This window comes from Roseivivax jejudonensis, from assembly GCF_900172265.1.
In the GTDB taxonomy this organism is placed as follows: Bacteria; Pseudomonadota; Alphaproteobacteria; order Rhodobacterales; family Rhodobacteraceae; genus Roseivivax; species Roseivivax jejudonensis.
Genome location: NZ_FWFK01000003.1, coordinates 393,032 through 450,702 on the forward strand (window position 1 = coordinate 393,032; position 57,671 = coordinate 450,702).

Annotated in this window: 42 protein-coding genes and 1 tRNA gene (1 of these 43 cut by a window edge); 13 read left to right on the forward strand and 30 right to left on the reverse strand. The window is 66.2% G+C overall.

What is annotated here, in order from left to right; translation table 11 throughout:
• From ROJ8625_RS09800 to ROJ8625_RS09825, 6 genes are all read right to left on the reverse strand, one after another.
• On the reverse strand, positions 1-1,753 hold the 5' portion of the coding sequence (locus ROJ8625_RS09800; protein ID WP_085791699.1) for an NAD(P)/FAD-dependent oxidoreductase. Its footprint begins 47 nt before the window's first position; the window shows 1,753 of its 1,800 coding nt (coding positions 1-1,753); it begins with the start codon at positions 1,751-1,753; its stop codon lies beyond the left edge, outside the window.
• Between the two features lie 139 nt (positions 1,754-1,892).
• Positions 1,893-3,626, reverse strand: a complete 1,734-nt coding sequence (locus ROJ8625_RS09805) for a sigma-54-dependent Fis family transcriptional regulator (protein WP_085791700.1) — start codon at positions 3,624-3,626, stop codon at positions 1,893-1,895.
• Positions 3,627-3,820: 194 nt separating this feature from the next.
• Positions 3,821-5,656: an acetyl-CoA hydrolase/transferase C-terminal domain-containing protein gene (locus tag ROJ8625_RS09810; protein WP_234984227.1), complete on the reverse strand. Its 1,836-nt coding sequence runs from the start codon at positions 5,654-5,656 to the stop codon at positions 3,821-3,823.
• Positions 5,649-7,724 (reverse strand): 3-hydroxyacyl-CoA dehydrogenase NAD-binding domain-containing protein, encoded by a 2,076-nt coding sequence (locus tag ROJ8625_RS09815; protein ID WP_085791701.1) that lies wholly within the window; start codon positions 7,722-7,724, stop codon positions 5,649-5,651. Before ROJ8625_RS09815 ends, ROJ8625_RS09810 begins: the two co-directional genes overlap by 8 nt.
• A complete protein-coding gene (locus ROJ8625_RS09820; RefSeq protein WP_085791702.1) occupies positions 7,721-9,007 on the reverse strand; it encodes an acetyl-CoA C-acetyltransferase in 1,287 nt (428 codons plus the stop codon). The genes ROJ8625_RS09815 and ROJ8625_RS09820 overlap by 4 nt, the downstream gene beginning before the upstream one ends.
• A complete protein-coding gene (locus ROJ8625_RS09825; protein ID WP_085791703.1) occupies positions 9,004-11,253 on the reverse strand; it encodes an acyl-CoA dehydrogenase in 2,250 nt (749 codons plus the stop codon). Before ROJ8625_RS09825 ends, ROJ8625_RS09820 begins: the two co-directional genes overlap by 4 nt.
• Before the next feature lie 500 nt (positions 11,254-11,753).
• Here ROJ8625_RS09825 and putP point away from each other — a divergent pair, with 500 nt between their 5' ends.
• Entirely contained in the window at positions 11,754-13,223 is a 1,470-nt protein-coding gene (gene putP, locus ROJ8625_RS09830) for a sodium/proline symporter PutP (protein WP_085791704.1), read from the forward strand.
• Between the two features lie 142 nt (positions 13,224-13,365).
• On the opposite strand, the gene ROJ8625_RS09835 is transcribed toward putP, so the two are convergent.
• From ROJ8625_RS09835 to ROJ8625_RS09865, 7 genes are all read right to left on the reverse strand, one after another.
• Positions 13,366-14,736, reverse strand: a complete 1,371-nt coding sequence (locus tag ROJ8625_RS09835; RefSeq protein ID WP_085791705.1) for an FGGY-family carbohydrate kinase — start codon at positions 14,734-14,736, stop codon at positions 13,366-13,368.
• Positions 14,733-15,047, reverse strand: a complete 315-nt coding sequence (locus ROJ8625_RS09840) for an L-rhamnose mutarotase (protein WP_085791911.1) — start codon at positions 15,045-15,047, stop codon at positions 14,733-14,735. Before ROJ8625_RS09840 ends, ROJ8625_RS09835 begins: the two co-directional genes overlap by 4 nt.
• On the reverse strand, positions 15,047-16,045 hold the full coding sequence (locus ROJ8625_RS09845; RefSeq protein WP_085791706.1) for an ABC transporter permease: 999 nt from the start codon (positions 16,043-16,045) through the stop codon (positions 15,047-15,049). The genes ROJ8625_RS09840 and ROJ8625_RS09845 overlap by 1 nt, the downstream gene beginning before the upstream one ends.
• Positions 16,042-17,025 (reverse strand): ABC transporter permease, encoded by a 984-nt coding sequence (locus ROJ8625_RS09850; RefSeq protein ID WP_085791707.1) that lies wholly within the window; start codon positions 17,023-17,025, stop codon positions 16,042-16,044. Before ROJ8625_RS09850 ends, ROJ8625_RS09845 begins: the two co-directional genes overlap by 4 nt.
• Before the next feature lie 67 nt (positions 17,026-17,092).
• Positions 17,093-18,637: a sugar ABC transporter ATP-binding protein gene (locus tag ROJ8625_RS09855; RefSeq protein WP_085791708.1), complete on the reverse strand. Its 1,545-nt coding sequence runs from the start codon at positions 18,635-18,637 to the stop codon at positions 17,093-17,095.
• A gap of 68 nt (positions 18,638-18,705) precedes the next feature.
• Entirely contained in the window at positions 18,706-19,701 is a 996-nt protein-coding gene (gene rhaS / locus ROJ8625_RS09860; protein ID WP_085791709.1) for a rhamnose ABC transporter substrate-binding protein, read from the reverse strand.
• Positions 19,702-19,744: 43 nt separating this feature from the next.
• Complete coding sequence (locus ROJ8625_RS09865) at positions 19,745-20,548, reverse strand: DeoR/GlpR family DNA-binding transcription regulator (RefSeq protein ID WP_085791710.1); 804 nt, start codon at positions 20,546-20,548, stop codon at positions 19,745-19,747.
• 192 nt (positions 20,549-20,740) lie between these two features.
• Here ROJ8625_RS09865 and ROJ8625_RS09870 point away from each other — a divergent pair, with 192 nt between their 5' ends.
• The 3 genes from ROJ8625_RS09870 (at position 20,741) to ROJ8625_RS09880 (ending at position 25,736) form a co-directional block, all read left to right on the forward strand.
• The gene (locus ROJ8625_RS09870) at positions 20,741-22,843 is read left to right on the forward strand and encodes a bifunctional rhamnulose-1-phosphate aldolase/short-chain dehydrogenase (RefSeq protein ID WP_085791711.1); all 2,103 of its coding nucleotides are present in this window, start codon (positions 20,741-20,743) and stop codon (positions 22,841-22,843) included.
• A 37-nt stretch (positions 22,844-22,880) separates the two neighbouring features.
• Positions 22,881-24,155, forward strand: coding sequence for an L-rhamnose catabolism isomerase (gene rhaI / locus ROJ8625_RS09875; protein WP_085791712.1), 1,275 nt, complete (start codon positions 22,881-22,883; stop codon positions 24,153-24,155).
• A gap of 384 nt (positions 24,156-24,539) precedes the next feature.
• On the forward strand, positions 24,540-25,736 hold the full coding sequence (locus ROJ8625_RS09880) for a tyrosine-type recombinase/integrase (protein WP_085791713.1): 1,197 nt from the start codon (positions 24,540-24,542) through the stop codon (positions 25,734-25,736).
• 67 nt (positions 25,737-25,803) lie between these two features.
• Here the strand turns inward: ROJ8625_RS09880 and ROJ8625_RS20640 are convergent, their stop codons facing one another.
• Both ROJ8625_RS20640 and ROJ8625_RS09885 read right to left on the reverse strand, forming a co-directional pair.
• Positions 25,804-26,427: a hypothetical protein gene (locus ROJ8625_RS20640; protein WP_143535088.1), complete on the reverse strand. Its 624-nt coding sequence runs from the start codon at positions 26,425-26,427 to the stop codon at positions 25,804-25,806.
• Entirely contained in the window at positions 26,424-31,736 is a 5,313-nt protein-coding gene (locus ROJ8625_RS09885; protein ID WP_085791714.1) for a DEAD/DEAH box helicase, read from the reverse strand. The genes ROJ8625_RS20640 and ROJ8625_RS09885 overlap by 4 nt, the downstream gene beginning before the upstream one ends.
• Before the next feature lie 286 nt (positions 31,737-32,022).
• On the opposite strand from ROJ8625_RS09885, the gene ROJ8625_RS09890 reads away from it, so the two are divergent.
• From ROJ8625_RS09890 to ROJ8625_RS09910, 5 genes are all read left to right on the forward strand, one after another.
• Entirely contained in the window at positions 32,023-33,243 is a 1,221-nt protein-coding gene (locus ROJ8625_RS09890) for a hypothetical protein (protein ID WP_143535089.1), read from the forward strand.
• Between the two features lies 1 nt (position 33,244).
• Positions 33,245-34,072, forward strand: a complete 828-nt coding sequence (locus ROJ8625_RS09895) for a hypothetical protein (RefSeq protein WP_085791716.1) — start codon at positions 33,245-33,247, stop codon at positions 34,070-34,072.
• Between the two features lie 72 nt (positions 34,073-34,144).
• Positions 34,145-34,360 carry a helix-turn-helix domain-containing protein gene (locus tag ROJ8625_RS09900; RefSeq protein WP_085791717.1) on the forward strand — a complete coding sequence of 72 codons (216 nt, stop codon included), beginning with the start codon at positions 34,145-34,147 and terminating at the stop codon, positions 34,358-34,360.
• A 7-nt stretch (positions 34,361-34,367) separates the two neighbouring features.
• The gene (locus ROJ8625_RS09905) at positions 34,368-34,814 is read left to right on the forward strand and encodes a helix-turn-helix domain-containing protein (protein WP_085791718.1); all 447 of its coding nucleotides are present in this window, start codon (positions 34,368-34,370) and stop codon (positions 34,812-34,814) included.
• A 106-nt stretch (positions 34,815-34,920) separates the two neighbouring features.
• The gene (locus ROJ8625_RS09910; RefSeq protein WP_085791719.1) at positions 34,921-35,958 is read left to right on the forward strand and encodes a tyrosine-type recombinase/integrase; all 1,038 of its coding nucleotides are present in this window, start codon (positions 34,921-34,923) and stop codon (positions 35,956-35,958) included.
• Positions 35,959-36,064: 106 nt separating this feature from the next.
• On the opposite strand, the gene ROJ8625_RS09915 is transcribed toward ROJ8625_RS09910, so the two are convergent.
• The 8 genes from ROJ8625_RS09915 to ROJ8625_RS09950 all read right to left on the reverse strand — a co-directional run bounded on the left by ROJ8625_RS09915 (position 36,065) and on the right by ROJ8625_RS09950 (position 45,773).
• Positions 36,065-36,154, reverse strand: a tRNA-Ser gene (locus tag ROJ8625_RS09915).
• 300 nt (positions 36,155-36,454) lie between these two features.
• A complete protein-coding gene (locus tag ROJ8625_RS09920) occupies positions 36,455-38,860 on the reverse strand; it encodes a mechanosensitive ion channel family protein (RefSeq protein WP_085791720.1) in 2,406 nt (801 codons plus the stop codon).
• A gap of 10 nt (positions 38,861-38,870) precedes the next feature.
• Positions 38,871-39,899 (reverse strand): cysteine synthase A, encoded by a 1,029-nt coding sequence (locus ROJ8625_RS09925; RefSeq protein WP_085791721.1) that lies wholly within the window; start codon positions 39,897-39,899, stop codon positions 38,871-38,873.
• 55 nt (positions 39,900-39,954) lie between these two features.
• Positions 39,955-41,073 (reverse strand): NUDIX domain-containing protein, encoded by a 1,119-nt coding sequence (locus ROJ8625_RS09930; protein WP_085791722.1) that lies wholly within the window; start codon positions 41,071-41,073, stop codon positions 39,955-39,957.
• A 7-nt stretch (positions 41,074-41,080) separates the two neighbouring features.
• Positions 41,081-41,521, reverse strand: coding sequence for a TrgA family protein (locus ROJ8625_RS09935; protein WP_085791723.1), 441 nt, complete (start codon positions 41,519-41,521; stop codon positions 41,081-41,083).
• A gap of 11 nt (positions 41,522-41,532) precedes the next feature.
• Positions 41,533-42,741: an SAM-dependent methyltransferase gene (locus ROJ8625_RS09940; RefSeq protein ID WP_085791724.1), complete on the reverse strand. Its 1,209-nt coding sequence runs from the start codon at positions 42,739-42,741 to the stop codon at positions 41,533-41,535.
• A 266-nt stretch (positions 42,742-43,007) separates the two neighbouring features.
• Positions 43,008-44,426, reverse strand: coding sequence for a cryptochrome/photolyase family protein (locus ROJ8625_RS09945; RefSeq protein ID WP_085791725.1), 1,419 nt, complete (start codon positions 44,424-44,426; stop codon positions 43,008-43,010).
• A 147-nt stretch (positions 44,427-44,573) separates the two neighbouring features.
• On the reverse strand, positions 44,574-45,773 hold the full coding sequence (locus ROJ8625_RS09950) for an aminotransferase class V-fold PLP-dependent enzyme (protein WP_085791726.1): 1,200 nt from the start codon (positions 45,771-45,773) through the stop codon (positions 44,574-44,576).
• A 167-nt stretch (positions 45,774-45,940) separates the two neighbouring features.
• On the opposite strand from ROJ8625_RS09950, the gene lexA reads away from it, so the two are divergent.
• On the forward strand, positions 45,941-46,636 hold the full coding sequence (gene lexA / locus ROJ8625_RS09955; RefSeq protein WP_085791912.1) for a transcriptional repressor LexA: 696 nt from the start codon (positions 45,941-45,943) through the stop codon (positions 46,634-46,636).
• A 36-nt stretch (positions 46,637-46,672) separates the two neighbouring features.
• Here the strand turns inward: lexA and ROJ8625_RS09960 are convergent, their stop codons facing one another.
• Positions 46,673-48,763, reverse strand: a complete 2,091-nt coding sequence (locus ROJ8625_RS09960) for a ComEC/Rec2 family competence protein (protein ID WP_085791727.1) — start codon at positions 48,761-48,763, stop codon at positions 46,673-46,675.
• Between the two features lie 81 nt (positions 48,764-48,844).
• Between ROJ8625_RS09960 and gltX the strand changes: the two genes are divergently transcribed.
• Both gltX and ROJ8625_RS09970 read left to right on the forward strand, forming a co-directional pair.
• Positions 48,845-50,254 carry a glutamate--tRNA ligase gene (gene gltX / locus ROJ8625_RS09965; RefSeq protein ID WP_085791728.1) on the forward strand — a complete coding sequence of 470 codons (1,410 nt, stop codon included), beginning with the start codon at positions 48,845-48,847 and terminating at the stop codon, positions 50,252-50,254.
• Between the two features lie 104 nt (positions 50,255-50,358).
• Positions 50,359-51,660, forward strand: a complete 1,302-nt coding sequence (locus ROJ8625_RS09970) for a citrate synthase (protein ID WP_085791729.1) — start codon at positions 50,359-50,361, stop codon at positions 51,658-51,660.
• Positions 51,661-51,742: 82 nt separating this feature from the next.
• Here the strand turns inward: ROJ8625_RS09970 and ROJ8625_RS09975 are convergent, their stop codons facing one another.
• The 5 genes from ROJ8625_RS09975 to ROJ8625_RS09995 all read right to left on the reverse strand — a co-directional run bounded on the left by ROJ8625_RS09975 (position 51,743) and on the right by ROJ8625_RS09995 (position 56,321).
• Positions 51,743-52,519, reverse strand: a complete 777-nt coding sequence (locus ROJ8625_RS09975) for an enoyl-CoA hydratase-related protein (protein ID WP_085791730.1) — start codon at positions 52,517-52,519, stop codon at positions 51,743-51,745.
• Positions 52,520-52,590: 71 nt separating this feature from the next.
• Complete coding sequence (locus tag ROJ8625_RS09980; RefSeq protein WP_085791731.1) at positions 52,591-53,064, reverse strand: cytochrome c-type biogenesis protein; 474 nt, start codon at positions 53,062-53,064, stop codon at positions 52,591-52,593.
• Entirely contained in the window at positions 53,061-55,025 is a 1,965-nt protein-coding gene (locus tag ROJ8625_RS09985) for a heme lyase CcmF/NrfE family subunit (protein WP_085791732.1), read from the reverse strand. The genes ROJ8625_RS09980 and ROJ8625_RS09985 overlap by 4 nt, the downstream gene beginning before the upstream one ends.
• 76 nt (positions 55,026-55,101) lie before the next feature.
• A complete protein-coding gene (locus tag ROJ8625_RS09990) occupies positions 55,102-55,707 on the reverse strand; it encodes a holin family protein (protein WP_200813303.1) in 606 nt (201 codons plus the stop codon).
• Positions 55,698-56,321: a holin-associated N-acetylmuramidase gene (locus tag ROJ8625_RS09995; RefSeq protein ID WP_085791733.1), complete on the reverse strand. Its 624-nt coding sequence runs from the start codon at positions 56,319-56,321 to the stop codon at positions 55,698-55,700. The genes ROJ8625_RS09990 and ROJ8625_RS09995 overlap by 10 nt, the downstream gene beginning before the upstream one ends.
• Positions 56,322-56,438: 117 nt before the next feature.
• On the opposite strand from ROJ8625_RS09995, the gene ROJ8625_RS10000 reads away from it, so the two are divergent.
• Positions 56,439-56,864 (forward strand): cupin domain-containing protein, encoded by a 426-nt coding sequence (locus ROJ8625_RS10000; RefSeq protein ID WP_085791734.1) that lies wholly within the window; start codon positions 56,439-56,441, stop codon positions 56,862-56,864.
• Positions 56,865-56,873: 9 nt separating this feature from the next.
• On the opposite strand, the gene ROJ8625_RS10005 is transcribed toward ROJ8625_RS10000, so the two are convergent.
• On the reverse strand, positions 56,874-57,641 hold the full coding sequence (locus ROJ8625_RS10005; protein ID WP_085791735.1) for a lysozyme family protein: 768 nt from the start codon (positions 57,639-57,641) through the stop codon (positions 56,874-56,876).
• Positions 57,642-57,671 lie beyond the last annotated feature (30 nt).

Genomic DNA, 57,671 nt, shown 5'->3' on the forward strand with positions numbered 1-57,671 from the left:
GTCCCTCCATACGCGCCTTCAACTGCAGCGCGAGATAGAGCGAATAGTGCCGCGACTGGTGCAGATTGCCGCCGTGGAACCACAGGTTCGGCTGCTGGGTCGGCTTCCACATGTTGCGCTGTTCGCCCTCCCACGGGCCCGGATCCTTGGTGGTGTCGGACCCCAGGCCCCAGACCTTGCCGACCGTGTCGGCGACCTCCTGGCTGATGAGGTCGGCGGCCCAGCCATTCATGCTGCCGTAGCCGGTGGCCAGAACCACGAGGTCGGCCTCGAGCCGCGTGCCGTCGGAGAGCACGACGGCATTTTCCTCGAAGTGGTCGACCTGCCCTTTCGCAAGCTTTACCTCGCCGTCGATGATGAGCTGGCTCGCGCCCACGTCGATGTAGTAGCCCGATCCGCGGCGCAGATACTTCATGAACAGGCCCGAGCCGTCATCCCCCCAGTCGAGGTCGAAACCGGCCTTTTCCAGCCCCTCGTAGAACGCGGCGTCGCGCTCTCGCATCTGGTCGTAGAGCGGGATCTGGAACTCGTGCATGATCCGGTAGGGCAGCGAGGCGAAAATCATGTCCGCCTTCTCGGTGGTGATCCCGTTGGCGACCGCCTCTTCCGAGTAGAGCGCACCGAGACCGATCTCCATCAGGCTGTCCGAGCGCACGATATGCGTCGATGACCGCTGCACCATCGTGACATCGGCTTCGGCCTCCCACAGCGCGGCACAGATATCGTGGGCCGAGTTGTTCGACCCGACGACGACAACCTTCTTGCCGGTCCAGGCATCCGGTCCCTCGTGTTCGGACGAATGCTGGATCGTGCCCTTGAAGCTGTCCATGCCGGGAAACTCGGGCATGTTGGCTTTGCCCGACATGCCCGTGGCGAGCACGAGCTGCGTGGGGTTCAGGGTGATCCGCTCGCCATCGCGGTTGACCTCGACAGTCCAGGTGCCCGACGCCGCGTCGAAGCTGGCGCGCTCGACCTCGGAGCGGGTCCAGTAGTTGATCTCCATGACCTTGGTGTACATCTCGAGCCAGTCGCCGATCTTGTCCTTCGGCGTGAAGACGGGCCAGTTGTCCGGGAACTTCAGATACGGCAGGTGGTCGTACCAGATCGGGTCATGCAGGCAGAGCGACTTGTACCGGCTGCGCCACTGGTCGCCGGGGCGGTCGTGCTTGTCGAGCACGATCGTCGGCACGCCGAGTTGCCGAAGGCGGGCGCCGAGCGCGATGCCGCCCTGCCCGCCGCCAACGATCACCGTGTAGGGCTGCGTCTCGTGCCCGAGCGCGGCTTCCTCGGCCTCCCGACGTTCCTTCCACGTCGCGCGGTGCTTGTCGGCGCCGTGCTCGGCGCCCATCGGTCGGCGCGTTCCCCGGTTCTCCTCGAAGCCCTTGAGCTCCTGCATCGCGGTCAGGAGCGTCCAGATCCTGTCGTCCTTGAGCCGCATCAGACCCCATCCGCGGCCGGCGCGCGTTTCGAACGTGATCCAGGCGGTGATGACCCCGCCGTCCTCGGCGGGGACCTCTCCGTCCTGGATCCGGAAATTGCCGGGGCGCGTGTGCGACAGCTGCTGCGTGAGCATGTCGGCAACGCCGTCCGGCCCCTCCACGGTCTTCAGGTTCCAGGTCACGGCGACAAGATCGCGCCAGTAGCTGTCAGTGGCGAACAGGGCCGTGACGGCCGCCACGTCTCCGGCCTCCAGCGCCGCATTGAGACTGGCCAGCACCTCCTCCGTGCGGGTCGTCGCGGTCGAATCGAGCATCGGATCTCCTCCTCTGAGCGTCGTGCAGGTGAAATATCGCGGGCTCGTCCGGGGCCGATCCATCGCAACGGACGCGCGACCGTCGAAAAATCCGTTGCTGCAGCGCGGCATGTTGCGCGCGCAACGCCTGCGCAACGGGTCAGTGCGGCGGGTGGATCCCGGCCCGGCGCAGCCGTCGCAGGACCGTCGAGCGATTGACGCCGAGCCGCCGCGCGGCGCGCGACATGTTCCAGCCGCAGGCCTCCATCACCTGTTCGAGCGATCCCTCGCACTCGGGGCCGGCGCTGCCCGCCGCCGCGACCGGAACCGGCAGATCCGGCAGGTCGATCACGTGGCCCTCGCACAGCGCCAGCGCGACATCGATCACCTGCTCGAGCTCTCGCAGGTTGCCGTCCCACGTCCGCCCGAGAAGATCGGCCCGCGCGGCCGGCGACAGCCGCATGCCGTCGGGGGCGCGCTGTTTCAGGACGCGGTCGAGCAGCCAGCCGAGATCGCGCCGCGCCCGCAGCGGCGGCAGGTCGAGCGCCGCGCCCGCGAGCCGATGAAAGAGCGGCCGCGGCAGCGGCAGGTCGGCCGGTGCGAAACAGGTGGTCGCCACGGGCCGCAGGCACCCGCGCAGGTCCAGAAGCGCCGCCAGCGCGCCCGCCGTGTCCTCCGGCAGGTCCTCCACCCGGCGCAGCAGCAGGGTCGTCGATCCACTTACCGCGCTCGTGGCCGCCTGCAGCTCCGCAACGCCCAGGCCGGCACAGTCGAGCGACACGAGGCCGCTGGCGGATCCCGCGACATGGATCGCGCGCGCGAGCCGCGTCTTGCCGGTGCCGGTCTCGCCCGAGATCACCAGCGGAACACTGGTCCGCGCGAGCTTTGCCGCCTGATCCAGCACCCGCGTCATCGCCGCGTCCTCGCCGGCCAGGCCAGCGAGCGCCCCGCCCTTGCGGCCGTCGCGGAGGATCGTCCGGGGCGCCTGCGGCGCGATGGCGTGTCCGAACAGCGCGCCGCCGTCCTGCATCTCGATGATCCGATCCTCCGTCGGGCGATCACGCATCAGGTCCGGCAGGTCGTCGACCGACAGGCCGAGCACATCGTCGATCCGCTGGCCGATGATCGGCCCGCCTTCGGGAAACAGTCGCCTCGCTGCCCGCGTGTAGCCCAGAACCCGGCCCGAACCATCCAGCCGGATCGCCGCCTCGGGATCGACATCCAGAAATTCGGGGCTGTTGGACAGTCGCAAGACCCAGTCGCGGCGACTCTCGGCCATGAGGTTGGCCATCTCGACGCGCCGCGCGGCATTGGTCACGAGGCTCATCGCGAGGTTCTGGCTCCGCTTCGGCGCGGGCGAGCGCAGAAGCGAGATGTCGAGCACCGCAGCCAAGCCGCCGATGCTGTCGAAGATCGGCGCCGCCGTGCAGCTGAGCGTCGTGTGCGCGTTGCCGAAATGATCATCCTGGTGAACGGTGACGGGCTCGCGGGTGACGATGCAGGCGCCGACGCCGCAGGTTCCCGCGAGGTCCTCGGACCAGTTGGACCCCAGATAGAGCCCCGCCGCACGCAACTCGTCCACGAACAGGTCGTCGCCGAAGAAGTCGACGCAGATCCCCTGCGCGTCGGTCAGCAGAAGCACGTAGTTCTGGCCAGACACCTGCCGGAACAGGCTCTGGAGACTGGTGCGGGCCGCACCGATCATCCACTCCGCCTGCGCCCGGTGGTCGCGCAATTCGGTCTCGGTCACGATATGGGCCGGATCGTTCCGCATCGGATCCATGCCGTAGACCTCGACGCAGCGCCGCCAGGACGCGGACACGAAGCTGTCGCGCCCGGTCTGGGCGCCATCGAGAACCTGCTCGATCTCTGCGGCGTGCCGGAAATCCGCCATCGTCGCTCTCCTCCCGGCGGGCAGGTTAGCACAACCGTGACGGTCCCCGGGAAACGACTTTCGTCGGACGCTGGCGGGTCTGCATCTTTCCGCTGGTATCGGACCCCGCCTGCCGGCAGCCGAATATCGCCGGACACAGGTGGCCGATACTGCCCCGGAGGCAGGAGATCAGGGAGACACGCCACGCACCGAGGTCAGCGCAGCGGACGGCTCTCCTCGAGCGCACCGGCCAGCGCGGCGGCCTTGAATGCCGACCGGATGTCTTCGGGCGGTTCGAACCCCATTCGTTCGAGCGCGGCCGCATGATGGCCGCGTTTCGACCACCCACGCCACGCCAGCCGCATAAGGTCACGGCGCGATGCGCCGGCCGCCTTCAGCCTGGTCAGAGCCGGCAGGAGCCGGCGCTCCGTTTCGTCGAAGTCGGTCCCGAAGGGAAAGTCCGGCAGCGCGTCGGTGCGATACGGGCTCAGCCACGCGCTCAGCGTCTCGGGTGTGTTGGACCGTCGCGCCGGCGCAATCTCGTGATCTTTCCGGATCTTGCCGGCCGCCTTTGCCGTGTCGAGCAACTCGGCCTGAAAGCGGCTGTCCGCGATCTCGAGCAGAGCGGCAATCGACTCCGCGTCCGATTTCCCCCAGAGATCGGCGATCCCGTATTCGGTCACGATGATATCGCGCATGTGGCGCGGGATCGTCTCGTTCGCCTGCGTCCAGACGATGTTGCTTTCGGGGCCCGAACCGGTCTGCCGGGTGGCGGGCAGCGTGATGATCGATCGTCCGTCCGCAAGGGCATGGGCCTGCGCGACGAAATCGTTCTGGCCGCCGACCCCGCTGACCACCTGCCCGTCCGGCTTCGTATCGGACAGAGCGGCCCCGAGGAGCGTGACCTTCATCGTCGAGTTGACGAACCTTGCTTCGGTGCGCGCCACCCGCTTTCCGGTCTCGTCGCCAAGAAGCGTGTTCGTATGGCTCACCGGCGACATCGCGATCTTTGCGCGCCGCGCGGGGCCGAGATCGCGCAGCCGCGCGTAGAACGCCCGGCTTTCGACGAAGAAACCGGCATGGATCGCGGCGCCGTCGACCTCGCGTCGTATGATCCCGGCCTCGAACAGTTGCAAAAGCCCGTCGACCAGCATCTCGGTGACCGCGTACAGGCCCGCGTCGAAGGGCGCGTCCTCTCCGAACCCGTCGTCGGGAAACGGACAGGACGCGTGGATCGCTCGGATTTCGCCGCGGTCGCGGAGCAGCAGCGACCGGGCCACCGCGTCGCCAATGGCGCCGATACCGATCTGCAGCGTGCCGCCGTCGGGGATCAGCCGCGACACGTGCAGCCCGATCGCGTGCGCGGCGTCGTCCACCGGTTGCTTGACCGCCGAAAACAGCTCGAACGGCTCGGGCGGCTCGAAAAGAATGTCGGCCTCGGCCTTGGGAAACGCCGCGGCGCCCTGCATGAAGGGCAGTTGCGTGTTGGTCTCTCCGACGAAGAGCGCGTCGAGGCGGCCGTCGCGGCGCATCTCCATCAGGTCGGCGGTGATGTCAGGATTGCACGAGACGCTCAACCGGTCGCCGTCCCGCGCCACGAGGTGCAGGATCAGGTTCGGTTTCTGGGCCAGCAGAACGTCGCGGGCATTGCTGTAATTGACCGAAACGTAATCCTGTTGTGCCGGCGCGACCCCGAGCCATCGGCCCGCCAGGAAAAAGAACTCGCGAACCTCGATATTGGCGGGCAGCGTTCCGTCGCGGATCATCGCGGCGTAGTCGAACTGCGGATAGGCTCCGAACAGCCGGTCCATTGCGGGCTCGAGAAAACGCCGCTGCATGTCCGACGACGGGGTCGGCCTCTCGAGCGTGAGCGCGGTGAAGATCGACACGCGGATCTCCGGAGTGTCGCGCGCCAGCCGCGTCAGCGCGTTGACGAGCGTGACCGGCTTGCCGAGGCCGAGCGGCAGACCGACGCGGATGTCGGTGCCGAGCCGCGCGACGATCTCACGGGCGGTGGCGGCCGCATCGTCGAGGCAAGTCGGCTCACTCAAGATCCGACCAGCCCCGGTCCGGCTCGAAGCGCTTGCCCTGGCGCGCGGCGAGGCTCGCGAGGCGGTCGCCGATCTCGCCGGGACCGCGCGTTTTGGAATAGTGCATCGGGCCCCCGCGGAACGGCGCGAAGCCCGTCGCAAAAATCATCGCGCCGTCGATCTGGTCGTCGTCCCGCGCGACGCCGGCGCGCAGACATTCGACGCACGCGTCGAGCATCGGCAGGATCAGACGGTCGATGAGCTCCGGGTCGGCGTCGCCATCGCCGATGTCGGGGGCGCCATCGCTCCAGTCGTAGAAGCCCTTTCCGGCCTTCTTGCCGGTGTTGCCGCTGTCGACCTTCTGGCGCAACCAGCCCGGAACCTCGGCCATCGGCGCGTCGAGGTCGGCGGCGAGGCTGTCGGCGACATGCAGGCAGATATCCAACCCGACCTGATCGGCGAGTGTCACCGGACCCATGGGCATCCCGAAGCGCAGCGCGGCGCGGTCGATGTCCTCCTTCGACACGCCCTCGTCCATGAGCGTCATCGCTTCCATGAGATACGGGGTCAGGGCGCGGTTCACGAGAAAGCCCGGCGCGTCCGCCACGGACGCCGGGAGGCGCCCGATCTCACCGCAGAACGCCGCGAGCCGGTCGCTGACGTCCTGCGCCGTGTCGGGATGCGACACGACCTCCACCAGCTGCATCTTCGGCACGGGATTGAAGAAGTGCAGCCCCGCGAAGCGACCGGCGTCGGGGGCGACCTTCGCCAGTGCAGCCAGACGCAGGCTGGAGGTATTGGTGGAGAGGATCGCTCCCTCCTTCATCCGGTCGGCGAGGTCGGAATAGATCTTCTCTTTCACTCCGGGGTCTTCCGGGCCCGCCTCGATCACCAGGTCGGCCCGCGCGATCCCGTATCCGCTCGGGTCCGGCATCAGCCGGTCGATCGCATCGCGCGTCTCGGCCGACGTCAGGTGCGCGCCCTTGCATGTCTTGTGTGCCCGCCGCAGCGCCGCGCCCAGTTGCGCGGTGTCGACGTCACCAAGCGTCACGGTCTTGCCCTTGATCGCCGTCCAGGCCGCGATGTCGGCGCCCATCTCTCCGGCCCCGATCACATGGACCCGAGTGATCCCGCTCTCGCCCTGCGCGGCCTCTCGCAACGACTGGCGCAGGAAGAAGACGCGAACCAGGTTTCGGGCGGTGTCGGTCTCCAGCAGCTTCGCGAAGCTCTCGATCTCCGCGGTCTGCATGGCCTCGGGATTCCCACCATGCTCTTCCCACAGGTCGATCAGCGCGTACGGCGCGGGATAATGATCCGGCGCGGCGCTCTTGGCGGTTTCTCCACGCATCTTTCGCGCGGCGATCTGGCGCGCCGGCTTGAGCGCGAGAGCACGCGCCTTCACGCCGGTATCGCGGTCCGGCGCGTCGCCGGACGCGAAGGCGCGCACGGCCGCGGCCACGTGGCGCTCCTCGGTGACGGTATCGGCAATCCCGAGTTTCCGGGCTTTGCGCGTGTGGGCGGTCTTCCCGGTGAGCATGAGCGTCATCGCCTCGAGCGGGTCGATGAGTGCGGGCAAGCGGAACGTGCCCCCGAGCCCGGGATGGAGGCCCAATTGCACTTCGGGAAAGCCGAACGAGCCGCCGTCGATCAGGATGCGTCGATCACATGCGAGCGCCAGTTCGAACCCCGCGCCGAGCGCCGCACCGTGCACTACAGCGATGGTCGGGCATTCAAGACGCGCGATCCGGTCGAGAATCCCGTGACCTTGGCGAAGGAGATCCGCAGCGCCGCTCTCGGCCATGTCCGCAAAGCCAGAGATATCCGCGCCCGCCGCAAAGCCCGACAATTTGGCCGAGCGGATGACGACCGCCTTCGGCCGTTCACGCTCCAGCCGTTCGACATGATCAACAAGCTCGCGAATGACCGCCTCCGACACGGTGTTCGTACTGCTGCCGGCGACGTCGAGCGTGAGCCACGCGATCCGGTCGCCATCGGTCGCCGCGCGCCAGTTCTGCGCCGGCGCGATGTCCTCGGTCGGGCCGAGTTCGAGCTTGGTCTTGCCGAGATGCGTCAGAACCGGTCCGGTCATGCGGCCTCCAGCAGCATTGCTCCGCCCTGCCCGCCGCCGATGCATTCGGTCGCAATGCCGCGGCGGGCGCCTTGGCGTTTCATCGCGTTCGCCAGGTGCAGCACGATGCGATTGCCGCTCGTGCCCACCGGGTGACCGAGCGAGATCGCCCCGCCATCGACGTTCAGGCGGTCGCGATCGATCTGTCCGAACGCGGCGTCGAGGCCCAGCACGTCGCGGCAGAAGCTTTCGTCGTCCCACGCGGCCAGGCAAGACAAGACCTGTGCGGCGAACGCCTCGTTGATTTCCCAAAGATCGATGTCCGCGCCGCCCAGACCGTTGCGCTTCGCGATCGGCGTTGCCGATAGGACCGGCCCGAGGCCCATAATCGACGGATCGAGCGCGGCCCAATCGCTGTCGGCGATCCGGGCAAGCGGCGTCAGACCGTGCTCCTCGACCGCGGCCTCGGAGGCGAGCAGCGTCCACGAGGCGCCGTCCGTGATTTGCGACGCGTTGCCGGCCGTTACCTTGCCATACGGTTTCTCGAACACGGGTTTCAGCTTTGCCAGCGCGTCCATGTCGCTGTCCGGACGTACCCCGTCATCGCTGTCGTGCACGCCGCCATCGCTGTCGAAGGCCGGTTCGACCTCGCCTGCGAGCCACCCCTCGGTTTGCGCGCGGGCCAGACGGTGATGGCTTTCAACCGCGTAGGCGTCCGCGTCCTCTCGCGAGATTCCGAAACGATGGGCCAGCACTTCGGCGGTCTGGCCCATGTTGAGTTCGGTAATCGGGTCGGTCAGCCCCCGCTCGAGGCCGATGACCGGCTTGAGGAACCCTGGGCGCAGGTCCTTCATGTGCTTGGCCATGTCGACGGCACCCTTGGCTTGCGCCAGGCCGGCGTACCATTCGACGGCCTCGTCACGGAGAACCAGCGGCGAATGGCTGAGCGCCTCCGTCCCGCCGGCAAGGATCATGTCGTGGGATCCGTCGCGAATGTAGCGGTACGCCGTGTCGATCGACTGCATCCCCGATCCGCAATTGATCTGCATGGTGAAGGCGACGGTCTGCGTCGGCAGTCCGAGTCGCAGTGCCGCGACCCGCGCCGGGTTCATCTCGTCCGCGATGACGTTCACGCAGCCGAGGATCATGAGATCGATCGCTGTCTCCGGCAAGGGGTGCCGCGCGAGAAGCGGACGCCCGCACTGGACCGCGAGATCGACCGGCGTGAACGGGCCGGGCTTGCCCCGCGCCTTGAGGAACGGCGTGCGGGCGCCGTCGACGAGGTAGACGGGTCGTCCTGTCATTCCGCGGCCTCCGGTGCCCTGCGCGCCGGCAGATCGTAGTCGGGGAAGTAGCCGGCGAGCGTTTCCGGCGCGAAATCATCGACCGCGACGACGCGGTCCACCGCCGCCTGCATCGCGTCGAGTTCCGTCTTCTCCTCGGACGAGATGATGCCGGCTTCGAGCCCCCTCTCGGCGGTCATGTCCGCCTCGCGCAACCGCTTGCGGATCGGCTCGGCGGCGATGACCCGTTGGAACGCATCGTCAAGCTGACGGACGCCGTCCCGATCGCAGCCGCCGAACAGGCGGCCGACGATCCTGTCGCGCGTGTCCGAGGGCGCCATCAGGTACTCCGCGCAGGCGCGGGTCAGGTGATCGTCGGGACCGCGCGACGTGCCGCCGGGCCGCGTCACCACGCGAAGCAGCGTCGCCGCCCAGCGGACCGGGAAGTTGGCGAGGACCTCGTCCATGCTCCGGCGGATGCGCGCCAGCGCGCTGTGCGCGGCATGTTCGAGCAGCGGCAGGTCCGACTTCGGCCGCCCGTCATCGTCGAAACGTTTCAGCGCCGCCGTCAGGATGTAGAGATCCGACAGAACGTCGCCCATGCGGGCCGAGATCATTTCCTTGCGCTTGAGGTCCCCGCCCAGCGTGAGGAACGCCATGTCGGCGGTCAATGCATAGGCCGCCGACCAGCGCGACACCTGCCGGTAAATCCATGTCGCCCCACCGGCGAACGGCGCCGGCGCCACCCGGCCGCCGGTCCAGGCCCGCCCGAGCGCCCGGAAAAACGTCTTGGTCGAGTGACTCACGTGCCGCCAGAAGTGCGTATCGAACGCCTCGAGCGATTTGGCGTCGTCTTCCTCTTCCAGCGCCTGCATCTCGTCCAGCAGGTGGGGATGCGCGCGGATGGATCCCTGCCCGAAGACGATCAGATTGCGTGTGACGATGTTCGCCCCCTCCACGGTGATGCCGATCGGGACGGCCTTGTAGAGCGGCGCGAGGTAGTTCGACGGCCCGTCGATGACGGCCTTGCCGGAATGGATGTCCATCGCATGGTTCAGCGCCTCGCGCATCCGCGTGGTGCCGTGCAGCTTCATGATCGCGGAAATCACCGCGAGCGACCGGCCCTCGTCGAGACCGGCGCAGGTCAGACGGCGCGCAGCGTCGAGTTCGTAGGACCCGGCGGCAAGCCGGCCGAGTGGCGCCTGGATGCCTTCGAACCTGCCGATCGGCAGGCCGAATTGCTCGCGCACCCGCGCATACGCGCCCGAGGTGTGGGCGGAAAGTGCGACGGCCGCTGCCGACAGCGACGGCAGCGAGATCCCCCGCCCGGCGGCCAGCGCGCTCATCAGCATCATCCAGCCGCGGCCGGCGAACGTGTCGCCGCCGATGATGTGGTCGAGCGGCACGAAGACGTCGTGGCCTTCGGTCGGACCGTTCTGGAACATCGTCGATGCGGGGATATGGCGGCGCCCTGTATCGACGCCTGGCAGGTCCGTCGGCACCAGCGCGCACGTGATCCCGATATCCTCTTCGTCGCCGAGAAGACCGTCGGGATCGCGCAGCTTGAACGCGAGGCCGAGCACGGTGCAGACCGGCGACAGCGTGATGTACCGCTTGGCCCAGTTGAGGCGGATGCCGAGCACGTCCTCGCCGTTCCAGGTGCCGCGGCAGACCACACCGCTGTCGGTCATCGCCGACGCGTCGGAGCCGGCCTCCGCGCTCGTCAGGGCGAAGGCGGGCAACTGGCGACCGTCCGCAAGGCGCGGCAGCCAGTGCTGCTTTTGCTCGTCGGTTCCGAATTGCATGATGAGTTCGCCCGGCCCGAGCGAGTTCGGAACCATGACCGTGACCGCTGCCGCCACCGAGCGCGTCGAGATGTAGCGAACGACCTCGGAATGCGCGAACGCCGAAAAGCCGAGCCCGCCGTGATCTTTCGGGATGATCATCCCGAAAAAGCCCTTTTCGCGCAGGAACTGCCAGACCTCAGGCGGGAGGTCGGCGCGCTCGTGATTGATAGACCAATCGTCGATCATCTCGCAGAGCTGCGTGCACGGGCCTTCGAGGAACGCCTGCTCCTCGGCGGTCAGCGTCGGCGTCTCGACGGCCGACAGCTTCGACCAGTCGGGATTCCCGGAGAAAAGCTCGGCATCCCACCAGACCTCGCCGGCCGACAGTGCTTCCGCCTCGGTCTTCGACAGTCGCGGCAGCGCGCCCCGCGCCCAACGGTGGATCGGCTTGGTGATGTAATCCTGACGAAAACGGCTCATGGCCCGGCCCCATGTTGAATGACCTTGTCTGAATAACGAGCGGCGCCGCCCTTCGGGTTCCTGCCGACCCGTTCGCTGCGACCGCAGGCGCGGCGGACGGCCCGACCGGAATCGGGACTGCAGACGGGTGCGACGGCTGAAATTCCCCGTCTGCGCCGCCCGCACGCGCAATAAGATTATTTTTACTTATCAGGGTATTGTATGGATGTCCTAAGTTGTCGGGCGCTCGAACGGCGGCAGCAATGCGGCGGCGTTGAACTCTTCGGTCCCAACCCGCCGATGCTCGACCACCGCGGCGCGGCGGGTGCGATGCCTTGGCAAGCCATCAGTCGCACCCGGGGACCGATGCGACCGAACCAAAGCGCCTTGGATCACGCTCCGGGCGGGTGGAGCGCTCTTCACGCAAAACTTGATCGAATGTGAAAGTCAGTCATGGTCGGACGCACGTCAGGCCAGAAGAGCCATGTCGGTTTAAACACGAAACAGCTCGGAGGGCCTTGATGTCTTTAGGAGTTCTAATCAGCCTCGCGGCGTACTTCATTCTGATGCTCGGGATTGGCGTCTACGCCTACAAGAACGCGACGGGCAATTCGGAGGAGTACATCCTCGGCGGACGCAACCTTCCCCCGGCTGTCGCCGCGCTGTCGGCAGGCGCCTCCGACATGTCCGGCTGGCTGCTTCTCGGCCTTCCCGGGGCGCTCTACGCGTCCGGCCTCGTCGAAGCGTGGATCGGCATCGGCCTCTTCATCGGGGCGCTCGTCAACTGGATCGTGGTTGCGCCGCGTCTGCGCGAGCAGACGGAACGTTATGACAATTCGCTCACGATCCCGGCGTTCCTCGCCAACCGTTTTCCCTCTCAAGGAGGGACGCTGCGCATGGTTTCGGCGGTCATCATCGTGGTCTTCTTCGCAGTCTATACCGCCTCCGGTCTCGTCGCGGGCGGCAAGCTCTTCCAGAGCGCGTTCGACGGCAGCTACCAGGTCGGCATCTGGCTGACCCTCGGCGTCGTGCTCGCCTACACGGTGGTGGGAGGCTTCCTCGCGGTGTCGCTGACCGACTTCTGCCAGGGCCTTATCATGATGCTCGCGCTCATCATCATGCCGGCCATCGTGCTCTATGCCGGCGAAGGCGGCGGCTTCGGTCAGGCCCGCGAGACGTTGTCGGGCATCGAAGGATTCACCCTCGGCTGGTGGACCTCGGACATGACCTTCATCGGGTTCATCTCGCTCCTGGCATGGGGCCTCGGATATTTCGGCCAGCCGCACATCATCGTCCGGTTCATGGCCGTCAAAAGCGTCGCCGCGGTCTCGACCGCGCGTAACATCGGCATGGCGTGGATGGGCATCGCGCTGATCGGCGCGATCGGCGTCGGCATCTTCGGCCGCGCTTATGTCGAGCGGAACGGCGTGTCGATCGAGGACAGCGAGACGATCTTCATCTACCTGGCCGAGAACCTCTTTCCGGGGCTGGTCACCGGCTTCCTGCTAGCGGCGCTGCTCGCAGCGATCATGTCGACGGTCTCGAGCCAGCTTCTGGTGTCGTCCTCGTCGCTCGCCGAGGATTTCTACAAGCTCGTGCTCAACAAGAACGCGTCGGAGACGACCCTGGTGACCGTCGGGCGCATCGCCGTCGTTGCGGTCGGGATTGTCGCCGCGCTGATTGCCGGCGACCCCGAAAGCCAGGTGCTGGGCCTCGTATCGAATGCCTGGGCGGGCTTCGGTGCGGCCTTCGGCCCGCTGATGATCCTGTCGCTGACCTGGCCGCGCATGAACGGCGCCGGCGCGGTGGCGGGCCTCGTCGTCGGTGCTGTGACCGTCGGGGTGTGGATCTTCACACCGCTGAAGGCTGCGACCGGGCTTTACGAGATGATCCCGGGCTTCGCGTTGTCCTGGCTCGCCATCTACGCAGTCAGCCTCGCGACAGCCGATCAGGGCGAGTTCCGCTCCGCCCAGGCGTCACCCGCCGAATGACACGATATGGCAGAGGCCGGTGCGCCGGCCTTTGCCACGCTCAAGAGCGCGCCGCAGTGGCCATTCGGTCTTTGTGGCGGAAAGATCCGCACGCCCCGCGCGACGCCTGGCCTATCGAGGACCGGTCTTGGAGCGTCATTGGTCAGGCGCCCGTGTCGAGCGCACGCCTCCAGTCCGCTGCGTATGCGCGCAGGCTCGGGGAATCCGAGGCGTACACGGCTTCGCCGCTCGTCGCGCCGGCCCCTTCCGCGAACAGCAGCGCCGCGCCGATGCTGGTTCCGGTCGCCGAGGTCATCGAGACCACGCCCTCGGGCCGCAGCGCGGCCAGCATGTCGAGATAGTCGGGATTCCGCGCGAAGGGCCCCTCGACGATCACGGGGCCAGCGGCGCCGGCAAGCTCGAGACAGATATCGGTCATCAGCGCGAGGTACCACGACAGCGCGAGCATTTCTTCGCCCACCGTCCCTGGCGTGCCATGCCAGCCGCCGGCGCGGCCCGCGAACGGGCCGGAGCCGCGTTCGATCCCCGGCATCAGCATTGTCCCGCGACGCAGGACCGCACAGCGGTCGGCACCCGTTGGCGCGGCGGTGCGCCCGTTGCGGATGACCTCGTATTCCCGGCCTCCCATGAAGCGCGCCGAGGGCACCGGCTCTCCCCGCGCGTCGACGTTCACGAGCGTATCGCGCACCGGGTCCAGGGCGACCGGCGCGCCGCCGACCGCCATCGCGATCACCCAAGTGCCCGTCGAGACGACGGAAAACGGCGGCGTGCGCGACAGGATGTGCGGATACAGCGAGGCGTTGCTGTCGTGGATGCCGGTGGCCACCGGGGTCTGCGCCGGCAAACCGGTCTGCCGCACGACCTCAAGCGTGAGGGATCCCAGAATGTCGGTCGCGCGCTTCGGCGGGGCCAGGCGACTTGCCAGGCCGAGCGTGTCCACCAGCGCCGAGGGACGGCCGGCCCACGGCCTCCAGAGATCCGTGTGACATCCGAGCGAGGTGACGTCGGTCGCGAGCTGATCCGTCAGGCGGAAGCCCCAGTATTGCGGGTAGGTCACGACATGCGCGAGCCGCGCATCGAGACCGGGATCGGTTTTCAGCATCCAGTTCAGCTGCGCCCCGAGGTTGAGTCCTGCCGGGAGCCGTGGCGTCCCCGTTTCGGTGAAATCGGGACGCAGCGCATCGTACTCCGCCCTCAGGCTGTCCGGCCCGTCATGTTCGTAGTCGAGCATGGGCGCGGCCAAATCACCGTTGGCGTCGAGCAGGACTGCCGAGGCGCCGTGCGTTGTCACCGAGATCGCATCGATACCGTGCGCCGCGTGCAACCGCCTCAGACCCGCGAGGAAGAACGCCCAGTGACCATCGAGATCGAAATGCGGCCAGGGCGGGCCCGGAAGAACCGTGTTCGGCTGCGTCTCGACTGCGATCTCGGAGAGCGTTTCGGCATCGACGAGCGCGAGCTTCGCGTTCGTCTTGCCGACGTCGAGCACGGCGATGTGGCGCGGTGCGATCATGCCAGGTGGAACATGCACGGCAGATCGACGGATTTCGGCGATCCGTCGGCGTTCGTCTCCATGATGTCGGCCATGTGGGCCCACCATTTCTGCATTACCGGATGGCCCGGCAGGTCGTCCATCTCGTGGTCCGCGCGCCGCCAGAGCACGGCAAAGAGCGCGTTCGACTCGGCGTCGAGATGGATCGAGTAGTCCTGAACGCCGGCCCCGCGCAGCAGATCGACCAGTTCGGGCCAGATCGCATCGTGGCGGCGCCTGTATTCCTCGGCCATGCCCGGACGGAGCGACATGCGGAAAGCAATCTTCTCCATCATGACCGCCGAAGCTTGGCCACGAGGCGCGGGATCGCGATCACGCCGATCAGGAGCGCGCCGATGAAGATCGACATGACGATGCCCGGCACATTCAGAAGGCCGAGGCCGAAGGTCACCATGCCCATGACGAGCGCGGCGATCACGACACCGAGGATCGAGCCCGAACCTCCGAGGATCGACACGCCGCCGAGGACCACCATGGTGACGACCTCGAGCTCCCACGCATAGGCGATGGAGGGGCGCGTCGAGCCAAGCCGCGCTGTCAGGCAGATCGCGGCGATGCCGGACATGAGCCCGGTCAGCAGAAACAGGATCATCTTCACCCGCTCCACCCGGATGCCCGAGAAGCGTGCCGCGGTCGGGTTGTTGCCGATCGTGTAGATGTGCCGACCGAAGTTCGTCTTGTGCAGCACCACCCCGTAGATGAGCGCGAAGACCGCGAAGAGCGTAAGCTCGAACGAGATCACCCAGAAGACGTAGCCGCGCCCGAGCCAGGCGAAGCTTTCGGGATAGCCGTTGAAGGCCTGGTCCCCGAGGACGATGTAGCTGATCCCGCGAAAGAGGCTCATCGTGCCGATCGTCACCACGATCGACGGCAGGCCGAGCCGGGTGACGAGCGCGCCGTTGAACGCTCCGCAGAGCAGGCCCACGGCGAGACCGATGGCGACGAGCCCCGGCGTGCCGACGCCGAACTGCAGCGCCCAGCCCATCGCGGTCGAGGCGAGCGCGATGATGCCGGCGACGCTCAGGTCGATCTCGCCCGAGATGATCAGGAGCGCCATGGCAAAGCCGATCATCGCCTTTTCGGTGAAGTTGAACGTCGCGTCCGAGAGGTTCCAGGGATCCAGGAAATACTGGCTCGCCTGCGTGTTGGCGAGAAAGATCAGAACAGCGATGCCGAAGAGCAGAAGCTCCCAGCTTTTCAGGACGCGTGCCCCGCGGCCCGACAGGCGGTCCGGCAGGTGGCGGGGGCGTGTTCCGTCGGCGAGGCTCATGTGGCGTGCTCCGCGGATTTCAGGATGATGCGGCCCTGTTTGCGGTTGCTCCGGGCGTTGAAGGCCACGGCGACGATGATCGCGGCACCCGAGATCGCGAGTTGCCAGAACGGCGAGATGCCCGCGACGGGCAGCGCGTTCTTGATCGTGCCGAGAAAGAGCGCGCCGAGCACGGCGCCCGTGACGGTGCCAAGTCCGCCAGCAATCGAGATGCCGCCGATCACGCAGGCCGCCACGACGTCGAGTTCGAACCCGCCGGCGACGTCCACGTAGGCGACCGCGTAGCGCGACACCCAGAGGTAGCCGCAGAGCCCCGCCAGCCCGCCCGCGATGGTGAAGGCCGCGAAGCGCGTCTTGCCGACGTCGATGCCGGTATAGACCGCCGCGTGCGGGTTGCCCCCCACCGCGTAGAAGGCCCGGCCGAGCGCGGAGCGGTTCACCAGGACGGCGAAGCCCGCGATAACGGCGATGGCGATCCACGACAGGACCGGCAAACTGAGTATCTCGAACCGGGGCAGCGCCTTGTAGGCGGCCCCCATCTCGTGGCTGTTGACCCATTCGCCGCCCGAGACGAGGAAGATCAGCCCGCGGAAAATCGTCAGCGTGCCGAGCGTGACCACGATCGGCGGGATGTCGAGCTTCCAGACGAGCAGGCCGTTGAACGCGCCCATCAGGAGCCCGAGCGCGATCGCCAGCGCGATGAGCACGACGACCGGAACCCCCGGCATGGCGGCGTTTATCATTGCCGTGACCATGCCCGTCAGCGCGAGGTTCGAGGCAAGCGACAGGTCGATGCAGCGCGTCAGGATCACCAGCGTCTGCCCGAGCGCGAGGATGATCAGGATCGCGGTGTCGTTGAACACCGAGGCGAGGTTGCCGGGCGCGGCGAAGCCCGAAAACCGGCTTTCGACCAAAAGGATCAGGGCGATCAGCGCGGCGACGAGGATCGCCTCCCGGGACGTGACGAAGTCGCGGATCATGCGGCGCTCCGGCTGAAAGGACAGGATTTCGAGTATTTTTGCCAAGAAGAAGCCGCGGCGTGGTGCGTCATGCCGCCGCCTCCCCGTCGTAGCCGGCGGCGGCGCGGACGAGCGTTTCGGGGGTCAGGCCCTCGCGGTCGTATTCGGCGGCGATGCGGCCCTCGCGCATGACGATCACCCGGTCCGACATGCCGAGGATCTCGGGGATCTCGGAGCTGACCATGATGACCGACAGCCCCTCGGCGGCAAGCTCGGCCATGAATTCGTGCACCGCGGCCTTGGAGCCGACGTCGATGCCCTTGGTGGGCTCGTCGAGGATGATGACCCTGGGCCGCGTCGCCAGCCACTTGGCGATCACCACCTTCTGCTGGTTGCCGCCCGACAGTTCGCCCACGTTCTGGTCGAGCGACGCGGCGCGCAGGTCGAGCCGTTCGGTGTACTTGCGGGCAAGCGCGAATTCCTCGGCCATGCGCACGAAGCCCTTGTGCGAGGTTGTCCGCAGCGAGGGCAGCGTGATGTTCTGGAAGATCGGCATGGCGGTGACCGCGCCCTGCGCGCCGCGGTCCTCGGGCACGTAGACGATGCCCTTCTCGATCGCCTCGACGGGCGAGCGGATGACCGCCACCTTTCCGTCGATCCGGCAGGCGCCCCTGGAGGGCCGCGTGACACCGAAGAGCGCCTGCATGAATTCCGACCGCCCGGCCCCGACGAGGCCGTAGAAGCCGAGGATCTCGCCCCGCCGCAGGGTAAAGCCGATATCGGCGAACTCGGTCGGGTGCGAGTACCCCGCGACGGTCAGCACGTCCGCACCGGGGCGGCGGTCCCGTTCGGGGAAGATCGTGTCGACGGCGCGGCCGACCATCTTCTCCACGAGCTGGGTCTCGGTCACGTCGGCGATCATCCCGGCCTCCACCATCTCGCCATCGCGAAAGACGGTGTACCGGTCGGCGATGCGGAAGATCTCGTCGAACTTGTGGCTGATGAAGAGGATCGCCTTGCCCTCGGCCTTGAGCCGCTCGACCAGTTCGTAGAGCTCTTCGATCTCCGCCGCGGACAGCGACGCCGTCGGCTCGTCCATGACGACGACCCGCGCGTCCACGGACAGTGCGCGGGCGATGGCGACGAGGTGCTTCGACGCGATGCCGAGGTCGCGGAGCACCGTCGAGGGGCCGATCTGCGCGCCGATCCGGGTCAGGATCTCCTTGGCTTTCGTGTTCATCGCCGCCCAGTCGATCAGGCCGAACCGGCCGCGCGGGGCGTGACCGAGAAAGATGTTCTCAGCGACCGTCAGTTCGTCGAAGAGCACCGTTTCCTGGTGGATCGCGGTGACGCCGGCATCCGAGGCCGCGGTCGCGGTCGGAAACCGCGTCTCCTGCCCGTCCACCTCGATCGTGCCGCTGTCGGGCTGGTAGATGCCGGTCAGGATCTTCACCAGCGTCGACTTGCCCGCACCGTTTTCGCCGACGAGAGCGGTCACCTGGCCGGGATAGAGCTCTAGCTCCACGTCGCCGAGCGCGCGCACGCCCGGAAAGGTCTTGGTGATACCCGACAGGCGCAGCACCGGTTCGGCCGGGACCGTCACGCCCTGAGCGATGTCGCTTGAATAGTTCATGGGACCCCCGGGGGTCTGCGGTGAAAGGAGCCGATCGCGCGGGACCGCGAGGCCCCGCGCGGACGAGATCAGAAGATGCTCTTGAACTCGTCGATGTTGCTCTCGTCGTAGGTGAACGGCTCGGACATCGCCGCGCTGTTGGTCTCGTCCAGCGTCACCGAACCCATGCGGCCGGTGTCGATCTCGGCGCCGGGCTCTGCCGCCGCTTCGTCCGTGGCGAGCGCGTGGGCGATCATTGCCGTGGTGTAGCCGAGGTCGACCGGGTTCCAGATGGCGAAGGACTTCGACGCCCCGCTTTCGATCGCGCCGGCCATCTCGGACGGCAGGCCGAGGCCGGTCACGTTCACCTCGCCGACCTTGCCCTCGTCCTGCACCGCCTGCGCGGCGGCGACGATGCCGACGGATGTCGGTGCGATGATCGCGTCGAGATCGGGGTAGGATTGCATCAGGCCCTGCGCCTCGCGGTACGACTTGTCGGCGAGGTCGTCGCCGTAGACCGTCGCCACGACCTCGATGTCCGGATACTCGCCCATCACCTTTTCCATCTCCGCGATCCAGGTATTCTGGTTCGTGGAGGTCGAGGTCGCGGACAGCACGGCCACCTTGCCGCCGTCTGGCAGGTGATCGGCGGCGAGCTTGATGATCGTCTGGCCGATCAGCGCGTCCGAGGACGGGGCGAGGTGCATCTCGCGGCCCTCCGGCGCGACACCGGAATCCCACGAGATGACCGTGATCCCGCGCTGCATCGCCTTCTGCAGGGCCGGCACCAGCGCGTCGGGATCGTTGGCCGAGACCGCGATCGCATCAACGCGCTGCGCGATGAGCGAATTGATCACCTCGATCTGGCCTTCGGCGGTGGTCGAGGTCGGACCGGTATAGATGATCTCGGTGCCGCCGAGCTCTTCGGCCGCCTCCTCGGCGCCGCGGGCGGCGGCCTCGAAGAAGCCGTTGCCGAGCGACTTCGCGACGAGCGCGATGCGCATTTTGTCCTGCGCCACCGCGGTGGTGCCCATCAGCGACGCGGCAAGGCCGAGCCCGATGGCAAGACGTCTGGTCAGTGTCATTTGCGTTCCTCCCTTGAAATGACCGTGGAAAATCGCCGGACGGTCAGCCCGCCTCGGCCTCCTCCTCCGCGGCGCCGACGGGCGCCACGATCAGCGACACGCCGGCGCTCTCCAGCATCACGGCGTGAGCATCGCTCACGCGATCGTCGGTGATCACTGTGTGCACCCGCTCGAGCGGACACAGGATCAGGCTCGACCGCTTCTCGAATTTCGAGCTATCCGCGAGGATGATGACCTCGTCGGCCTGCCCGATCAGCTTTTGCTCGGACTGGATCACCAGCGGATCCGGTTCCATGATTCCGATCGGCGCCACGCCCTGGCAGCCCATGAACATGCGCCGCGCATAGAAGTTGCGGGTCACGTCGTTGTCGAAGGGCGACAGGATGATGTTCTGCTCGCGGTAGATCGTCCCGCCCGGCAGCACGACGCTGTTCTTGGTCTGCTTGAGCAGGTGCTCGGCGATCGGGAACGAGTTGGTGAAGACCTGGCAACGGCGCGTCGCGAGCGGATGCACCATCTGGAACGTCGTCGTGCCGCCGTTGATGATGAGCGCCTCTCCGTCCTCGAGCAGGTCCACCGCGGCGCGCCCAATGGCGCGCTTTTGCGCCGCGTTCTTGGACTGGTTCACCGAGAACGGGCGGCCGAGCAGCCCCGTGACGGCCGGCGGCGCGACCGACTCCGCCCCGCCCCGCACGCGGCGCAGCTTCTTCTGCCTGTGCAGCGTGGCGATATCGCGTCGGATCGTCGCCTCCGAGCTTTCGGTCATCTCGACCATCTCGGCCACCGACACGAAGGGCTTGGCCCCGACGGCCGACAGGATGACGCGATGGCGCTCGTTCTCGTGCATGAATGCCTCCCTTGGAGTGGCAGCATGGCGCAGCGTTTCAATCATTGTCAATCACAAATGATCGGTTATGCGCTTTCTGCAGGCGCGAAATGATCGCTTATGATTGTTTGTGATTGACACTGGTGGAGCGCATGTCGATGCTGCGCACAACATCGCGATGGGCCGACGCGGGCCCGATGGGGAGGAAACGCCATGCTCAAACATGTGTCCGCAACCGGGCTCGACACCCTGTGGGACGACGCCAAGGCGTCCGAGATGAGCGAGTCGGAAAAGCTACTCTACCGCTCGAACCTCCTCGGGTCGGACAAGCGCGTCACCAATTACGGCGGCGGTAACACGTCGGCCAAATTCACCGAGACCGATCCGCTGACCGGCGAGGACGTGACGGTGCTCTGGGTCAAGGGATCGGGCGGCGACATCGGCACCATCGACATGTCCGGTTTCGCGACGCTCTACATGGACAAGCTGGAAGCGCTCAAAGGCCTCTACCGCGGGCCCGAGCACGAGGACGAGATGGTGGGCTACCTGCCCCACTGCACCTTCAACCTGAACCCGCGCGCCGCCTCGATCGACACGCCGCTGCACGCCTACGTGCCAAAGACGCATGTCGACCATGTCCACCCCGACGCGATCATCGCGATCGCCGCGTCGAAGAACTCCGAGGAACTGACTCAGCGGATCTTCGGCGACGAGATCGGCTGGCTCCCCTGGAAGCGCCCGGGCTACGAGCTCGGCCTCTGGCTCGAGGATTTCTGCCGCAAGAACCCCGAGGCCAAGGGTGTCGTATTGGAGAGCCACGGCCTCTTCACCTGGGCCGACGACGCGAAGGAATGCTACGAGCTCACGCTCGAGACGATCAACCGCGCCATCGCGTGGTTCGAGCAGGAAACCGAGGGCGTGGCGCCCTTCGGCGGACAGGCACACCCTACCCTGCCCGACGCCGAGCGCCGCCGGGTGGCGGCGGCGCTGATGCCGGCGATCCGCGGCATGATATCCGAGGGATCCCACAAGGTCGGCCATTTCGACGACTCGGACGCAGTACTCGCGTTTGTCGGGGCAAAGGACATGCCGCGCCTCGCCGCGCTCGGCACGTCGTGCCCGGACCACTTCCTGCGCACCAAGATCCGGCCGCTCGTTGTCGACTTCGACCCGGCGGCTCCGGACACCGAAGGGACGCTCGACCGCCTGCGTGGCATGATCGAGGCGTACCGCGCCGAGTACGCCGCGTATTACGAACGCTGCAAACACCCGGACAGCCCCGCGATGCGCGACCCGAACGCGGTGGTCTACCTCGTCCCCGGTGTCGGCATGATCACCTTTGCCAAGGACAAGGCAACCGCGCGGATCTCGGGTGAGTTCTACGTCAACGCGATCAACGTGATGCGCGGCTCGGATGCCGTCAGCGAATACCGGGGCCTGCCCGAGCAGGAGGCGTTCGACATCGAGTACTGGCTGCTCGAAGAGGCCAAGCTTCAGCGGATGCCCAAGCCCAAGAGCCTCGCCGGCCGCATCGCCATCGTCACCGGCGGCGCGGGCGGCATCGGCATGGCTACGGCCGAGCGCTATCTGTCCGAGGGCGCCTGCGCGGTGCTGGCGGATATCGACGCAGACGCACTCGGCAAGGCGAAAGAAGCGCTCGTCCAGCGCTACGGCCGCGACGTGGTCCGGTCGGTCGAGATGAACGTGACCTCCGAGGACGCGGTTGCCGCCGCCTACGCGGATATGGGCGTGGAGTTCGGTGGCGTGGACATCGTCGTGTCGAACGCGGGAATCGCGTCGTCGGCGACGGTCGAGGACACCTCGCTCGACTTGTGGAACAAGAACATGTCGATCCTGTCGACCGGATATTTCCTCGTCGCGCGCGAGGCGTTCCGCATGCTCAAGGCGCAGGGGATCGGCGGGTCGATGATCTTCGTCGCTTCCAAGAACGGCCTCGCCGCCTCGCCCGGCGCGTCGGCCTATTGCACCGCCAAGGCCTCCGAGATCCACCTCGCCCGCTGCCTCGCGCTCGAGGGCGCGCCCGAGGGCATCCGGGTCAACGTGGTCAATCCGGACGCGGTGCTGCGCGGCTCCAAGATCTGGACCGGCGAATGGCTCGACCAGCGCGCCGCGACCTACGGCACCGACAAGGAAGGCCTCGAAGAGATGTACCGCGAGCGCTCGCTCCTGAAGCGCTCCGTGCTGCCCGAGGACATCGCCGAGGCCTGCTACTTCTTCGCCGCGGACACGAGCGCGAAGTCGACGGGCAACATCCTCAATGTCGATGCCGGCAACGTGCAGGCCTTCACGCGCTGACAAGACCGCGGGCGACACGCCCCGCAAGGGAGGACACATGATCGACCAGAGCACTATCGCCGCCGCCAACGAGGCGGCGGACGCCGACCTGCGCGCCGACTACGACGCGCTGGGAGACCACCTGTCGCGGCGCGGCATCGACATCGCCGCGATCAAGGACAAGGTCGCGGCCTACGGCGTCGCGATCCCGTCCTGGGGCGTGGGCACGGGCGGCACGCGGTTCGCCCGCTTCCCCGGCGCGGGCGAGCCCGCGGGCGTGTTCGACAAGCTCGACGATTGCGGCGTGATCCATCAACTGACGGGCGCGACGCCGCGGGTGTCGCTGCACATCCCGTGGGACGATGCCGACCCGGCCGACCTTCTCGCCAAGGCCGAGGAGACCGGCCTGTCGTTCGACGCGATGAACTCCAACACGTTCCAGGACCAGCCCGGACAGGCGCAGAGCTACAAGTACGGCTCGCTGTCCCACACCGACGCGGCAACCCGCGCGCAGGCGGTCGAACACAACCTCTACTGCATCGAGATGGGGCAGAGGATCGGATCCAAGGCACTTACGGTGTGGGTCGGCGACGGCTCCAACTTCCCCGGCCAGAGCAACTTCACCAAGCAGTTCGAGCGGTATCTCGAGAGTGCGAAACAGGTCTACGCCGCCCTGCCCGCGGACTGGCGCCTGTTCACCGAGCACAAGATGTTCGAGCCGGCCTTCTACTCGACCGTCGTGCAGGACTGGGGCACCAACTACCTGATTGCCAGGGAACTCGGAGAGCAGGCCCACTGCCTCGTCGACCTCGGCCATCACGCGCCCAACGTGAACATCGAGATGATCGTCGCGCGGCTCATCCAGTTCGGCAAGCTCGGCGGCTTCCATTTCAACGACAGCAAGTACGGCGACGACGACCTCGATACCGCGGCGATCGATCCCTACCGGCTGTTTCTCGTGTTCAACGAACTGGTGGACGCGGCCGGCACCCCCGGCTTCGATCCCGCGCACATGCTCGACCAGAGTCACAATGTCACCGACCCGATCGAAAGCCTGATGAACTCCGCGATGGAAGTGCAGCGCGCCTATGCTCAGGCACTGCTCGTCGATCGAACCGCCTTGGCAGGCTACCAGGACACCAACGACGCGCTCATGGCGTCCGAGACATTGAAGACAGCGTTCAGGACCGACGTGACGCCAATCCTGAAAATGGCGCGCCGCGACCGAGACGCCGCCATCGACCCTGTCGCGACCTACCGGCGCTCCGGCTATCGCGCCAGGGTCGCCGAGACGCGTCCATCCTCGGATGGCATAGGCGGCGGGATCGTCTGAACGGGAGGAAAACCAGCGTGTTCGGGGCGTTCCGGTCGGCGAAGCGCGTCGGCTCGAACATATCCGGATCGTTCACAGGGCTGCACTGCACCGCGCCGCGGGGATGCTCCGGGACCGTCACGCACGTGGCGCGGAGCCCCTACGCCCAAGCGCTCGAGCCCATTGGTGGACGGCGAAACCCGACGCCCAATCGTCCTGAGGCGAAAGCTTGAGAAGTGGCGGAGAGGAAGTCCGTAGAACTACCGTTCCTCGCTATCCGGTGTAGACCGCAAGCGTTCAAATTTCCGGTTCTATTTCAGATACTTAAGTTCCCAGCGCATCATTGCAGTTCGCACGCATCCGCGCTAAACCAGACAATGGTGTGGGAACAGATGTGGGAACGAGATGGCCCTCAGCGTGCAAAAATTGAAATCCGCAGGTCCGGGTCGGCACGGCGACGGGCGCGGTCTTTTTCTCTATGTCAAAGCAACAGGCGCGCGGTCTTGGGTGCTGCGCTATCAGGTGCAGGGGCGGCGTCGCGATCTTGGGCTTGGAGCCTATCCTGACATTACGCTGGCTATGGCGCGCAACCGCGCCGCAGAGGCGCGGCGCCTGATCGCAGAGGGGCAAGACCCAATCGCCAAGAAGCAACAGGCCCAACCCAAAACTTTCAAAGAGACGGCGCTGGAACTGATCGAAAGCAAGCGCCCCGGCTGGAAGAACGCCAAGCACGCAGCCCAATGGACGGCGACGCTAGACGCCTACGTTTTCCCCAAGATCGGCCAGATGCAGGTGGCGCGGGTCGAAACAGCAGACGTGATCGCCGCGCTCACCCCGATCTGGACTACGAAACCCGAAACCGCCAGCCGTGTGCGGCAGAGGATTGAGGCGGCGCTGGATTACGCGACCGCGCTCGGCATCCGTGCGGGCGAGAATCCAGCACGCTGGCGCGGGCACCTGGATCACCTTTTGCCGAAGCCATCCAAGTTACGCGCGGTAAAACACCACCCTGCCCTGCCGCACGTACAGATTGCCGATTTCATGGCCGATTTGGCGGCCCGCAATGGCGTGGCCGCACGCGCGCTTGGTTTCACGATCCTGACCGCGGCCCGGTCGGGCGAAACGCGCGGCATGACATGGTCCGAGGTTGATCTAGACGCGCGCATCTGGACGATCCCAGCCGAACGAATGAAGGCGGGAAAGGAACATCGCGTGCCGCTCAGTGACGCGGCCATCGCCCAGCTTGGCCCCCGCCGCGATCACGCGGCGCTGGTATTCGAAAGCGAAAGCAAACCGGGCAAACAGATTTCCGACATGAGCATGACCGCCGTTCTACGGCGTATGGGCCGCGACGCGATTACCGTGCACGGGTTCCGCTCGACTTTCCGCGACTGGGCAGGTGAAACAACAGGCTTCCCGCGCGAGGTGATTGAAGCCGCGCTAGCACATGGCATCAAGGACAAGGCCGAAGCGGCCTATGCCCGATCCGACCTTTTCAAAAAACGACGCAAGCTGATGGGCGTGTGTGCTGAGGCTGCAATGCGATCAGGCCAAGGCGCAAACATTGTGACGTTAGCTGGCGGACCAATGCTTAGACGTTAAAGGAGTGCGGTTGTCCGCGGTAAGACTCGGCGACCGCCTTTGACTATCATGGAGTCCCCCGCCACTCCTAATTGTCTTTTGGCTCCCAGTGAAGCGACACTACCTTGTGCCGAACCTTGAAATCCAAACCAGAAGATTCGTGTTTGTGGTTCGAAAGGAAAAAGAGGAGGTCCGTGCAAGGGCCGTCGCTTGTATTGACCTCAGGGTTTCGGACGACCAACTCTTCGCGCCACTTGTTCAGCATCGCTTTGGCGTCTTTCACTTTGCAATAGATTAATACTTCCCCGTGGTCTTGGCCGGGAACGCCTGTTGAGTAACGCGTAGAAAGCTGCTGGAAGCCCTTGTCGAGCCACGAATAGTCATTGTGTTTTTTGGCCTCTGCGAGCCATAGGAAATCGTCTTTCCCTTCAACCAGAATATCACAGTGCCCGCCTACCGCCGCATCGTGAGTGGCTTTTATGCCGGAACTCGTGAGCATATCGCAAACTTGAACAGATAGCGAATTTTCGCTATCGGCTTGCTTCAAATCCCGGTGCCTGATTAGCCTATTGCAGGCGAAATCTACTGAGCGTTGAACCGCGTTGACCCTAGCACCATGATCTTGAGCGAATAAGAAATCTATTCCAGTTTCCATGTGCGTCCCAGCGGCATGAAGGCGCAGGTAGGCAAGGGAGTCGGTGGACGGGGTCATTGCACGCCCCCTCCAAAATGCTCCGTGTTAAGATGGAAGTAAGGAATGACGCGCTCCGATGCTCGGACAATCTCTTTGCGTGTGACTGGATGCAGAACAGTATCGATTTCCAATACCCTCTGGAAATCCTCGGGAGACAACGGGTGCCTTTTTGCAGTGTTATCGATGAACTCAGCAGTAGCCCGAAAGATCGCATATTCCGATTGAACCAGAATCGAAAGTGCAGCAACAACATCCGGAGTTAATTCAGTCTTACCTAGCATTTCCAGTATGTCGCTCACGCGCCAGCTCTTTGATGCCCTCGCATCGTTGGCCCTCAGTGCTTCGACAATCTTCAAAGCCGTCGTAGCAGCAGGCCGGTCCTTCCAATGCGCAGTGATGGCACGTTTCAAGTCTTCAACGGATAGGACTTTTGGCGAGTGATCAGCGTCAATATCTAGAGGGGGAAGCCCCCCTACGATTTTCATCGTCTCCAGGCTCACGGTGATCACGCGACGGAAGAGGTCGAGGGGATAGCGCGGGTCGCCGATGGTTTCGTTGGCGTAGTCGTTGGCGTCGTTGACGATGCCGCTCGCCTTGTCCTGTTTCACCACCTGCCGCTCCATCACCCATTCGAGGGCCGGCTTGCCGTTTACGACGTAGTCGTAGGCCTCGATGGGAATGTTCTGCATTGTAATGTTGTCGTTGTAGATGACGGTGGTCTTGTCCTTTTCCTTGCCCTTGCCGCCGAACTTCATCTTCTTGACGCGGTAGAACTTCACCGGGTCGTCCTGCGCCTCGTTGATCAGGGCGTGGTCGCCCTCCTTGAAGGTGACAAGATAGGGCTCCACGCTTTCGAAGTTCACATGCAGGTCGCCCAGGCGCCGGCCCGCGTCGCGGAAGGCGGCGAAATCGGCGAAGGTGCGGACCGCCGGGATGCGGGGCAGCGCCTTGGCAAGGTTGTTCTTGAACCGCTCGCGGTAGTCGGGCGCGTGCAGTAGGCCGTAGATGTAGTAGAACAGGTCTTCCTTGGTGATCGTCTCGCCCGGATAGGCGGCTTGGAAGTGGGCAAGCCCAGCGTCGGTGATGGCCTCGCGGCGCGTGAGTGCGGTTTCACCTTCCGGTGTGGCGAAGAGGCCCCCTTCGTGCTTGGTTTCTTCGTAGAGGTAGAGGGGAAAGCATTGGCCTTTTTCAATAGTATCTCTGCTCGGAAATGTCTCAAGCATTAGAGGAAGTGATCCGGCGCGACTTCCCACACCGGAAACCATGAAAAAGCGATTCAACGTTTCGTTCGTCGGGAGGATTTTGTCGAATTGGCCCACGATCTCGTTGAAGTCACGAGAAAAGTGAAGCCAGCTAGGCGTAAATGGTCGGTAACTGGCCTTCACATTGCGACCACTTTTACTGGAAATCTGCTTTCCGCGCGCAACGTGTTTTTTGAACTCTCGGCTCCAACTGATCCTTTTGTCATCGTAACTGATGTACTTGTCGATTTCTTCTTTTTCAAAATGCCTTAGGCGCTCCACCTCATCATTGAAGAAGCGAATTGAGCGCTGAACATTATTTTCGAGCTTTTCGAGCGATGTATTAAAAGCCCAAGCATCGCGGCCGGTCATGACGCCAACAGAATAATTCTCGAACAGCCCTACATCTTCGCCACGCTTCGCTCCAAGTATCGGAAACTTGTCAAAGCCCGGGTCGGCTTGGTCAAGCCAGTCATTTTGTGCATCCGGCACAATCCGCGTCCAACCCTGTTTGGCAGTTATGCCGCCAATCGAGCCGAAATGCCGGACGATATCCAGCTTTTCCTTCTGGCTTAAATAATCGCCGATGTCATGAAAGTGGATGCGGCCACGTTCAGTAGCGTCAGGATTCTTGACGAAAACCGAGATTGCAATGGGTGCGCGGCTGCCTGATCCGAATATTTTCCCGCCTTCCTTGCGGGACAGCTCGCCAGATGTTCGCTGATTGCCGCGAAGATGGAAAACGTAAAGGTCGCTGAACTCCTCCGCGAGGCATTCGCGCAGACCATCGGTGGCGTTGCCGTCCACCCAACCCGCGTTTGTGACATAGGCCATGACGCCTGCGTCCCCGATCCTGTCCGAGGCCCAGCGGATCGCACGGATGTAGCTGTCATAGAGCGCGTTCTTGAGCGTCGCCGAGGAATGAGCGGCGTAGCTGTCGCGGATCGCGGCGTCGAGCGTCGGGTAGGCGATGTTCGCCGCGTTGTCGTTGGCGCTGCCTTGCCCCGCCGAATAGGGCGGATTCCCGATGATCACGCGGATATCCAACGCCTTCTGCCGGGTCCGGCGCTCGGAGTTGTCGGGCAGAAGGTTCGCGACCATGTCGCGCTCCTGCTCGTACATCTGGAACGTGTCGGTCAGCAGGATGCCGCCAAACGGCTCATAGGACGCGTCTTCACTCAATTCGCCCTGCATCAGCTCGTGATACACCGTCTCGATATTGATGGCGGCGATGTAGTAGGCCAGCAGGACGATCTCGTTGGCGTGGATCTCCTCTCGGTATTTTCGCGCCAACTCGTCGGCGGCGATCAGGCCGGATTGCAGTAGGCGCGTGATGAAGGTGCCGGTGCCGGTGAAGGGGTCGAGGATGTGAACGCCCTCGGACCCGAGGGTCTGGCCGAACTGCGCCTTGAGTACGTCATTGACCGAGTGGATGATGAAATCCACCACCTCGACCGGCGTGTAGACGATGCCGAGGCGTTGGGTCAGGACGGGGAAGGCCCCTTTGAAGAAGCTGTCGTAGAGCTTGTAGATCAGTTCCTGCCGTCCGTTGGCGGTGACCACGTCGGCCGCGCGCCGCTCAACGCTGGCGTAGAACTTTGACAGACTCTCGGACTCCTTGGCGAGGTTGTGCTCGTGGAGTTGCCCGAGCACCGTCTCCATCGCGCGGGAGACGGGGTTGGCATTGGTGAACTGGCTGCCCTTGAACAGCGCGTCGAAGACGGGGCGCGTGATGAGGTGCTGGGCCAGCATCTCGATCGCCTCGGCCTCGGTGATTTCGGGGTTGAGGTCGTCCTGCAGTTCGTCGAGAAACGCAAGGAAGGCGGTGCGTTCCGGCCCCTCCTGACCCACGATCGTGGTGATCCTGGTGATATGGGTCTGGGCGATCTTGGCTATATCCTTGGCCCAAGCATCCCAGTATTCACGCGTGCCGCATTTCTGGACTATCTTGGCCATTATGGCGCGAGTGAACTCATCAAACACCATTTCGGACTGAGATTCCGGATTGGCGAGGTCGCGGCCTTCGGGACCTTCCTGACCGATACCGGCGCCCTTTTTCTCGGGCTTAGTCTTGGTCGTGGCGATGTCGTCCACTACAGCAGTCAGGTCTTTCAATTCGGACTCGGACGAGATGCGGACGAATGCCACTTTGTCGCTGATATCCTCGCCCAGATCTGCCTGATTGATTCTCGCGTCTAGGCGTTCGTCATGTGCGCGCAAAGCGTTGAGGATTTGCCAGACAACCTTGTAGCGTTCGTTATCGTTAAGCGCGTCCTCGGGTTTGGTGTCTGGCGGGATGGCGACGGGAAGAATGACATAGCCCAGCTTCTTTTCGCCAGCAGGGTCCTTGCGCATGACGCGCCCGACAGATTGCACCACGTCGATCTGGCTTTTGCGCGGGTGCATGAACATGATCGCGTCGAGAGCGGGTACGTCCACGCCTTCGGACAGGACCTTGGCATTGGTGAGAATGCGGCAGGTGCCGTCCCCCGCGTCCGCCTTGAGCCAGCTAAGTATTTCCTCGCGGGCGCTGGCGTTGTAGCTGCCGTCAACGTGCCGGACCTCGGGACTTAGGTGGCGCGCGTCGTCGATCAGTTCGCTTCCGGTGTATTCATCTACCACCTTCGCGAATTCGTCCTCGATGATGCGAGATTTCGCGATGCTCTGACAGAAGGCTAGCGCGCGCTTCATCGGCTTCGGGTCGAAATCCAGGTCGGCGCGGATATCGCTCTTCGTGAGGGCCTTGTAGCAGCCGATGATCTTGGTCGCATCATCAAGGGTCAGCTCGGCTCCTTCCCTGAGGCGGCTCTGGATCGTCTTAGAAATCAGCCCTTCGTCTACGGCCAGCACGACAACCTTGTAGTCTGTGAGTTGGTCATTCTCGACGGCCCAGCCGAAACCCCGGTGGAAGAGGTCCGTGCCGAACTTTGCCTCGTCATCCATCGAGGCTAGCTCCGCATCGTGGTCATCAGCCTTGCGACGTGCCTCATCTCCGAAAATGCGCGGTGTTGCCGTCATGTAGAGCCGCTTGCGAGCGGCCACGTAATCGTTGCTGTGGATGCGTACGAAGTTGCTGTCGTCCTCGTCCTTGAGAGTGACACCAGTGGTGCGATGCGCCTCGTCGCATATCACAAGGTCAAACTCGGGGAGGTCGTGGTTCCGTTGTGCCTTCGTTAGAACGTCTATGGAGTGATAGGTTGAAAAGACGACGGTCATCTGTTCTGGGTCGGCCTCACCCACCTGCTGGGCCAATTTCGCGGGGTCGGTTGTTGCGGGAAATGCGAGGTCGTGGACATTGAGGTCCAGACTGTCGGCGTCAGCACGTCGGCCTACTCGGACATCGGAACAGGCGGAAAACGCGTTGAAGTCCTCTTGCGCGTCGTTCTTCCATTCGCGAACGGTCTGGGACATGAGGGCAAGCGATGGGACCATAAAGAGGACAAGCTTGCCAGCGCCGCCGATGTTCTCAGCGATGCGTAGGCCGGTGAAGGTCTTACCGGTGCCGCACGCCATAATCAGCTTGCCGCGATCCGCCTCCTCAAGCCCTTCGGTCACTGCCTTGAGGGCTTCGCGCTGGTGATCCTTCAGATCTTTCTTTGGGGCGAGGCTGATGGTCCCGGTGCGAAGAAATCGCGACCAGTCGATCCGGCTCGCGGCTAGTTCATTGATCCCGATCCGGTTCCAGTCCTTGGACAGGTTGTTCAAGGTCTCTTTTGTGTTGCGACCAAAATCACGCTGGGTCGTGTCAGCTATGATTAGGCGCGTGAACATGTCGCTAGAGGCGGCGGAGATGAAACTGTCGATATCCGGCTTCTGGATCACATGAGCCGGCGCGTAGAACTTGCACTGTATCGCAGCATAGCCAGACCCATCCGCAAGGGTTGCCACGAGGTCGATCCCTGTGTCAGCGCTGCTCCATCCCTGTTCCTTGGCCCATTCCGCGAAAGGCACGACGGCAGAATAGTACTGTTTCTGGGTGTCGTCGTACTCTAGGAAGACGCGGACCAGTCGCTCGAAGTAGTCGCCCTTCTCGCGTTCATTGGTTGCGGCGGCCCTATACCGCTCCAACAACGAAACAAGCTGCATTCTGTAGCATCCCCCCAGTGACGGATCGAATTATCGACCTAAAGACCGCATCCGTACCTTACGCGTCTAGCTGCCAATGTCTGTCGTTTCCATAGCGTTTTCCGCGGTTGCATTGACGGAATGCTGTTCCTCGACGGCTTGCTTACTGGTTAGCGCGACCTGAATTCTTGTGTGAAACCGTCCGGATGATGCGCACGTCAGAAACGGCCCTTTGAACGCGGGCAACTTGACGCGAACAACGGCGCGGACCTAGACTTGCCGCATTTAGGGGCAAAAGGCACAACATATGGCATCGCTCAGTGGATTTTTACGCAAGGCACCGCCCGACCGTTTGCAGGCTTTCTTTCAAGCGAGGGGCGTCACGGCACCTGATGATTTCGACTGGAGCAGCAACGGGCGCGGCAAGAAATTCGTTCAATCCATCGAAAGCCTGGTGTCCGATTTACCAGACCGCTTGCAGGACAGACTGCGCGCCGAACTCGATCACCTGAGGACCCTCGCCGATAGCGACGGGATGAAAGGCGCCGAGGAAGTCTGCGCCGGTCAGGGCATCGACCTGGACGGATTGCAGGGCAACGAGGACGTGTTGCTGATGCTGGCGGTTGATTACCCTCAGGTCATCGACCGGGTGTCCGCGCAGACCTCGCTGATCCGGCACACTGGCGGCAGGAACTGGGCGGGATTCCAGTTCAAGGACGATGGTCGGTCATGGGCGCTCGATGACGAAGCGGCACGCGACGCCTTCTTGCAAGACGCCGTAGAAATTCTGAAACTGCCCGAGCATCGCAAGCGCGAGGCCGACTGGTATCAATCCATCCGCATACATCCCGTCACCAGCGAAGAAACCACGATCACGCAGGCCACGATCTATGTCGAGGAACGCGCGGCCAGCGAACTGGCCTTCGTGTCGGGCGCCACAGTGGAACGGCAGGTGGTGCCAAAGGTGCTGGAGGTCGGGCTGGCCTGCGATCCGCAGAGTCGCATGGTCGAGATTTGCGCCAAAGGTGGAAAGCGTGTGGGCGACCAATACGCCGAAGCGTTCACCAAGCGTTTCGCGCCGCACGCACCGCCGCCGGTCGAGGTGCCGCGCCGCGAGGTGTTGCTGTATACGCTGCGCGGTCTTCCCCGGTTCGAGACCGACCCCGCCGATGGGATCGAGGGTGTCGAGGTCTCATCGCTAGAGTTTTTCTCGACGGGAGGCGGGACCGCGCGGTTCGAACGGCGCGGCGACGATGAGACCATCTATGAATTTCTTGGGCGACGCTTTGGGCCGCATTCCCCGTTGCAGGCGTATGGCTGGACGATTTACGCAGCCACGCTGCGGATCAAGCGTGCCGCACGTGATGGAACGCGCGGCAAGACGCTAACCGTCACCCTGCGCGCACCCAACACGACCACCTTGCCAAACACGACCGAGGCCGACCGACACTATGCTCTGGACCTTCTGGAACGCTGGGGCGTGATTGCCCCGCCGCCAGAGGACGTCGACGTGACCAAGGATTTCTGACGTGTCGCCCGTCGTGCTATTGTGTGGGATCATCGCTCAGTCCGGCAAGGTGTCGGCAACGACCTATCGAGACCTGGACGCCTATGGCCAACTCGTGACCACCGGCCTAGTGCGCCGGCAAGGGCTGGTCCAGTCCGTGCTGTGCGATGCCTGCGACATGGGGCACGACGCCGCAATCGTGTTCGATGACGGACGCTATGGCCACGTCTGCCCTGAGATCGGATTTGTCCCCGTCGAGCGGTCTGAGTTGATCGCGGTCGCGCCGGATTTCGAGGCGCTGGCCACGCAGATCGCCGCAGCCCTTGGGTGCAAGGCGCACGGGGCGCGCCGCTTGGCCGACCAGACCTGGCATATCGGGACGGTCAGGACTGCCACAGCCGACATAGCGGTGTTTTTCCATGCCCGTCTGCAAACGACGCAAGACCTGCAATCGCTGGAAACCGTGTTGCGCGACCAAGTGCGCACGCGGTTCGGGCTGGTGCTGACGGCGCGCGGCACCCTGCCGGTGCCAGGACTAAGCAGCGCACCGCTCGATCAGGTGTTGGGGTTCGATCCGGCGCATGGCGGGCTGGTGGCCGAGGCTGACCTGTCCGTGCTTGTCGGCGCGCCGGTCACGCTCAAAGGCGGGCGCCCGGCCACTCATGCCGACCGCATCAAGGCAATCATCGCGGAGCGCTCCTCAAACGGGCGCACCGCAACCGGAAAAAATGCCGAAATCCGTGCGATTCAATCGGAATATGCGGCGCAGTTTCCTGGTGGCCCGACGCCATCGCGCTCAGCAATCATGTATCATCTGCCCAAGTTGCCCGGTGGTCGAAAACCGGTCTAAAACCTCGCCGCTGTTTTGGACCACCCGCAGTTCGCCATCGTCCGCCCATACCCAAGCAAAGGAGTATGGGCCATGATGGACACCCCCGAACTGATTTCGCAAGCCATGCAGGTGCTGGCGGTTTCCCCCAACGAGGCGGCGCGGTTGTGCAGCATCGGTCGTACGACGCTCTACGCCGCATTGTCCGGGGGCGAGTTGAAGAGCGTCAAGATCGGCACCCGCCGCCTGATCACCATCGACGCCTTGCGCGACTGGCTCAAGCGCCACGAAACGCCGGCAGGCGAGTAACGGCGCCGTGCCCAAGAACGCACGCCTGACAGGGATCAAGGCCCTGCGCTGCTACCGGGTCGAAGAGGCGGCGGAGGTTTCCGGCGTCTCGCCCCGCACGATCCGCAACTGGATAGCGGACGGGCTGCCGGTTTTGGACGGCGAACGCCCGATGCTGATCCGCGGCGACGATCTGCAAGACTACATCAAGGGCACCCGCGCCAGCCGCAAGGTCAGTGTGGCCTTGGGCGAGTTCTATTGCCTTGCCTGCCGCAAAGCGCGCAAGCCCGCCGGGGGCTTTGCCGACTGCACAATCAAGGACGGGCGCGCGATGCTGACCGCCCTGTGCGAAGTCTGCGAAATCGTGGTCCACAAGCCGGTGTCCGTGGGGCGAATCCGCGAAATCGCACGGCTTCTGGACCTCACGACCACGCCGCATCCGCTGCCCGACGCACCCGCGCGAAAGGAAGCGTAAAAGCACATTAAGGAGGCGGACAGGCGTCCCCGTGTTCTTCCACTTCACGACACCACCGCCCGGCAGGCTTTCGGGCACCCAAAATCAAGCGTTATCGGAGGACAGGATGCGCAAGCGCCCCAATGAACAGAACGAACGGATCAAGCGCCGGTTCATGGAATACCGCAAACATGCGCGGCAGTTGTCCGAGAAGTCCTTGGACAAGGAGCTGGCGGCGCTGGAACGCTTCGACGTCTGGAACGGGCGCAAGGATTTCGCGCGGTTCCATATCGAGTGGGCGATGGGGTTTCGCGCCCACCTGGAGCAGGCGAGGGCCGCGAACGGCAAGCCGCTTGGCAAATCGACCACCCGCGCGATCATCGCAACGCTGAGGGAGTTCACGCTGTGGCTGTCGCAGCAGGATGGTTATCGTAGCCGGATCAAACCCGGCGACGCCGATTACTTCCGACTGTCTCGCCGCGACGAGGCAGAGGCCCGCGCGGCACCTGAACGACCGGCGCCGAGTGTGCGGCAGGCCAGGCGCACGCTGGCGATGATGCCCGCCGTTTCCCCGCGCGACTTGCGCGACCGGGCCGTCGTCGCGCTGTTGTGCCTGACCGGTATCCGGGTGTCGGCGCTGGTGTCGCTGCGCATCAAGCATGTCGATCTGGCCGAGAAATCAGTGACGCAGAATCCGCGCGAGGTCGCGACCAAGTTCGGCAAGCGGATAGAAACATTCTTTGCCAAGGGATTCGACGAGGCCGAGGCCACGCTGGCTGCATGGCTGGCACATCTCGACGCGGTTGAACTATACGGTCCCGACGATCCGCTGTTCCCCGCGACCGCTATTGCCCCAAGCGCCAATGACGGGTTCCGGGCAAGCGGATTCGTCCGCCGTCCGTGGCGCAGCACCGAATCGGTGCGCAAGATCGTGCGCGAGGCTTTCGAAGCGGCGGGCATCCCGAACTACGGTCCCCATGCGTTCCGCCACATGCTCGCTCGCGACGCCGCCAAGAACGCCAAGTCTGTTGCCGAACTGGTCGCCACTTCACAGAACCTGGGCCATACCGACGTGCTGACCACCCTGCGCAGCTACGGCCAGATTGACCGCGACCGTCAAAGGACGCTGATCACCGGCCTGACCGACGAAGACGTCACTGAATAAGAGAAGCCTCCCACGGCAACGGGCGTGCAACGTGGGAACAAGTGTGGGAATGCCCCGCGCGCCACTCGGAACTGTCCATATATTACAACGCTTTAGGCAATAAGTGTGGCGGAGAGGAAGGGATTCGAACCCTCGAGACGGTTTCCCGCCTACACACTTTCCAGGCGTGCGCCTTCGACCACTCGGCCACCTCTCCGCCGGTGCGTCTACTGGATCGCGGGCGGGGGATGCAAGCGGCAAATCCTGCGGAGGACTTGCGCAGTCCGCGCGCGGGCGGATGCGGTGGGTCGCGTAGCCCTCGGCCATGTCCACGTAGAGTGTCGATCGGCGCGCAGGGTTGGGTGCCGGCGGTGAGCCGATCGGGAATCATGCGTCGGCAGACGCAGCGCCGCCGGCATCGTACGATCACCGCACGCCGGCATCGTGCGACTGTCGCACGCCGGCGCCGTGTGATCACCGCACGCCGGAACGGTGCGATAACCGCTTGACGGGCGCCCTACCCGTCCGGTTCGCCCGCGGCGCCGGGCCCGCGCTTGCGGGCCACCTGCGGCATGTCGCGCACGCGTTGTCCCTCCCCGGCGAAGGATCGGTGCGCAATGTCTTCCTCGCCGCGCAGCACCTCGGCGTTGCGGAACCAAACGTCGCGCTGCGGGAACGGGATCTCGATGTCCTCGGCCGCGAAGCGCTCGGCGATCTGGTGGTTCATCTCGGTCTTCACGACGAGGATCTCGAGGATGTCGACGAGGAAGACGCGGATCTCGAAGTTGAGCGCGGAGTTCTCGTAGCCGGCGAAGTAGATGAACGGCTCGGGGTTCATCAGCACCAGCGGATGCTGGCGCGCGATCGACATGAGGATGCGCTCGACCTTGCGGGTGTCCGTGCCGTAGGCCACCGAGATCGGAACGATCAGGCGCCCGATCGTCTTGCCGCGGGTGTAGTTCGTGACGGTCCCGGAGATGAAGTCGCCATTCGGAACGATCACGTCGAACATGTCGAAGGTCTCGATCCGCGTGGAGCGCACCGAGATCGCCTTGACGAAGCCGTGGGTGCCGTTGACCTCGATCCAATCGCCCTCGCCGATCGGGCGTTCGATCAGCAGGATGATGCCCGAGACGAAGTTCTGCACGATGTTCTGAAGGCCGAAGCCGATGCCGACCGACAGCGCGCCGGCCACCAGCGCGAGCGACGACAGGTTGATGCCCGCCACGGCGAAGGCTGCCAGCGCCGCGAGCAGGATCCCCAGGTAACCGAGCCCCGAGACGATGGCGTTGCGGCCGCCGAGGTCGATCTTCGTCTTCGGCAGGACCGCGCTGCGCAGGCCGCCCTGGAGAAGCCGCGTCAGCGCGTAGCCGATCACGAACACCATGACGAAGGTCAGCATGTTCGTGGGCGAAATCCGCGTATCGCCGAGCGTGAAGCCGGCGGTGAACACCGCCCATAGCTCGGTGAGGTCCGTCGTGCGCGCGCCCCAGACGAGAGCAAGGATCGGCAGCGCGGCGAGCGTCAGGAAAAAGCCCATCGCGACCGGCACGAGGCTGTTCGACTCCTGCACCGTACGTCCGGTCAGAAGCGCGTAGAGATCGCCGGTGAAGCGCAGCACGACGAGGATCGTTCCGCCGAGGACGAGCGTGCGCACTGCCGGATAGAGGAGATACTCCGCCAGGTTTCCGTAACCCGCGGCCGACAGGATCGGGGCCGCGAGCCCGATGAGCAGCATTGCCCGCCCAAGCACCCGCACGATGCGGATCCGGAACAGGATTCCGTCGGGCTGCGGGCCATCGGCGCTGTCGTCGATGGCCTCCGCGCGGCGGAAGATCTGCCCAAGCCGGAACAGAGCGAGGCCCGACAGCACGATGAGCGGGAAGTCGAGCACCGCGAGCGCCGCCTGATCGTATCCATCGAGTTCGGCGAGCGCGACGATCAGGCGACGCAGCACGAGAACGATGGCAAGACCGGCGAAATAGTATCGCGCCTCGCGCCGCCGGGGGCGCCCGATGGGCAGCGTCGCGACATCGTCGTCGGGCGAAAAGGTCTGCTCGGCGAGCCAGCGGAGGTAGAACAGAATCGCGAGCCAGACCGGCACGCCGTAGAGAAGCTGCAACGTCCTTTCCGTCACCAGCCCCGATGTCTCGACGGCGGTGATGACCAGCAGGATGCCGGTGAGCGGAAGGAAGATCTCGCCGAGCGAGAGCAGGAACCGCCAGACGCCCGTGCCCTTCCGGGTGCGCTTGCGCAGCCATCGGATGCCGACATCGGCCCAGTGCGCGCCGCGCGCGAGCAGAAGCAACCCCACCGCCACGAGCCCGATGATCGCGGGCAATGCCGAGATCAGCTGGTCCCGCTCGGACGGCGAGATCCATCCGTCGTCCGGCACCGTGAACGACAGCTGCAGCGACGTCAGGAGCGCATCGATCGCGGACGGCCAGTTCACCGGGTTCACCGGTGGCGGGCCCCGCGACAGCAGCCGCTGAGCCTGCCGCTCGCGGATCGTTCGGTCGATTTCGCCGATCAGCCCGTCGGCGCGGGTGAACGCCTCTTCGGCGGCGACAGCCGGCGCGCGGGCTTCGGCGAGTTGCGCCTCCAGTTCCTCGCGGCGCTGCGAAATCTCCGAGCGTTCCGTCCCGTCTTCCGGGGGCGCGCCCAGCGCGTCGATCTGCGCGCGCAGCGTCTCTGTGCGGGCGACCTCGGCATCGCGCAACGCGCCGAACTGGCTTCGATACTCCGCGATCCGCGCACGCAGGCGGTTCAGCGTGGCATCGCTGACATCCTCCTCGAGCAGCGCTTCCTCGGCGCGCTCGGCGGTCTCCTCCCAAGGGCGATAGTCGTAGCTGTCGTCCTGCGCCGCAACGCGTCCCGCGATCAGCAGCGGGAGCGCAAGGAGACAGAGAAACAGCGCCCTCACGGCACCTACCTCACGTGTCCTCGAACACGCCCGGGATCGACGCCGGCGCGCGGTCGAGCCAGGGCGGCAGCGGCAGGTTCTTCTGCTTTAGGAAGTCGGGATTGAAGAGCTTCGACTGGTAGCGGTTTCCGAAGTCACACAGGATCGTCACGATCGTGTGGCCCGGGCCCATCTCCTGCGCCATTCGGATCGCGCCGGCGACGTTGACCCCGGTGGAGCCGCCCATCACCAGCCCCTCTTCCTGCAGCAGGTCGTAGACGATCGGCAACGCCTCCTCGTCGGGGATGCGGCAAATGAAGTCAGGCGTGTAACCTTCGAGGTTTGCTGTGATCCGGCCCTGCCCGATCCCTTCGGTGATCGAGTCGCCGGGGTTGTCCTCTCCGGTGTAGATCTTGTAGAGGCCGGCGCCTTCCGGATCGGCCAGTCCGACCTTCACGCCCTTCGGCTGCAACGCCTCGGCGACGCCCGCCACGGTGCCGCCCGAGCCGGCCGCGCAGATGAAGCCGTCGACCTTGCCGCCGGTCTGCTCCCAGATCTCCGGGCCGGTCGTCTCCACGTGCGCCTGCCGGTTCGCGACGTTGTCGAACTGGTTCGCCCAGATCGCGCCGTGCGGCTCGGACTTGGCCATCTCCTCGGCCAGGCGCCCGGAATAGCGGACGTAGTTGTTGGGGTTCTTGTACGGCGCCGCCGGCACCTGCACGAGCTCGGCCCCCGCGAGCCGGATCATGTCCTTTTTCTCCTGGCTCTGCGTCTCCGGGATCACGATCACGGTATTGAAGCCAAGCGACCGCCCGACCAGCGCCAGACCGATGCCGGTATTGCCGGCCGTGCCCTCGACGATCGTGCCGCCCGGCTCCAGCAGGCCTTTCTTCACCGCGTCACGAATGATGAAGAGCGCGGCGCGATCCTTGACCGACTGGCCGGGGTTCATGAATTCGGCCTTGCCGTAAATCTCGCAGCCGGTGAGTTCCGATGCCTTGCGCAGCCGGATCAGGGGCGTCTGGCCGACGGCGTCGGCGAGGTCGGTCGCAATGCGCATGAGAAGCCTCCGGAAGCTGTGCTGTGTCCGGGTGTAGGGCCGGGCCTCGGATTCCTCAAGCGGCTCCGCGCAGACGTCCGCGCTGACCCGCCAACCACAGCAGCATCATCACCAGCGGGCCGGCGTTGATCTCGCCGCTCTCGATCAGCGCCATCGCCCGGTCGAAGCCGATCACGTGGCTGCGGATGTCCTCGTTCTCGTCCTCCGCACCGCCGAGCGTTCCGTCATGCGCCGACAGATCGGCGAGACCGAGGAAACAGTGGAAGAATTCGCTGGAATAGCCGGGCGAAGCGTAGACGGACACCATCGGCTCCATCGACCGGAGAGTCAGGCGCGCCTCTTCCTCCGCCTCTCGGCGGGCGGTGTCGGCCGGATCCTCGCCCGGGTCCACCAGCCCGGCGACGGGCTCCAGCGTCCAGGGCGTGGGATCATCGCGCAGGATCGGGCCGTAGCGCAGCTGCTCGATCAGCAGGACACGGTCGGTCTGCGGGTCGTAGGGCAGCACCAGGGCCGCGTCGAACGCGGCGAACCCTTCGCGGCTCACCTCCGCGCTCTCGCCGCCCGAGAACGTCCGGTGGCGCAGTTCGAAACGGCGCAGGCGGAAGAACCCGTCGAAGCCGGGCTTCCACGCGAGATGCGGAATGTCCACCCGCGTGAGACCCGAGCGCTGCGCCTGCGGCGCGCCCCGCCGCCCGAGGATGCGCGCCCAGGAGCGGGCCATTCGGGCAAACCGCGGGCCGCCGGGTTGCCCCGTCTCGTAGGCCGACATCGCCTCTTCGGCAGCGCCGGTCATGATCTCGCCCCACTGCGTGCGCCAGGCCTCGAAATCCCACGTGTCCGCGGGCCGCCAGTCCGGCGCGTCGGTAAAATAGGCACGCGCCGTCGCGCGTCCATCGGCCGTCTCCACGTCGACCGCCTGCAGCGCGTAGCCGAAATCGCCCTCGTAGTAGTTGAGGCGCGCGAGGTCCTCCGCGTCGAGATCCGGAACCAGGAGCCCCGCCGCCGCCGTCGCGGGATCAGTCACCAGCATCGGGAAATCCTCGCCCGCGACACGGGCGGCGCGAAAGCCGGGAAGCGACGCCGCGCGCGCCGCGACAGCGCCGGCCGGACGGCCGAGCACACAGGCGAGCAGCGGGATGTGCCGCAACGTCCCGAACACGAAGAGGTCTGTCACGGAGCCGCTATCTCCAGTTGCGGGCGGTAAGTTCCGTCAGATAGCCGACCACGATCGCCCCCGCCACCAGCGTCAGAGCAAAGTTCAGATCCACCAGCACGGCGGCGAACTCGACCATCAGCTCGAACACCGATGCCGCCGCCTCGATCATCGAGTCGTAGCGCCGGTCAAAGGCCCGCTCGACCATCTCGTCGATAGAATGGACGGCAAGACAGCAGAACAGGCCGCTCACGACCCCGGTGACGCCGTTGGAGATCGCCGCGCTCATGCCGTGCCCGGCCCGCGCCCCCACGCTCAGCCATCCCGTCAGCGCCCCGATCCCGGCGTTGACGAGACTGAACGGACCGAACCGGTCACGGTCGGTCATCAGCTCCTTCACGAGTTCGGATGCATAATACGCCAACGCCGCAAGCAGGACGGCTGCGACGAATTTGGCGGCGGTGGGCATGCGTGCGGGCTCTAGCTCGGTCGGGTCACGGTGATCTGCGTGACATCGCAATTGCCGCTCGCGAAGGTCGCGGCACAGGACGTCAGGTAGAAGTTCCACATCCTGCGGAAGCGCTCGTCAAAGCCCAGTTGCGCCACCTCGTCCCATTTCTCGTTGAATGTGTCGTGCCAGCGACGCAGCGTCTGGCTGTAGCTCTCGCCGAACTCGATCGATCCGGCGACGTCCAGACCGGCCCGCTCGATCTCCTCGCGCAGCACGACCGGCGAGGGCAGCATGCCGCCCGGGAAGATGTATTTCTGGATGAAGTCGACGCTGCGGCGGTAGATCTCCCACCGCTTGTGCTGGACGGTGATGACCTGCAGCGTCGCGTTCGCCCCCGGCTTGAGACGCTCTCGGACGGTCCGGAAATAGGTCGGCCAGTAGCGCTCTCCGACTGCCTCGAACATCTCGATGGACGCGATCCCGTCGTAGGTCCCGCGCTCGTCACGGTAATCCTGCAGCTTGAACGCGACCCGGTCCGACAGGCCGGCCCGCGCGATCCGCGCCTGCGCGTAGTCGTATTGCTCGCGGCTGATCGTCAGCCCGGTGACCTGCAGCCCGCGCTCCTTCGCCGCGTATTCCGCGAAGCCGCCCCAGCCGCAACCGATTTCGAGCACGTGGTCGCCGGGGCGCGCGCCCATCTGATCGACCATCGAGGCGTACTTGCTCATCTGCGCCCGCTCCAGGCTCTCCTGCCCGGTCTCGAAGAGCGCCGAGGAATAGGTCATCGTCTCGTCCAGCCAGAGCCCGTAGAAGGCGTTTCCGAGATCGTAATGGTGGGCGATGTTGCGCCGCGCCTGCCGCCTCGAATTCGACTGCAGCCAGAAGCGCACCCGCTCGAAGGCGCGCACCAGCCCGATGCCGGAGAAATCGTCGTAGAGATCGTCGTTGTCGGCGTGGATCAGGTCCATGAAGGCCATCAGGTCCGGGGTGGACCACCAGCCATCAAGATAGGCCTCGGAGAACCCCAGGTCGCCCTCGCGGATCAGCCGGGCGAAGAGATCGTCGTTGTGGATTTGCACCTCGGCGATCGGGCCCGGGTTGCGCCCCTCGGCACGGAAGGTCCGGCCGTCATCCAGCACGAAATCGACGCGCCCCCGGTTCATGCCCTGCGTCGCCGCGAAGACCTGCGGAAAGTATCGCGGCAGGTCCGCCTGGCCCGCGGTTTCGGTCAGGATCATCGTCCGGTCGTCTCCCTGTCGTCGGTCCACGCATCCACGTCGCGGCGCGGCGCGCGGTTTCGAAACGACGCTATAGAGGGATCGCGCCGCGGGGCAAGCGCACGGCCCGCCGCCCGGGCCCGCCTGCGCGCACGCGTCACGCCTCGGTCCCGAACAACGGGCTTGCGGCGGCCCGCATGCCGCGGACGCGGGCTTCGACCTTCGCGGCGCGCCGGCCGCTGCGGCCGGGCCGCCGCGGGGTCCCAGCCGCCCTGCTCCGCGCGCGCCTAGAAATCACGGTTCTCATAGGCGTCGAGCGCCCGCTTGCGCCCCTCGGAGGCGTCCACGATCGGCTCGGGATAGTCATCGTCCGACGCGATCGCCCAGCGCCGCGGGATCGCGTCGAAATAGGCGCGCGCGGTGTCGGGCGGATCGGCCTGCCCTTCCGCGATCCATGTCCTCACGTAGGTCCGGTCCTTGTCGAAACGGTCGAGCTGCGTGTCGGGATTGAAGACCCGGAAATAGGGCGTGGCATCGGGGCCCGACCCGGCGGACCATTGCCAGCCCATCGCGTTCGACGCCGGGTCCCAGTCGATCAGGCAGTCCTCGAACCATTCCATGCCGATCCGCCAGTGGCACAGCAGGTGTTTGCACAGGTAGGAAGCGACGATCATCCGCCCGCGGTTGTGCATCCGCCCGGTCACGTACATCTCGCGCAGCGCCGCATCGACGAAGGGCACGCCGGTGCGCGCACGCTTCCACGCGATGACCTCGCGGCGACGCTCGTCCTCGTTCCACGGAAACGCGTCCCAGTCCGACTTCCAGTTGTCGCTGAGAAGCCGCGGCGTGTGCCACATCAGGTGATAGGCGAACTCGCGCCAGACCAGCTCCTGCAGGAAGCTCTCGGCCCCGTCCTTGCCCTCGTGCAGCGCGCGCATGCCGGCGTGCCAGCACTGCCGCGGCGTGATCTCGCCCAGGCTGAGGTTCTCCGACAGGCACGATGTCCCGTCGACGCCCGGCAGGTCGCGGGTCTTCGGGTAGGTCTCCACTTTCTCGGCCATGAAGGCACCGAGCCGCGCCTGCGCGGCCTCCTCGCCGAGCCGGACCCAGGGCCGAACCACCTCGGCGCCGCGGTCCATCCCCGCGCCGAGCGCCCAGTCCCCGAGCGTCTCGCTCTCGGGCCAGGCATCCGGCGGCGCGAGGTCCGACGGCGTGGCGCAGGGTTCGGCCACCTCCCGGTTCTTCACCGCGCGCCAGAACGGCGTGTAGACCTTGTAAAAGCCCCCGGTCTTGGTCTCGACGCTCCAGGGCTCGAACATCAGGTGTCCCGGAAAGCTCTTCGCCTCGACGTCCCGCGCACGAAGCGCCGACTTCGCTTCGGTGTCGCGCGCGACGCTTGTCGGATCGTAGGCCCGCATCCAGTAGACCGCCCCGGCGCCCGTTTCCTCGACCAGCTCGAGAAGCGTGCGCGCGGCCGGACCCGAGCGCAGGATCAGCCGCGATCCCCTGTCCTCGAGCCGCGCGCCCAGGTGCGCCACCCCGAGGCCCAGCCGCCAGGCCGGCGCGGTGCGCAGCATCTCCACGCCCTCGTCGTTGAGGAAGACCGGGATGACCGGCCCCCCGCGGGCGAGCGCGGCCATGAGCGCGGGATGATCCGACAGCCGCAGGTCGCGGCGGAACCACAGGATCGTCGGCGTCTCGGGCATCGGGCATCTCCTCGGTCGCGTGCTGGCGGGCAACCTAGCGCCGCGCCGCACCGGGCAAGCCGCCCCTCGAGGCGCGCCGCCCGATCCTTCATCTTGCCGGCAAACCCCGGGGGTGCGGGGGCAGCGCCCCCGCGTGGACGAGTCGGCTCAGAGCACCGCGTCGAGCGCCTCGATCGCGCGCGCCACCTCGGCCTCGGACGTGTAGTGCACGAAGCTCAACCGCAGCACGCCGCGGCCGGGATCGATGCCGAGCGCGCCGAGCGCGCGGCCCGCGTAGAAATCCGATGCGCCCGCGATGACGCCGCGCGCTGCCAGTGCCGCCGCCGCCTCGGCCGGACGCGGGACCGACAGCGCCACCGTCGGCGCCCGAGACGCGGCGTCCGCGGGCCCGAGGAGCCGCACGTCGTTGCGCCCGCCGACGGCGTCGAGGAGCGGCTGCAACAGGCGGATCTCGTGGGCGCGCATCAGGTCGTGCGCCGCGGCCGGCGCGACGCCGTGATGCGCCGCCATGTCCTCGAAATAGTCGGCCATGCCGGCCGAGGCGGCGACCTGCGCGTGGTCGGGCCCGGCCGGCGTGAAACGCTTGTAGAGCGGGCGGTCGTTGAAGTGATGCGCCTGGTTCGGCAGGAGCGCACCGAGACCGGGCCGCATCACCATGATGCCCTGGTGCGGGCCGTAGGTCTTGTAGGCCGAGAACAGATAGATATCGGCGCCGGTCGCGCTCACGTCCGGCAGCCCGTGCGGCGCGTAGCTCACCCCGTCGACGCAGGCGAACGCGCCCGCGGAATGCGCGAGCGCGGTGATCTCCGCCACCGGGTTGATCTCGCCCACGACGTTCGAGCAATGCGGGAAGCACACCAGCCGGACCTTGTCGTCGAGCAGCCGCTCGAGCGCCGCGGGATCCAGATGCCCGGTCGCGGGATCCATCCGCCATTCGCGGATCTCGATCCCGGCATCCGCGAGCCGCCGCCACGGGCCCGAATTGGCCTCGTGGTCCTGGTCTGTGACCACGATCGCCTCGCCGGGCGCCATCATGTCGCGAAACGCCTGCGCGAGCACGTAGGCATTCTGCGTGGTCGACGGACCGAAACTCACCTGTTCGGTCTCGACACCCAGGAGCGCGGCCAGCCGGCGCCGCGCCTCGTCCATCTCCGCACCGCCCAGTCGCGATGGCTCGGAAGGGCCGTAGGGCTGCATCTTGCGCTCGGTGTAGAACCGCAGAAGACGTTCGATCACCGGCCGGCAGGTATACGACCCGCCGGCATTCTCGAAGAACGCCTGGTCCTTCAGCGCGTCCGTGGCGAAGGCCGGGAACTGCGCCCGCACCCAGTCGATATCGAGATCCATGCCGGTCGTCCTCCCCTCGCGCGGTCCGCGCAGACACAACCGCGCCTGCGCCGGGTCCGCAAGCCCCCAGGGTCCGATGAGCCGGCACGGAGTTATCCACAGCCGGTTGACACAAACCGTGAACGTCAGTAGAACATGACGGACGAATGTTCCCGAAAGGCCGGCCCATGCTGACCAAGAAACAACTCGACCTTCTCGACTTCATCAATCGTCGCGTGGCCCGCGACGGTGTGCCGCCCTCCTTCGACGAAATGAAGGAGGCACTCGATCTGCGGTCGAAGTCCGGGATCCACCGGCTGATCACCGCGCTCGAGGAGCGGGGCTTCATCCGGCGGCTGGCGCATCGCGCCCGGGCGATCGAGATCGTGAAACTGCCCGAGAGCCTCGGTGGCGAACCGGCGGGCTTCACCCCGCGCGTGGTCGAGGGCGGGCGCGCCGACAGCCGTCCCGCCGGGGCGCAGCCGGTCGAGGCGCAGCACGCGACCGAACTTCCGGTGCTCGGACGGATCGCCGCCGGCCAGCCGATCGAAGCGATCAACGACGCGCCGCCGGGCATTTCCGTGCCGGGGCAGATGCTGTCGGGCCGCGGGCGTCACTACGCGCTCGAGGTCAAGGGCGACTCGATGATCGAGGCGGGCATCAACGACGGCGACGTCGTTGTCATCCGCGAGACGAACGAGGCCGGTGACGGCGACATCGTCGTCGCCCAGGTCGAAGGCTACGAGGCGACGCTGAAACGCTTCCGCCGGCGTGGCGACACGATCGTCCTCGAGGCCGCCAACCCCGCCTACGAACCGCGCGTGCTTCCGCTCGGCGCGGTGAAGGTTCAGGGTCGGCTCGTCGGGCTCATCCGAACCTACTGACAGCGGCGCCCCGGCATGCACCACATGCCGGGAGCCTCAGCGCAGGCCGGCGACACGGCCCGTGTCTCCGGCCCTCTCGACTTCGGCCTCCCGTCTGCTGGCCCCGTTCCACAATCGCACACCGCTCCGGTCGCGGACGCTGACCACGCTCAGGCCGGCTCCGTCCCGAAAAAAGGCCAAGGCCCCGGTTTCGGCGATACTGCGCGGATCGTGCATCTCGCACGTCCATTCCGCGTCTGACGGGCCGTCCGAGATCACCACATCGTCCGGCCCACATCCGGCAAAGGACCGCGCCGCGCGCCGTCCTGACAGGTGAACCACGCGTCGCCCCGCGACCTCGATCTCTCTTTGACCGCCTGCCGCGACCGGCCACCGCCCCGCCGCGCGGGCCTGGTCCGCCGGATCGCCATCGTTTTCGAGCCAGATCCCGGCCACGAACCCCTCGCCACGCTCCCGGCTGAGGGCCCGACCCTCTGACGTCATCGCGCCGACCAGCCGGCCTGTGTCGGACACGAGGAGCACGGGCCGCTCCACCCCCGCCCAAAGCCAGAGTGCGGCCGACGCGGGAACCAGACCCGCAAGCCTTCCCCAGCCCTGCCAGAGCACCAATACGAGGCCGCCAGCGGCGAGAAGCGGCAGGACCGGTCCCGACGGTTGCGGTACCTGCCCCACGGCACCGGGAAGGTCGGAGACTCCGTGCGCCACCGCCAGGATCGCCGACAGGCCCCAGCCCATCACCGTGAACGCCAAGTGGTCGAGGCCGAGCGGCATCAGCGCCAGCGCCAGCACACCCGCCGGCATGACCACGCTGCCCATGAGCGGAACCGCCAGCAGGTTGGCCAACAGTCCGAAATGGGCCACCTGGTTGAAATGCGCCATCGAAACGGGAGCGGTCGCGCCGCCGGCGACGGCCGACGACAGCGCGACCGCGAGTGCAGGCCGCAACCATCGCGGCACGGCCTGCGCGGCTGGCGTCCCGCGCATCGCCGAGAACACCGCGACAAGCGCCGTCGTTGCCGCGAATGACATCTGGAACCCCGGCCCCGTCAGCGCTTCGGGGGTCAGGATCAGAACGAGGAGCGCCGCGATCGCCACGGACCGCAACGTCAACGCGCGCCGGTCGCACAGCACGGCGCAGAGCGCCACGGCAACCATGATGAAGGCCCGCACCGTCGCGACGTTTCCCCCCGACAACGCGAGGTAGCCTGCCGCGGCGACGAGCGCGCCGCAGGCGGCGAGCTTCTTTACCGGCCAGCGCAGCGACTGCCGACGCGGCAGGAGCAGAAGCCCGATCCGCAGCCCCGAGAAGACCACGCCGGCCAGCAATCCCATGTGCAGTCCCGAGATGGCGAGCAGATGCGCGAGGTTCGAACGGCGAAGTGCCTCCTGGGTTCCGGCCCCGATCCCACTCCGGTCGCCGGCCAGGATCGCGGCGGCAACGCCGCCGACATCCTCGGGCAACGCGGCTCGCACGCGCGCCGCAAGCGCCTGTCGCGCTGCAAAGACGGGAACGCCGCCGACATCCGGTTCAAGCACCAGCGCTGGCGAGCGTGTGTATCCCACCGCGCCCAGCGTCATGAACCACGCATGGCGCCTGAAATCGAACCCGCCCGGTTCCGCCGGTCCCGAGGGTGCGGAGAGATGCCCGGTCAGGATCACCACCATGCCCGGGCGCGGGTCGATCCACCTCTGGTCGCCATGCAATGACACACGCACGCGGCGCGGGGTGCGCGCCGGCGGCACGTCCTCGAGGCGAACCCTGTCGAGCGTTAGACGGACCGCGTCCGACGCGGAGCGGTCGATCCCGACGATGCGTCCCTCGACCGGACCGTAGTAGCGGAATTCGAGGACCGGACCCGCGACCAGATGGGCGCGCAGGCCCGCGCCGGCGAGCCCGGCCAGCACCAGCGCCCCGGCGACCAGCGCAGCGCGCAGCCAAGTGCGGCGACGCCGGCCCCCCCACAGCATCAGCGCGGCCGCCACTCCCGCCGCGGCAAGCGTGACTGGCGCCGGCTCGACCCTCAGCGCGAAGTAGAGCCCGACGCCCGCACCGAAGAAGACGGGCGCCCAGGGGAACAGGTGACCCTCCTGCCGTTCGAGGCCCAGCGCCCGCGCGAAGCCGCCCATGCTTGCCCCTTTCCTGCCCCCTCGCTAAGGGTGCCACTCAGCTTTTGAGCCCGAGGTTAGAAAAAGGTTAACCGCCGCCGCATGACCCAGGACGTCGTTACTCGTTTCGCCCCCTCGCCCACGGGCTTTCTCCATATCGGTGGCGCGCGCACGGCGCTCTTCAACTGGCTGTACGCGCGCGGACGCGGCGGCCGGTTCCTGCTGCGGATCGAGGATACAGACCGGGCCCGGTCGACCACCGCCGCGACCGACGCGATCCTGAAGGGTTTGGCATGGCTCGGCCTCGACCACGACGGCGAGGTCGTGTCGCAGGCCGCACGGGCCGAGCGTCACGCCGAAGTCGCGCGCGAGATGCTGGCGCGTGGACACGCCTACAAGTGCTTCTCCACGCAGGAGGAAATCGAGGCATTCCGCGAAAACGCGCGCGCCGAAGGCCGCTCGACGCTGTTTCGCTCGCCGTGGCGCGATGCCGATCCGGCGACCCACCCGGACGCGCCCTACGTCATCCGCCTGCGCGCCCCGCAGGACGGCGAGACGGTCATCGCCGACGCGGTCCAGGGCGACGTGCGGATCGGAAACGACCAGCTCGACGACATGGTGCTTCTGCGCTCGGACGGCACGCCGGTCTACATGCTCGCCGTGGTGGTCGACGACCACGACATGGGCGTCACGCACGTGATCCGTGGCGACGATCACCTCAACAACGCGGCGCGCCAGATGCAGATCTACCGCGCGATGGACTGGCCGGTTCCGGTCTACGCGCACATTCCGCTGATCCACGGGCCAGACGGCAAGAAGCTCTCCAAGCGGCACGGCGCCGTCGGGCTCGAGGAATACCAGGTGATGGGCTATCCCGCCGCGGGCATGCGCAACTACCTCGCGCGTCTTGGTTGGAGCCATGGCGACGACGAGGTCTTCTCCGACGAACAGGCGCAGGACTGGTTCGATCTCGACGGAATCGGGCGCAGCCCGGCGCGGCTCGACTTCAAGAAGCTCGACAACATCTCCGGCCAGCACATTGCGATCATGCCGGATGCTGCGCTGCTGCATGAGATCGAGGCGTTTCTCGATGCCGCTGGCCGCGCGCCTCTCTCGGACGCGCAGCGCGACGCGCTCGCGCGCGCGCTCTTCTGCCTCAAGGATCGCGCGAAGACGATCCCTGAACTCCTTGAAAAAGCGCATTTTGCGCTTGCGACCGGGCCGGTCGAACCGGACGAGAAAGCGGCGAAGGCACTCGATCCGGTATCCCGTCGCATACTGTCTGAATTGACGCCGCAGTTGCAAAATGCTAGCTGGTCGCGCAACGATCTGGAAGCGGTCGCAAACGCGGTGGCCGAGGCCAACGGGGTCAAGTTCGGTAAGCTTGCAGGGCCCATGCGCGCCGCCCTCGCCGGCCGGACGGTGACCCCGAGCGTGTTCGATATGATGCTCGTTCTGGGCCGTGACGAAAGCGTCGCGCGTCTGGACCGGGCTGCCCGCGCCGGGACGTGATCCGCCTTTCGATCACCTCCGCTTAACGGCCGGGCGAAATGACAGGATGGACGGCGTGGAGCGCGCTCCCTGCCGCCTTACCAACGACGAAAGGGACCACGACCATGGCCGATTCCTCCAACGCGAAGACTGCCACGCTGAGCATCGACGGTCAGAGCTACGACCTGCCGATGTATTCACCCACCGCGGGCCCGGACGTCATCGACATCCGCAAGCTCTACTCGCAGGCGGGCGTTTTCACCTACGATCCGGGCTACACTTCCACGGCATCGTGCGACTCCACGATCACCTTCATCGACGGCGACAAGGGTGAGCTGCTGCACCGCGGCTACCCGATCGATCAACTCGCCTCGAAGTCGCACTACCTCGAAGTCTGCTACCTCCTGCTGCATGGCGAGTTGCCGTCGGCGGCACAGCTCGAGGACTTCGAGAACACGATCACCCGCCACACCATGATCCACGAGCAGATGCACAATTTCTTCCGGGGCTTCCGGCGGGATGCGCATCCGATGGCGACGATGGTGGGTGTCGTCGGCGCGATGTCAGCGTTCTATCACGACTCGACCGACATCCATAATCCGCGCGAGCGCGAGATCGCGTCGCACCGGCTGATCGCCAAGATGCCGACGATCGCGGCGATGGCCTACAAGTATTCGATCGGCCAGCCGTTCGTCTATCCGCGCAACGACCTCTCCTACGCGGCGAACTTCCTGCACATGTGCTTTGCCGTGCCGGCCGAGGAATACGTCGTCGACCCGATCCTTGCCCGCGCGATGGACCGGATCTTCACCCTGCACGCCGATCACGAGCAGAACGCCTCGACCTCCACGGTCCGGTTGGCCTCGTCCTCGGGAGCGAACCCGTTCGCCTGCATCGCGGCGGGCATCGCATGTCTCTGGGGGCCGGCGCATGGCGGCGCGAACCAGGCCTGCCTTCAGATGCTGCGCGAGATCGGCACGCCGGACCGGATCCCCGAATTCCTGGCCAGGGCCAAGGACAAGGACGATCCGTTCCGGCTCATGGGCTTCGGCCATCGCGTCTACAAGAACTTCGACCCCCGCGCGAAGGTGATGAAGCAATCGGCGGACGAGGTGCTCGACCTTCTCGGGATCGAGGACAACCCGACGCTGCAGGTCGCGAAGGAACTGGAAAAGCAGGCGCTGGACGACAGCTACTTCGTCGATCGCAAGCTGTTCCCGAACGTCGATTTCTACTCGGGCATCATCCTCGAGGCGATGCAGTTCCCGATGGCGATGTTCACGCCGATCTTCGCGGTCGGCCGCACGGTGGGCTGGATCTCGCAGTGGAAGGAAATGCTCGGCGATCCGCAGAACAAGATCGGGCGTCCGCGTCAGCTCTACCTCGGCAACACGCAGCGCGACTACGTCGATATCGAGAAGCGCTGAACGATCCGTACGTCACAACACCGAAAAGGCCCGCCGAACCGGCGGGCCTTTTTCATTCTCGGCACGCGTCTGCGGGCCTGGATCAGCGACCCTCGTAGCGCGCCGGGCGCTTTTCGAGGAACGCCAGCACACCCTCGCGGAAGTCACGGGTCTGACCGCATTGGCCCTGAAGCCGCGCCTCGACCGCCAGCTGCTCTTCGAGCGTGTTGCCCGACGAGACATGCATCGCCTCTTTGATCCGCGCGTAGGTCGCGGTCGGTCCATGGGCCAGTTGCGCGGCACGTGCTCGCCAGCCGGCATCGAACTCCGCGTCGGGCAGCGCCTCCCAGATCATGCCCCAGCGTTCCGCCTTCTCGGCCGTCACCTTTTCCGCAAAGAGCGCCGCCCCCATCGCCTTAGCCAGTCCGACCTGCCGCGGCAGGAGCCACGTTCCGCCCGCGTCCGGGATCAGGCCGATGCGCGCGAAGGCTTGCGTGAAGACTGCACTCTCGGTGGCGATCACCACGTCTGCGCAGAGCGCGAGGTTGGCCCCTGCGCCGGCGGCCGCACCATTGACGGCGGCGATCGTCGGAACCGGGCAGTCGGCAATCGCCATGAGCATGGGCACGTATTCGTCGCGCAGGGTCCGTTCGAGATCGAGGCTCGCCGCGTTGCCGCCGTCACCCAGGTCCTGCCCCGAGCAGAAAGCGCGCCCCTCCCCGGTCAATACGACGACCCGCGCTTCGCTCGCGCCGCGCTTGACGGCGTCCGTGATCTCGGCCCGCATCTGCGTGTTTAGGGCGTTCATCACGTCCGGCCGGTTGAGCGTGACGATCGCGGCGTTGTCAGCCACCTCGTAGCGGATCGTGTCGTATTGCATGGGGCTCCTCCCGGTCGGGTTCGGCCCGCATCAAACACGCCGCGCGACGCGCCGCCAAGCGATACGCGGCGTCAGCGCTCTTTCAGGATCTCGCTGAGCCGCGCCTGTTCCTCCGGCGACAGGTCCGCCGCTTCATCGCGGGCCGTGGACCGGCCGCGCAGGTAACCCGCGCCGACCCCGCCGGCGATCACCAGCATCAGTGGCCCCGCCGCCCAGAGCAGCCAGTTCCAGCCTCCGGTCGTGGGCCGCAGCAGGACGAATTCGCCGTAGCGATCGACGATGAAGTCGACCACCTCGTCGTCGCTGTCACCGGCGACCAGCCGCTCGCGCACGAGCAGGCGCAAATCGCTGGCAAGCGACGCGTTCGACTCGTCGATGGATTCGTTCTGGCACACGAGGCACCGCAGTCCCTCGCTGATTTCGCGCGCCCGGGACTCCAGGGCCGGATCGTCGAGAACCTCGTCGGGCTGGACGGCCCCTGCCGACGCCGCCAGGCAGAGCGCGAGGACGCCCGACAGTGCGAAGGAGCGAACCGCGGCGATCATTCCGCCGGTACCGCGTCAGGCGTTGCGCGCTTCGCCCCTGCCGCCACGCGGAAGCGGCGGTCCGAAAGCGACAGGCCGCCCCCCAGTGCCATCAGCAGGCAGCCCGCCCAGATCCAGTTCGCCAGCGGCTTGATGTAGGTCCGCACGACCCATCCGCCGCCCTCCTGCGCATCGCCGATCACGACGTAAAGGTCGCGCAGCGCGCGATAGTCGATCGCGGCCTCCGTCGTCGGCATCTGGGCCACCGGATAATTCCGTTTCTCCGGGTACAGGGTCACGATTTCCTCACCGTCCTGCCGGACGACGACCTCTGCCATCGTCGACAGGTAGTTCGGTCCTTCCACCCGCGATACGTCTGCGAGTTCGAGTTCGAACGCGCCGACCTCGAACCGCTCGCCGATCTGCGCGACACGGATGTCCTCGCTCTCCCATGCGGTCAGTCCGGCCACGCCCAGCATCGTGATGCCGAGCCCGCCATGGGCGATCGCCTTGCCCCAGTCGGCGCGCGGCAGGCGCACGAGCCGCCGCACCGAACCGCCGCGGCCGGTCTTCGACCACAGATCGGTCGCCGCCCCGGCCACGAGCCAGGCCCCGAGAAAGACGCCGATCGGCCCCATCATCGAGCGCCCGGTCTGCATCGCCCAGACGAGCCCGGCGAGCGCCAGAGCCAGCACGAAAGCCGGTGCGAGAGTGCGGGCGGTCTTGGCGACGCGCCCGCGTTTCCAAGCGAGCATGGAGCCGAGCGGCAGGATCAGGCCCAACACCAGCATGAACGGCGTGAAGGCCAGGTTGAAGAAAGGCGGACCGACCGACAGCTTCCGGTCGAGGAACATCTCGGCCAGAAGCGGCCACATCGTGCCCACGAAAACCACGAAGGACGACACCGCGAGAAGGATGTTGTTGGCAACGAGCGCGCTTTCGCGGCTGACCACGCCGAAGACGCCCTTGGCCTGCATCGCGCCGGCGCGCGCCGCGAAGAGCGTGAGCGCGCCGCCGGTGAAGACGACGAGAATCGCGAGGATGAAAACCCCGCGTTCGGGATCATTGGCGAAGGCGTGCACGCTGGTCAGAAGGCCCGAGCGGACGATGAAGGTGCCGATGAGCGAGAACCCGAAGGCAAGGATGGCGAGCAGGATCGTCCACGCCTTCAGCGCCTCGCGCTTCTCCACGACGATCGCCGAGTGCAGCAGCGCGGCGGCGAAGAGCCAAGGCATGAACGACGCGTTCTCGACCGGATCCCAGAACCAGAAACCGCCCCAGCCGAGCTCGTAATACGCCCACCAGGACCCGAGACCGATACCGATCGTCAAAAACGCCCACGAGGCCAGCGTCCACGGCCGCACCCAGCGCCCCCAGGCGGCGTCGACTCGGCCCTCGATGAGCGCGGCGACCGCGAAGGAAAAGCAGATCGAGAGCCCGACATACCCTAGGTAGAGAAACGGCGGATGGAAGGCGAGGCCCGGATCCTGAAGGAGCGGGTTCAGATCCTGACCGTCGAATGGGGGCACGGCGAGGCGCGAAAACGGGTTCGACGTAAAGAGGATGAAGGCGAAAAACGCCACGGACACCGCCGACTGCACGGCCAGCACGCGCGCCCTGAGGCTGGGCGGCAGCCCGCCGCCGAACCACGCCGCCATCGCCCCGAACAGCGTCAGGATCAGGACCCACAGCAGCATCGAGCCCTCGTGGTTGCCCCACGTCCCGGTGATCTTGTAGAGCAGCGGTTTTGCCGAATGCGAGTTCTGCGTCACCACCGACAGCGAGAAGTCCGAGGTCACGAAGGCATGGACGAGCGCGGCGAAGGATCCGGCAGTCAGCAGAAACTGCGTTGTCGCCGCCGGTTCGGCGACCGCCATCCAGCCCGGCCATCGCTTGTGCGCGCCGACGAGCGGCACGATCATCTGCACGATCGCCACGAGAAAGGCGAGGATAAGGGCGAAGTGGCCGAGCTCTGTGATCATGCGGCGAATATAGGCCCGCGCGCAGGGCCTTGTCCAACGCGCGGGCTGTGACAATTTCGTTGATCTTCGACACGCGTCAGGAGGCGTGGCGTGCTGCGGCGCTCTGCCGTCGCCATGCGGCAAGCGCGGCGTTTTCCTCCCCCGTTTCGGGCGCGCCGGTCGATGGAGGCGGCAACGGCAAAGATACAGCATCGGACACCGCTGCCCGGTCTGCCTCAGCGGTCCTCCCGCCCCCCGGCTGATGCCCGACGAAGTGCGGTGCCGCGGCGAGCCTCGCGGCGATGTCGCGCTGGAACTCCTGCCCCTTGGCCTGGTGGCGCGCGCCGAAATAGAAGCTCACGATCGCGCCGAGGAGCCACCACAACGGGTCGGGGACGAGCGCGAGACCGGCCATCCGCCCGGCGAACCAGGCGGGATCGACCATCGCGGCGACGAACAGCGCCAGCGTGCCCAGCGCCATCGCCGGCCGAGGTACCCGGTTCAGGCCGTCGATCAGGCGGTCGAACGGGGATCGTCGGCGTTGGGCGAACTCCTGGGCGAATTGCGCCAGCGCCGCACGCTGCCGTGCGGCATCGCGCGCGGCGTCGGCTTCGGCGTTGACGCGGAACACCTCTGCGGTCTCGGCGATGGCGTTGCGGCCGCCACCGAACACCGCGCTCATCACGCGCTCGATCAATCCCATGCCGCCACCCGGGCGCGGAACGCCGCATCGCTCAGGTGATATCGCGGCGCGATGAACGTCTCTGCGCGCCGGATCCAGCCGCCCTTTCCGCCCGCACGGCTGCGTGCATACTTGCGCGACGCCGGCCGCCGATCTGCGAGCGCGAAATAGTAGTTGCGCCGCGCGATCCCGTAGGCGTCGCCCAGGTGATCCGGCGCCGCCGCCTGCGCCGCCGCGGCGGCACGGCGCGTCTCGGGACCGATCACGCCATCCACGGCCACCTGCCAGCCCATCTGCCCCAACAGCCGTTGAAGGATGGTCACGGCGTTGGCGCCCGCGTTGACGTACATGTCGAACACCGAGGCCTGCAGCGCGTGCGGCAGCGTGCCGATGCCGGGTCGCTCGAAGTAGTGGGTCAGGAAGATCGTTACCGCCTGCGCGCGGGTCAGGCGCTTCACGTCCGAAGGCGTGACTTGTCCGTCGCCATCGAGATCGAGCCCGAGGCGGGCCATCGTCCCGATGGTGACGCCGAAATTGGTCGCCCCGCCGGGATCGTCGGGGTCGTTGACATAGCCGCCCTCGCGGGAAACGATCTCCTCGGCGATGCGGCGCACCTCCGGTCCGGTTTCACTCATGTCCTGCGCCTCCAGCCAAACGTCGCCGTCTTTCTGGCCGCATCGCGGTCAACATTTCCCGAGCGCTGCGTGCGCCGCGTTGACGGCGCCGGCGCTCCCAGGCCCGAAGGATCGCCCATGACCGCAGAGGAGATCATTGCCCGGCTCGGGCTCGTGCCGCACCCCGAGGGCGGACATTACAGGCAGACCTGGGTGGCGGACGCGCCCGAAGATGCGCGGCCCGCGGGCACCTGCATCTATTTTCTGCTCGCCGCCGGCGAACGCAGCCACTGGCACCGTGTGGATGCCACGGAGATCTGGCACGTCTACGCCGGTGCGCCGCTCCTTCTGTCCGTCTCCGCGTCCGAGGCCGGGCCGCGCCGGGATCATCTCGTGGGCCCCGACCTCGAGGCCGGCGCCGCGCCGCAATGCATCGTGCCGACGCGTCACTGGCAATCGGCGCGCAGCACCGGCGACTGGACGCTCGCCGGGTGCACCGTATCGCCGGGCTTCAGGTTCGAAGGGTTCGAACTCGCGCCGGCCGGCTTCGATATCCCCGGCTGAGGCCGCGCCTCACCCCGGCATGATCCGGGCCATGGCGCTGTCGAAGGCGGTCCAACTCATGGTCGCGGCGTTGCCGGCATAGCCGTGGTAGTAGGATCGGCCCGACGGCAGCGGCAGGCCGGCCCAGATCCGGGCGAGGTTGCGCATGAAGGTCCGGCGCGAGATTTGCCCGGCCAAAGCGTCCGCCAACCCCGCCTCGGCAAGGAGCCGGTCCGCCAGCCGGTCCTGCAGCGCCGGCGAGAATCGCGCGTCGCCATCGATGTCGAGCGCGCGGATCAGACGGCGCAAGGTCGCGGGGATGAACTGGTAGCGTCCGATCGCGTGCGGCTGGCCCGGTGTCTGATCGATCCAATGATAGATGTCCGACACGCGCATCTGTGTGGGCGCGCGCGGTGGCTTGATCCGCGCGCCGTGCTGGACTGCGTCGTAGCCCATCCGCCCGGCCTCGGCGCGCCCGATCAGGTCGCGGATCCGCGCCGCGGTCGGCGCCCCGGGGCCAAGCGGCACGGCCGTGCGCGCACCGGCGCCCCGACCCGTTCCGACCGGCGCAAAGAGCCCCGCGGCCGCGCGGCCCGAAAACAGGCTCCCTGCCCCGGGCGCCGGCGCCGCGAGCGCGACATTCGTTGCCGACTCCGCGTCGGACTGCGGCACAAGCGCCGATCCCGCCCGCAGCAGCGGACCCCCGGCGGGGGAGAAGAGCCCCTCCGCCCGGCCCTGTGCTGCGCCCAGCAGGATCGCGAGGAGTACCGGCAGAACCGGAAGGCTGGAACGGAACATGAAGCGGCCCGGGGTCGGTTGGCGTCGCGC

Coding starts and splice junctions, on each gene's coding strand:
- ROJ8625_RS09990 (WP_200813303.1), bottom strand. CDS start 55,707: ATGGGATTGATCGAGCGCGTGATGAGCGCGGTGTTCGGTGGCGGCCGC.
- ROJ8625_RS09870 (WP_085791711.1), top strand. CDS start 20,741: ATGCTCAAACATGTGTCCGCAACCGGGCTCGACACCCTGTGGGACGAC.
- ROJ8625_RS09845 (WP_085791706.1), bottom strand. CDS start 16,045: ATGAGCCTCGCCGACGGAACACGCCCCCGCCACCTGCCGGACCGCCTG.
- ROJ8625_RS09980 (WP_085791731.1), bottom strand. CDS start 53,064: ATGATCGCCGCGGTTCGCTCCTTCGCACTGTCGGGCGTCCTCGCGCTC.
- ROJ8625_RS09880 (WP_085791713.1), top strand. CDS start 24,540: ATGGCCCTCAGCGTGCAAAAATTGAAATCCGCAGGTCCGGGTCGGCAC.
- ROJ8625_RS09925 (WP_085791721.1), bottom strand. CDS start 39,899: ATGCGCATTGCGACCGACCTCGCCGACGCCGTCGGCCAGACGCCCCTG.
- ROJ8625_RS09890 (WP_143535089.1), top strand. CDS start 32,023: ATGGCATCGCTCAGTGGATTTTTACGCAAGGCACCGCCCGACCGTTTG.
- ROJ8625_RS09855 (WP_085791708.1), bottom strand. CDS start 18,637: ATGAACTATTCAAGCGACATCGCTCAGGGCGTGACGGTCCCGGCCGAA.
- ROJ8625_RS09805 (WP_085791700.1), bottom strand. CDS start 3,626: ATGGCGGATTTCCGGCACGCCGCAGAGATCGAGCAGGTTCTCGATGGC.
- ROJ8625_RS10005 (WP_085791735.1), bottom strand. CDS start 57,641: ATGTTCCGTTCCAGCCTTCCGGTTCTGCCGGTACTCCTCGCGATCCTG.
- rhaS (WP_085791709.1), bottom strand. CDS start 19,701: ATGACACTGACCAGACGTCTTGCCATCGGGCTCGGCCTTGCCGCGTCG.
- ROJ8625_RS09835 (WP_085791705.1), bottom strand. CDS start 14,736: ATGATCGCACCGCGCCACATCGCCGTGCTCGACGTCGGCAAGACGAAC.
- ROJ8625_RS09850 (WP_085791707.1), bottom strand. CDS start 17,025: ATGATCCGCGACTTCGTCACGTCCCGGGAGGCGATCCTCGTCGCCGCG.
- ROJ8625_RS09960 (WP_085791727.1), bottom strand. CDS start 48,763: ATGGGCGGCTTCGCGCGGGCGCTGGGCCTCGAACGGCAGGAGGGTCAC.
- gltX (WP_085791728.1), top strand. CDS start 48,845: ATGACCCAGGACGTCGTTACTCGTTTCGCCCCCTCGCCCACGGGCTTT.
- ROJ8625_RS09825 (WP_085791703.1), bottom strand. CDS start 11,253: ATGAGCCGTTTTCGTCAGGATTACATCACCAAGCCGATCCACCGTTGG.
- ROJ8625_RS09865 (WP_085791710.1), bottom strand. CDS start 20,548: ATGCACGAGAACGAGCGCCATCGCGTCATCCTGTCGGCCGTCGGGGCC.
- ROJ8625_RS09935 (WP_085791723.1), bottom strand. CDS start 41,521: ATGCCCACCGCCGCCAAATTCGTCGCAGCCGTCCTGCTTGCGGCGTTG.
- ROJ8625_RS09945 (WP_085791725.1), bottom strand. CDS start 44,426: ATGCCCGAGACGCCGACGATCCTGTGGTTCCGCCGCGACCTGCGGCTG.
- ROJ8625_RS09815 (WP_085791701.1), bottom strand. CDS start 7,724: ATGACCGGACCGGTTCTGACGCATCTCGGCAAGACCAAGCTCGAACTC.
- ROJ8625_RS09900 (WP_085791717.1), top strand. CDS start 34,145: ATGATGGACACCCCCGAACTGATTTCGCAAGCCATGCAGGTGCTGGCG.
- ROJ8625_RS09910 (WP_085791719.1), top strand. CDS start 34,921: ATGCGCAAGCGCCCCAATGAACAGAACGAACGGATCAAGCGCCGGTTC.
- rhaI (WP_085791712.1), top strand. CDS start 22,881: ATGATCGACCAGAGCACTATCGCCGCCGCCAACGAGGCGGCGGACGCC.
- ROJ8625_RS09820 (WP_085791702.1), bottom strand. CDS start 9,007: ATGACAGGACGACCCGTCTACCTCGTCGACGGCGCCCGCACGCCGTTC.
- ROJ8625_RS09985 (WP_085791732.1), bottom strand. CDS start 55,025: ATGATCACAGAGCTCGGCCACTTCGCCCTTATCCTCGCCTTTCTCGTG.
- lexA (WP_085791912.1), top strand. CDS start 45,941: ATGCTGACCAAGAAACAACTCGACCTTCTCGACTTCATCAATCGTCGC.
- ROJ8625_RS09950 (WP_085791726.1), bottom strand. CDS start 45,773: ATGGATCTCGATATCGACTGGGTGCGGGCGCAGTTCCCGGCCTTCGCC.
- putP (WP_085791704.1), top strand. CDS start 11,754: ATGTCTTTAGGAGTTCTAATCAGCCTCGCGGCGTACTTCATTCTGATG.
- ROJ8625_RS20640 (WP_143535088.1), bottom strand. CDS start 26,427: ATGACCCCGTCCACCGACTCCCTTGCCTACCTGCGCCTTCATGCCGCT.
- ROJ8625_RS09840 (WP_085791911.1), bottom strand. CDS start 15,047: ATGGAGAAGATTGCTTTCCGCATGTCGCTCCGTCCGGGCATGGCCGAG.
- ROJ8625_RS09885 (WP_085791714.1), bottom strand. CDS start 31,736: ATGCAGCTTGTTTCGTTGTTGGAGCGGTATAGGGCCGCCGCAACCAAT.
- ROJ8625_RS09995 (WP_085791733.1), bottom strand. CDS start 56,321: ATGAGTGAAACCGGACCGGAGGTGCGCCGCATCGCCGAGGAGATCGTT.
- ROJ8625_RS09970 (WP_085791729.1), top strand. CDS start 50,359: ATGGCCGATTCCTCCAACGCGAAGACTGCCACGCTGAGCATCGACGGT.
- ROJ8625_RS09940 (WP_085791724.1), bottom strand. CDS start 42,741: ATGATCCTGACCGAAACCGCGGGCCAGGCGGACCTGCCGCGATACTTT.
- ROJ8625_RS09975 (WP_085791730.1), bottom strand. CDS start 52,519: ATGCAATACGACACGATCCGCTACGAGGTGGCTGACAACGCCGCGATC.
- ROJ8625_RS10000 (WP_085791734.1), top strand. CDS start 56,439: ATGACCGCAGAGGAGATCATTGCCCGGCTCGGGCTCGTGCCGCACCCC.